This is a genomic window from Chitinophagales bacterium (assembly GCA_019694975.1).
GTDB lineage: Bacteria > Bacteroidota > Bacteroidia > Chitinophagales > UBA10324 > JACCZZ01.
The window spans coordinates 173,015-219,192 of record JAIBAY010000008.1; the positions used below are offsets into that span (position 1 = coordinate 173,015).

Annotated in this window: 36 protein-coding genes (1 of these 36 cut by a window edge); 24 read left to right on the forward strand and 12 right to left on the reverse strand. The window is 45.2% G+C overall.

The genetic code is table 11. The features are described from left to right. The 3 genes from K1X61_14190 to K1X61_14200 form a co-directional block, all read right to left on the reverse strand. Positions 1-121, reverse strand: the beginning of a protein-coding gene (locus K1X61_14190) for a T9SS type A sorting domain-containing protein (protein MBX7109797.1). 1,175 nt of this gene lie to the left of the window's left edge; 121 of the gene's 1,296 nt are visible here — the first part of the coding sequence; the start codon lies at positions 119-121; the stop codon falls past the left edge of the window. 175 nt (positions 122-296) lie between these two features. Then, positions 297-1,925, reverse strand: a complete 1,629-nt coding sequence (locus tag K1X61_14195) for a M3 family oligoendopeptidase (GenBank protein ID MBX7109798.1) — start codon at positions 1,923-1,925, stop codon at positions 297-299. A 118-nt stretch (positions 1,926-2,043) separates the two neighbouring features. Then, a complete protein-coding gene (locus tag K1X61_14200; GenBank protein ID MBX7109799.1) occupies positions 2,044-2,412 on the reverse strand; it encodes a dihydroneopterin aldolase in 369 nt (122 codons plus the stop codon). 313 nt (positions 2,413-2,725) lie between these two features. On the opposite strand from K1X61_14200, the gene K1X61_14205 reads away from it, so the two are divergent. Together K1X61_14205 and K1X61_14210 are read left to right on the forward strand one after the other, a co-directional pair. Then, positions 2,726-3,874, forward strand: a complete 1,149-nt coding sequence (locus tag K1X61_14205) for a sulfotransferase (protein MBX7109800.1) — start codon at positions 2,726-2,728, stop codon at positions 3,872-3,874. Between the two features lie 79 nt (positions 3,875-3,953). Continuing rightward, positions 3,954-5,132: an acyl-CoA dehydrogenase family protein gene (locus tag K1X61_14210; protein ID MBX7109801.1), complete on the forward strand. Its 1,179-nt coding sequence runs from the start codon at positions 3,954-3,956 to the stop codon at positions 5,130-5,132. Positions 5,133-5,330: 198 nt separating this feature from the next. Here the strand turns inward: K1X61_14210 and K1X61_14215 are convergent, their stop codons facing one another. Then, positions 5,331-5,987 carry a protein-L-isoaspartate(D-aspartate) O-methyltransferase gene (locus tag K1X61_14215; protein MBX7109802.1) on the reverse strand — a complete coding sequence of 219 codons (657 nt, stop codon included), beginning with the start codon at positions 5,985-5,987 and terminating at the stop codon, positions 5,331-5,333. Between the two features lie 459 nt (positions 5,988-6,446). Here K1X61_14215 and K1X61_14220 point away from each other — a divergent pair, with 459 nt between their 5' ends. The 6 genes from K1X61_14220 to dnaG all read left to right on the forward strand — a co-directional run bounded on the left by K1X61_14220 (position 6,447) and on the right by dnaG (position 18,161). Next, complete coding sequence (locus tag K1X61_14220) at positions 6,447-7,850, forward strand: phosphoglucomutase/phosphomannomutase family protein (GenBank protein MBX7109803.1); 1,404 nt, start codon at positions 6,447-6,449, stop codon at positions 7,848-7,850. A gap of 119 nt (positions 7,851-7,969) precedes the next feature. After that, the gene (locus K1X61_14225; protein ID MBX7109804.1) at positions 7,970-9,979 is read left to right on the forward strand and encodes a S9 family peptidase; all 2,010 of its coding nucleotides are present in this window, start codon (positions 7,970-7,972) and stop codon (positions 9,977-9,979) included. Positions 9,980-10,138: 159 nt separating this feature from the next. Continuing rightward, the gene (locus K1X61_14230; protein MBX7109805.1) at positions 10,139-12,814 is read left to right on the forward strand and encodes a valine--tRNA ligase; all 2,676 of its coding nucleotides are present in this window, start codon (positions 10,139-10,141) and stop codon (positions 12,812-12,814) included. A gap of 209 nt (positions 12,815-13,023) precedes the next feature. Continuing rightward, on the forward strand, positions 13,024-13,440 hold the full coding sequence (locus tag K1X61_14235) for a hypothetical protein (protein ID MBX7109806.1): 417 nt from the start codon (positions 13,024-13,026) through the stop codon (positions 13,438-13,440). Between the two features lie 184 nt (positions 13,441-13,624). Beyond that, positions 13,625-15,922 (forward strand): TonB-dependent receptor, encoded by a 2,298-nt coding sequence (locus K1X61_14240; GenBank protein ID MBX7109807.1) that lies wholly within the window; start codon positions 13,625-13,627, stop codon positions 15,920-15,922. 307 nt (positions 15,923-16,229) lie between these two features. Next, positions 16,230-18,161, forward strand: a complete 1,932-nt coding sequence (dnaG, locus tag K1X61_14245) for a DNA primase (protein MBX7109808.1) — start codon at positions 16,230-16,232, stop codon at positions 18,159-18,161. Between the two features lie 3 nt (positions 18,162-18,164). Here the strand turns inward: dnaG and K1X61_14250 are convergent, their stop codons facing one another. After that, the gene (locus K1X61_14250) at positions 18,165-18,803 is read right to left on the reverse strand and encodes a 4'-phosphopantetheinyl transferase superfamily protein (GenBank protein MBX7109809.1); all 639 of its coding nucleotides are present in this window, start codon (positions 18,801-18,803) and stop codon (positions 18,165-18,167) included. Positions 18,804-18,934: 131 nt separating this feature from the next. On the opposite strand from K1X61_14250, the gene K1X61_14255 reads away from it, so the two are divergent. The 3 genes from K1X61_14255 (at position 18,935) to K1X61_14265 (ending at position 21,001) form a co-directional block, all read left to right on the forward strand. Further along, positions 18,935-19,831, forward strand: coding sequence for a hypothetical protein (locus K1X61_14255; protein MBX7109810.1), 897 nt, complete (start codon positions 18,935-18,937; stop codon positions 19,829-19,831). 120 nt (positions 19,832-19,951) lie between these two features. Then, the gene (gene dcd / locus K1X61_14260; protein MBX7109811.1) at positions 19,952-20,488 is read left to right on the forward strand and encodes a dCTP deaminase; all 537 of its coding nucleotides are present in this window, start codon (positions 19,952-19,954) and stop codon (positions 20,486-20,488) included. 42 nt (positions 20,489-20,530) lie between these two features. Beyond that, positions 20,531-21,001 (forward strand): LEA type 2 family protein, encoded by a 471-nt coding sequence (locus K1X61_14265; protein MBX7109812.1) that lies wholly within the window; start codon positions 20,531-20,533, stop codon positions 20,999-21,001. A 32-nt stretch (positions 21,002-21,033) separates the two neighbouring features. Here K1X61_14265 and K1X61_14270 read toward each other — a convergent pair whose 3' ends face one another. Next, on the reverse strand, positions 21,034-21,693 hold the full coding sequence (locus tag K1X61_14270; GenBank protein MBX7109813.1) for a PorT family protein: 660 nt from the start codon (positions 21,691-21,693) through the stop codon (positions 21,034-21,036). Positions 21,694-21,713: 20 nt separating this feature from the next. Further along, positions 21,714-22,445: a bifunctional demethylmenaquinone methyltransferase/2-methoxy-6-polyprenyl-1,4-benzoquinol methylase UbiE gene (ubiE, locus tag K1X61_14275; GenBank protein ID MBX7109814.1), complete on the reverse strand. Its 732-nt coding sequence runs from the start codon at positions 22,443-22,445 to the stop codon at positions 21,714-21,716. 87 nt (positions 22,446-22,532) lie between these two features. Between ubiE and yihA the strand changes: the two genes are divergently transcribed. Further along, positions 22,533-23,144, forward strand: a complete 612-nt coding sequence (gene yihA / locus K1X61_14280; protein MBX7109815.1) for a ribosome biogenesis GTP-binding protein YihA/YsxC — start codon at positions 22,533-22,535, stop codon at positions 23,142-23,144. Between the two features lie 392 nt (positions 23,145-23,536). Here the strand turns inward: yihA and K1X61_14285 are convergent, their stop codons facing one another. Beyond that, positions 23,537-24,007 (reverse strand): ribonuclease H-like YkuK family protein, encoded by a 471-nt coding sequence (locus tag K1X61_14285; GenBank protein MBX7109816.1) that lies wholly within the window; start codon positions 24,005-24,007, stop codon positions 23,537-23,539. 139 nt (positions 24,008-24,146) lie between these two features. Here K1X61_14285 and K1X61_14290 point away from each other — a divergent pair, with 139 nt between their 5' ends. From K1X61_14290 to plsY, 6 genes are all read left to right on the forward strand, one after another. Next, the gene (locus K1X61_14290) at positions 24,147-24,398 is read left to right on the forward strand and encodes a type B 50S ribosomal protein L31 (GenBank protein MBX7109817.1); all 252 of its coding nucleotides are present in this window, start codon (positions 24,147-24,149) and stop codon (positions 24,396-24,398) included. A gap of 56 nt (positions 24,399-24,454) precedes the next feature. Beyond that, the gene (locus tag K1X61_14295; GenBank protein MBX7109818.1) at positions 24,455-25,648 is read left to right on the forward strand and encodes a GlmU family protein; all 1,194 of its coding nucleotides are present in this window, start codon (positions 24,455-24,457) and stop codon (positions 25,646-25,648) included. Between the two features lie 62 nt (positions 25,649-25,710). Beyond that, positions 25,711-26,472: a triose-phosphate isomerase gene (tpiA, locus tag K1X61_14300; GenBank protein ID MBX7109819.1), complete on the forward strand. Its 762-nt coding sequence runs from the start codon at positions 25,711-25,713 to the stop codon at positions 26,470-26,472. 54 nt (positions 26,473-26,526) lie between these two features. Beyond that, positions 26,527-27,357 (forward strand): 50S ribosomal protein L11 methyltransferase, encoded by an 831-nt coding sequence (prmA, locus tag K1X61_14305; protein MBX7109820.1) that lies wholly within the window; start codon positions 26,527-26,529, stop codon positions 27,355-27,357. A 100-nt stretch (positions 27,358-27,457) separates the two neighbouring features. Then, entirely contained in the window at positions 27,458-31,900 is a 4,443-nt protein-coding gene (locus tag K1X61_14310; protein ID MBX7109821.1) for a hypothetical protein, read from the forward strand. 67 nt (positions 31,901-31,967) lie between these two features. Continuing rightward, a complete protein-coding gene (gene plsY / locus K1X61_14315) occupies positions 31,968-32,597 on the forward strand; it encodes a glycerol-3-phosphate 1-O-acyltransferase PlsY (protein MBX7109822.1) in 630 nt (209 codons plus the stop codon). 101 nt (positions 32,598-32,698) lie between these two features. On the opposite strand, the gene xerD is transcribed toward plsY, so the two are convergent. Further along, positions 32,699-33,598 (reverse strand): site-specific tyrosine recombinase XerD, encoded by a 900-nt coding sequence (xerD, locus tag K1X61_14320; protein ID MBX7109823.1) that lies wholly within the window; start codon positions 33,596-33,598, stop codon positions 32,699-32,701. Positions 33,599-33,773: 175 nt separating this feature from the next. Here xerD and aroQ point away from each other — a divergent pair, with 175 nt between their 5' ends. Further along, a complete protein-coding gene (gene aroQ / locus K1X61_14325; protein MBX7109824.1) occupies positions 33,774-34,190 on the forward strand; it encodes a type II 3-dehydroquinate dehydratase in 417 nt (138 codons plus the stop codon). 14 nt (positions 34,191-34,204) lie between these two features. On the opposite strand, the gene K1X61_14330 is transcribed toward aroQ, so the two are convergent. Continuing rightward, positions 34,205-35,227, reverse strand: coding sequence for a glycosyltransferase family 2 protein (locus K1X61_14330; GenBank protein ID MBX7109825.1), 1,023 nt, complete (start codon positions 35,225-35,227; stop codon positions 34,205-34,207). A gap of 405 nt (positions 35,228-35,632) precedes the next feature. Continuing rightward, a complete protein-coding gene (locus K1X61_14335) occupies positions 35,633-37,114 on the reverse strand; it encodes a GWxTD domain-containing protein (GenBank protein MBX7109826.1) in 1,482 nt (493 codons plus the stop codon). 80 nt (positions 37,115-37,194) lie between these two features. Between K1X61_14335 and K1X61_14340 the strand changes: the two genes are divergently transcribed. The 5 genes from K1X61_14340 (at position 37,195) to groL (ending at position 44,724) form a co-directional block, all read left to right on the forward strand. Further along, entirely contained in the window at positions 37,195-37,818 is a 624-nt protein-coding gene (locus tag K1X61_14340) for a WbqC family protein (protein ID MBX7109827.1), read from the forward strand. A 78-nt stretch (positions 37,819-37,896) separates the two neighbouring features. Beyond that, on the forward strand, positions 37,897-39,993 hold the full coding sequence (locus tag K1X61_14345) for a hypothetical protein (protein MBX7109828.1): 2,097 nt from the start codon (positions 37,897-37,899) through the stop codon (positions 39,991-39,993). 87 nt (positions 39,994-40,080) lie between these two features. After that, positions 40,081-42,246 carry a T9SS type A sorting domain-containing protein gene (locus tag K1X61_14350; GenBank protein MBX7109829.1) on the forward strand — a complete coding sequence of 722 codons (2,166 nt, stop codon included), beginning with the start codon at positions 40,081-40,083 and terminating at the stop codon, positions 42,244-42,246. Between the two features lie 460 nt (positions 42,247-42,706). Next, positions 42,707-42,985, forward strand: a complete 279-nt coding sequence (locus tag K1X61_14355) for a co-chaperone GroES (GenBank protein MBX7109830.1) — start codon at positions 42,707-42,709, stop codon at positions 42,983-42,985. A gap of 107 nt (positions 42,986-43,092) precedes the next feature. Then, positions 43,093-44,724: a chaperonin GroEL gene (gene groL, locus K1X61_14360; GenBank protein ID MBX7109831.1), complete on the forward strand. Its 1,632-nt coding sequence runs from the start codon at positions 43,093-43,095 to the stop codon at positions 44,722-44,724. 254 nt (positions 44,725-44,978) lie between these two features. On the opposite strand, the gene K1X61_14365 is transcribed toward groL, so the two are convergent. Further along, the gene (locus K1X61_14365; GenBank protein MBX7109832.1) at positions 44,979-45,953 is read right to left on the reverse strand and encodes a hypothetical protein; all 975 of its coding nucleotides are present in this window, start codon (positions 45,951-45,953) and stop codon (positions 44,979-44,981) included. Positions 45,954-46,178: the final 225 nt, after the last annotated feature.

Sequence of the window (46,178 nt, forward strand, 5' to 3'; positions counted from 1 at the left end):
GCGATCCTGTTACGGATGATGGTGCACCGTCGGGATAACTGATGGCTGTGATAAAAGTTGCGCTGATTAAACCGCTTGCAACAACGATGAAAATCAGCAAAGAATGTAATTTGTTTTTCATAAAGGCTTTGGTTTGAAAGTGAATTGAATGAAACCAAAACTATAGGCTCATGTCAAGGCGCCACAAACAACAATGCCGAAATGGACAGAATCAGCGTTGAACGGTGAATACCATAAGCTGAAGGAGAAAATTAAATATAGAAATTATAATAATTTGTAATTCGAGTGTAATTCGGTCAATTCAGTGCGCTGTCATCGGCAGCCGTAAGCCAGTTATTCACGGAAGCGATAGTTGCTGTTGCAGCGTTGGCATCGAAAGGAGATTGCAGGCCTGCCTCCGCTACCAGTTGCAGAAATGATTTGCTGCCGCCGGCCTTGCAAAGCCGTATATAATCATCCATGGCAGCCTTCCTGTCTGTGGTTGCCTTTACCCAGAACTGGAATGCACATAACTGTGCGAGTGTGTAATCGATATAGTAGAACGGGTGTTTATAGATATGCGCCTGCCTTTGCCAGAATCCGCCTTCTTCCAGGAAATCATTATGTTCATAGACCCGGTGAGGCAGATACTTTTTTTCAAGTGAACGCCAGTATGCATTCCTTTCTTTTGGCGTGAGCCCGGGATGTTCATAGATATGATGCTGAAATTCATCAACCGCAACACCGTAAGGAAGAAAAATAAGTGAATGGCTCAGGTGTGCAAACTTGTACTTATCGGTTTGCCCGTCAAAAAACAGGTTCATCCACGGCCATGTTAAAAATTCCATACTCATGGAATGTATTTCAGCCGCTTCGCTGGTCGGGAAATAATATTCTTCCAGGCCAAGGTGGCGGCTGCAATAGGTTTGAAAGGCATGGCCTGCCTCATGTGTCAGCACATCAATATCGCCGGAGGTGCCGTTAAAATTGGAAAAGATAAACGGGCTCCGCGTTTCACTCAGGAAGGTGCAGTATCCGCCGCCGGCCTTGTTGGGTTTATTCACAAGATCCATCAGTTCATTCTCAATCATGTAACTGAAAAATTCGCCTGTTTCCGGCGACAGTTCATCATACATATGCTTTGCATGCTGCACGATCCATTCCGGCGTACCCTGTGGTGTTGCATTGCCCGAATTGAAATCCAGCGGTTCATCGAAATACAGCAGTTGTTCAAGGCCGAGCCGCCTGCGTTGTCTTTCTTTCAGCTGCGACACAAGCGGTACAACGTTTTCCTCCACCATTTTTCTGAATGCGCGCACCATCGTCGCATCGTAATCAGTACGGCACATACGGAGGTAACCAACACTCACAAAATTTTTGAAGCCAAGCTTCCCGGCGATGGTGTGCCTGACTTTCACCAGCTCATCAAAAATACGGTCCAGTGCCTGTGCATTGGCAGCATAGAATTCATCCGTTCGCTCATGTGCCGCTTTGCGTATGGCGCGGTCAGTGGATAGTTTATAAGGAACCATGCCGCTCAGGTTCAGTTTCTTTCCGTCGAATTCTATCTCGGCGGATGCGATCAGTTTCGTGTATTCTGTCGTGAGTTCATTTTCACGCTGAAGATCGCTGATGATGGCCGGCGAAAAGGATTGCAGTGTTACGCTTGCTATGTCAAACAGTTGCTTGCCGTACCTGCTTTCCAACTCGCCCCTGCAGGGCGAGTTGATCAGAGCCTTGTAAAAGGCTGAAACAAGATCGAGGTAAATAGGATAGGAGTTGTCGAAGTATTCCTGTTCCGCTTCAAAAAAAGGATCACTCGTATCAATGGTATGGCGGATGCTTGCCACGTTGCTCATGGTTTCAAAATGCGACCGCAGTCTGTAGATTTCATCAATGACCTCCATCTGCGCCTTCGCCGCTGCCGTTTGACGGAACGTTTCCATTAATGCATTGAATTGACCGGCTAGCTGATCAAGGTCCGGCCGCTCGTATTTTATCTGGCTGAATTTCATAGTGGCATAAAGTGGGCAAAACTACAAGTTATCAGTGCTCCTTCCATATCTATTTTTTTATGTTTCTTACCCAACTATCCTCAATCCAAACTTTCTTCACCCTTCCTCCAAGCGGAGGATGCAGCTTGGCAACACGCAATTTGATGCTTGTGACAGCAGGAAATTTTTGCGCAATGCCCGACATTATATTGGCAACAACCGTCTCCAGCAGGTGAGTGGGCTGCATCATCAGGTCGCGGATATGGTCATACACAAGTTCATAATTAACGGTATGGGCCAGTTCGTCATTTAAGTCACCTGTTCTTGCTGTCGTGGTAAGGTGGATGGTAACTTCTATTTCATTACCCAGCAATTGCTCTTCCGGGTAATACCCGATGGGAGCTTTAAACTTCATGCCTTCGATTACGATAGTTGCCATAGGGAATAGTTTCATGCGGTTGAGAATACAAATATCCGCAAATTAAAAAGTTCCGCTGTCCTGTATCCATGAAGGTGCATGAATGATTTACTTTCTTTGTGCAGCTTAAAAGTTGTGAGAAGCCAATAATAAGATTAACCGTTTTCGATTGCGTAAGCGCCCATTACTGTTTATGTCTCCGTTATTCTGCAGGAGTTGCTGAAATCATGTATTAACCCGTTGATACAGCATAATTTTGTAACAGTATAGGATACATAAGTTGAAAACGAAAAGAGAAAATCAGGAAACGATATTACTTCACTGAAATTGAATAATGGCAAAGAAGACATTCCGGATTGCATTCAGCACCATTGCGGTTACACCATTCATCAATTTTATCCGGTTGGTGACGCGCTATCCCATTTCCCGCAAATACCTTGGTAGATGCTTCCTCGCCGGATTGATCAGCATGATAGCGGAACCATTCCGGCTGGTGGAGCAACTGCTTTATGCGCGCAAGCTGCACCGGACGAGACTGCCGGCCTCGCCTGTTTTTATCTTAGGCCATTGGCGGAGTGGCACAACCTTGCTGCATAACCTCATGTGCAAGGATCAGCAATTTGCCTATATCACCACCTATCAGGGTGTATTTGTAAACCAGTTTTTTGCAAGCCGCTGGTTATTCCGGCCGTTAATGAAATGGCTGATGCCGGAAAAGCGGCCTTCGGATAATGTGCTCTTATCACCTGACTTTCCGCAGGAAGAAGGGTTTGCTTTGTGTAACATGCATTCCTATGCCTTTTATAACTTCTGGTACTTTCCCCGTCAATGGAAACATTTTTACGACCGTTATGTTTCCTGCCGGGATTTAACTGCAAAGCAAAAGCGGCAATACAGTAAGCGGTATAAGAAGCTGATTGCGCAATCCTTACTGGAACATCAGAAAGAGAATTTTATTTCGAAAAACCCTGTGAATACAGGCAGCATTCAGATGATCCTGGAGATGTTTCCGGATGCCCGCTTTATATACCTCTACCGGAACCCCGTGATGGTTTTTCATTCAACATTTAAATTTTTTACGGCAGTGATGGAAACGCTCCGCTTGCAGGTATTTACACCACCGGAGATGGAGGAGCTGATCTTTGAATTGTATGAAAGACTGATCAGTGAATATGAAAAGCAGAAAGCGCTGATCCCTCCACATCATCTTATTGAAATACGGTATGAGGATTTCCTGCAGCATCCTGAGGAACATCTGAAGCAGATTTATACTTCATTGAATCTGCCAGGATTTGATAGAGCGCTTCCTCACTTCATGACTTATCTTGACACACAAAAGTCATTTGAGAAGAACAAGCATCTTTCAGACCCGTTACACCTTGAAAAAGTAAAAACCCGTTGGGGCTTTGCCATGAAAAAATATGGCTATGCTGAAGCTGCAACAGGCGCGAAAGAATCTTCGTCAACGCATCAATTGCAATAAGTGGGGCTGACTGCTGAATGCATCAATCTTTTATTTCCCCGCTTTCAATCCATACATTTGCACCATAAATATTGAAACAATGCCCACTGATCGTTACCAGCAACCCGATTACTACCAGGTAGATGAGTTATTAACCGACGAGCAAAAACTGATTCGTGACACCGTGCGTGCATGGGTGAAGAAAGAGGTCTCTCCCATCATAGAAGACTATGCACAACGCGCAGAGTTTCCGAAGCAACTGATAAAAGGATTGGCGGAGCAAGGTTGCTTTGGGCCGACGGTGCCGGTGGAGTATGGCGGCGGTGGCCTCGATTACATCTCCTACGGACTGATGATGCAGGAGATAGAGCGCGGCGATTCAGGTATCCGGTCAACAGCATCGGTACAAGGCTCGCTCGTCATGTTCCCGATCTACGCCTATGGCAATGAGGAACAGCGGAAAAAATATCTGCCTAAGCTGGCCAGCGGCGAATGGATGGGATGCTTCGGACTGACGGAGCCGGATTATGGCTCCAATCCTTCCGATATGATCTCCAATTTCAAAGATGCAGGTGACCATGTAATCCTGAACGGAGCGAAAATGTGGATCTCCAATGCGCCGTTTGCTGATATAGCTGTGGTATGGGCAAAAGATGAAGCCGGTGTCATCCGCGGATTGATCCTCGAACGCGGCATGAATGGATTCACCACGCCGGAAACACATGGCAAATGGTCGTTAAGAGCTTCTGCCACAGGTGAACTGGTATTTGACAATGTGCAGGTGCCTAAAGAAAATATCCTTCCTAACGTGAAAGGGCTGAAAGGTCCGTTGGGTTGTTTAAGTAAAGCACGTTACGGCATTGCCTGGGGTGCACTGGGTGCTGCCATGGATTGCTATGATTCAGCGCTCCGTTATTCACAGGAACGGGTTCAGTTCGGCAAACCGATCGGCGGATTTCAGCTCACGCAGAAAAAGCTGGCGGAAATGATTACGGAAATCACCAAGGCGCAGCTGCTTGTCTGGCGGCTGGGCGTGCTGATGAATGAAAACAGGGCCACGCCCGGACAGATTTCCATGGCGAAAAGAAATTCGGTGGAGATTGCACTGAATATTGCGCGCGAAGCCCGGCAGATACATGGCGGAATGGGTATTACCGGCGAATATCCGATCATGCGCCACATGATGAATCTTGAATCAGTGGTTACCTATGAAGGCACACATGATATTCATCTCCTCATCACCGGAATGGATGTGACGGGCATCAATGCCTTCAAATAACAACGGATAATTGCACCTGATGGCGGAGGAATTTATTGCCACCGTGCTATTGGTGATGGTGTTTGGGTGGATAAACCTCCTTCTCCTCAACCTGATGTATCGCTGCACTGAACCATGCAGGCTGCTGAATCTGTCACGTCACAACAGCAGCAAATATGGTCACGCGATTAGTTCAGCGGATCAAACCAAAGTAACTCCTTATGTTTTTTTTCCCGGCAGCAATGGCACAAACTTAAATGTGTCGAACACTTCTTCCCGGATCTCATCACCGGAAATTTTTGTGTAACGCTTCATGAGTTGTGTTTCTCCCTCGCCAACCGGAATCACCAGCATACCACCGGGCTTGAGCTGCGTTAATAATTTCTCCGGAAGAAAAGGGGCCGCAGCCGTCACTAGTATCTTGTCAAACGGCGCGAAGGACGGCAGCCCTTCGTACCCGTCGCCATAAAAGCACTTCACCTGTGCATATCCGAGTGAAGGCAAGAGCGCTTTGGTTTTCTCATAGAGCTTTTTCATCCTTTCAATCGTAAAAACGCGTGCTTTCATCTCAGCAAGGATGCAGGCCTGGTATCCTGACCCTGTTCCCACTTCCAGGATTTTTTCACCTTTTTTGACTTCCAGCAGCTGCGTCTGATACGCGACTGTATATGGCTGCGAAATAGTTTGACCTTCACCTATCGGGAAAGCGCTGTCTTCATAGGCCCGTTCGATAAAAGCGCTTTCAAAAGCAAACAGGTGACGCGGCACTGCTTCCATTGCGCGCAAAACTTCGGCATCATGAATGCCTTTCGCCTTCACGGTCTCCACTAATTTCTTTCTCATGCCTTTGTGGCGGAAGGTGTCTGCCTGGTTCATGGATGTTGCCGTTAAATCCTGCTGCGGGCAAAGTTAATCGTATCGCGGAGTATTTGTTGGATGTGATGTAAAGAGTGGAAGTAAGTGGAAGTATATCATTTAATGTATGCTGATTTTTTGAGGTTATTGAACAATGAAGCAACGGATCATATCGATAGCTATACCATCGAAGCAACCGTATATGATTTGGTTAATAGCCGGCAGCCAGGCAGTGTCAACCAGAAGCTGTCACAAAATACCTGGAGTCATCCTGTGCCGATTGATCAGGATCCGGGTCTCTTCAATTCATTGACTCATGCCGGAATAAATCCGCCATGACCGCATTGATTGCCTGTTCTGAGATAGCTTCTGATTCTTCATCTGCTTCATTGTCCCGCCGCCTGCCGACTTATGTTTTAAACGAAGGAGTACCTATATTTGCCGCCTTCACAAATACATGCATTCAAACGCAATTACCCTATGACTCCCATTAAATTCGGCACTGACGGATGGCGCGCCATCATAGCACAGGATTACACAGTTGACAATGTAATCAGGGTGGCCTATGCAACAGCAAACTGGATAAAGAAAAACTATCCGCAACCCAAGGTGCTCATCGGCTATGATTGCCGCTTCGGCGGTCAACTCTTCGCCGAAACAACTGCAAAGGTGATGTGTGCCTGTGGAGTTAAAACATTTCTGGCAGAAGGATTTGTTTCCACACCGATGGTTTCGATGGGAACAAAACATTTCGGAGCCGGCATGGGTGTGGTGATTACAGCCAGCCATAACCCGCCTTCGTATAATGGTTTTAAGCTGAAGAGCGAAGCCGGTGGCCCGAGTTCTCCAGCAGTGATTGCCGAAGTGGAGAGCATGATTCCGGACAGCATCAGCGTGGAGATGGTTGCTTTATCAACCTATGAAGCAGGAGGCTTGCTCGAATATGTTGACCTGGAAAGCCTGTATGTAGCACTTGTCCGCAGCAATTTTGACCTGGAAGGCATCAACAACAGCCATGTAGTGGTGGCTTACGATGCCATGTATGGCGCCGGACAAAATGTTATTCCGCAGGTATTAAAAAATCCGATACTGCTGCATTGCGATTACAACCCTTCCTTCAAAGGGCAGGCGCCGGAGCCGCTTGACCGTAACCTGCAGGAATTGGCTTCACTCATCAAAAACTCACCGCATAATGTTTGCGGACTGGCAACAGATGGCGACGCCGACAGGATTGGCATGTATGATGAAGACGGTAACTTCGTGGATGCCCATCACATCATCTTGCTGCTCATCCATTATCTGCACAAATACAAAAAAATGAATGGCAAGGTGGTGGTGGCTTTTTCAGTTTCAGATAAGGTGAAGAAACTCTGTAAGCATTATGGTTTGCCCATTGAAGTAACACCGATAGGCTTTAAATATATCAGCGAAAAAATGGTGAAGGAAGATGTGTTGGTGGGCGGTGAAGAATCCGGCGGCATCGCCGTTAAAGGCCACATTCCTGAGCGCGATGGAATCTGGGACGGCCTGATACTGCTGGAGTTTATGGCGAAGACCGGTAAATCAATGAAGCAGATCATCCAGGAAGTATATGATGTGGTCGGCTCTTTCAGCTTTGATCGTCTCGATCTTCACCTTGATGAAGCGCTGAAGCAGCAGATTGTACAGAACTGTAAAGACAACAAGTACACTTCATTCGGTCAATACACTGTACAGCGCATGGAAGATATTGACGGATACAAATATCATTTCAGCGACAATGAATGGATTATGATCCGTGCTTCAGGAACAGAACCTTTGTTGCGCGTTTATGGCGAAGCACCTACCAAAGCGGCCGTAACAGCATTGCTGGCTACAGCCAGAATGGCTTTGCTGGGCAAGTAGGCGGCGTATTGCGAATACGCTGATGCCAGACGACAATGCGCTGAATCTTCATCTCTCACTAATCGGGCAAACTAAATCTTACGTGTATGCGGACTAACATCAATTTATTAATTGCTTTCATGCTGTTGTTTCAAGGCATGGCCTTCAGTCAGCAGGTGATGACACCCGACCTGTTATGGCAGTTAGGAAGAGTGAGCGGGGAGATGCTTTCACCTGACGGGAAGAATGTGATTTATGGTGTCACCGTATATGACATGGCAGCCAACAAAGGTGAACGCAATCTTTTTTCCATTCCGTTAACCGGTGGTGCAGCAAAACAAATCTCTTCAACAACGGGAACAGAATACAACGTGCAGGTTACGCCATCGGGCAAAATGGGTTACCTCTACAACGGACAATGGTGGGAAGCGGAATGGGATGGCAGCGGGGCAAGGCAGATATCATTCATAGAAGGCGGAGTTGACAATGTGAAAATTTCCGCGGATGGAAAATATGTCTTGTTTTCTCAGGAAGTGAAAGTGCAGAACACCATCACCGATCGTTACCCTGATCTGCAAAAAGTAAATGCACATGGAGGAGATGACCTCATGTACCGTCATTGGGATACCTGGGAGGACGGAGCATACAATCATGTTTTTTATGCCTTGTACACTGCTACCGGTTTCACCAATGCGAAGGATATCATGCAGGGTGAGACATTCGACTGTCCGCAAACACCTTTTGGCGGAGCCGAAGATTTTATTTTTGACGCTGCGGGAACGGGTATCTATTATGTGTGCAAAAAGAAAAGCGGAAAGGATGCCGCCGTCAGCACCAACACTGATATCTATTACTATTCCATCCTCAATGGCACCACCTTGAATATCACCGACGGCAATAGCGGCTATGATATGCAGCCGCAACTATCTCCCAAAGCCAATGTGCTGGCCTATACTTCTATGGCACGTGACGGATTTGAAGCGGATAAGAACAGGCTGTTCATAAAAAATATCGCTACCGGTCAGCAATATGACCTCACCAAAGACTGGGACGAAACAGTGGAGTCATTCCGTTGGAGTGCCGATGGAACAAAGATCTATTTCCTGGCGGTGAAGGAAGCAACTGAACAGATATTTGAAATGACTTTACCGAAAGATCCTGCAAAAAATGCCGCCGTCACCATCAGGCAGGTCACTAAGGGCGACTTTGACCTGAATGCACTGATCGGCCAGCAGGGTGATTGGATGATCGCCGCCAAAAGTGATATGAATCATGCAGCAGAATTGGTGCGCGTCAATCTTAAGACCGGAGAGGTATTGAATTTAACAACAGTAAATAAGCCGGCATACGACGGCATTAAGCTGAGCCGTATTGATAAGGTTTGGATGAAGACTACCGACGGGCAGCGGATGCTTACATGGGTGATTTATCCGCCTGATTTCGATGCCGCTAAAAAGTATCCGACACTGTTGTATTGCCAGGGTGGACCACAGTCAGCCGTTTCGCAGTTTTATTCTTTTCGCTGGAATTTTCAACTGATGGCTGCCAATGGTTATGTCGTCATCGCACCCAACCGGCGCGGTTTGCCGGGCTTTGGCACGAAGTGGAATGAAGACATCAGCCAGGATTGGGGCGGACAGCCGATCCGGGATTATCTTACGGCAATTGATTCGGCGGCAACATGGAGTTTCGTTGACAAGACACGCCTTGGTGCCGTTGGCGCCAGTTACGGCGGTTATTCCGTCTACATGCTGGAAGGATTGGGCGAAGGACGATTCAAAAGCATGATCGCGCATTGCGGCGTGTTTGATTTGAACAGTTGGTATGCCTCTACTGAAGAAATTTGGTTTGCCAACTGGGACCTCGGCGGTTCCTTCTGGCAGAAGCCCCGGCCTAAAAGTTATGCTTTATCCAATCCGATTAGTTTGATCGACCGGTGGAAGACACCGATCATGATTATGGAAGGGGAGAGGGATTATCGTATTCCGTACACACAAGGCCTGGAAGCTTACCAGGTTGCACAACTCAAAGGCATTAAGAGCAGGTTGCTGGTATTTCCTGATGAGGGCCATTGGGTGTTGAAGCCACAGAACAGTTTATTATGGCACCGTGAGTTTTACCGTTGGCTGGATGAGACTTTGAAGAACTGAACGGACAACCTTAGCTGCCTCATCAACGGTGCATGCTGATTGAGTCCTGCTTATTATTACACTGCTGTTCTGCCGGTATAGGAATCTTCTTCCTGCCAGATTGCTTATCCTGCAATTACACCAAATACCTTTTATTTTTGCGACTCAAATATTGTGAAGATGGAATTGCCCAAAACTTTTGACCCGACAGGATTAGACGACAGGTGGTATCAGCAATGGATGGAACAGCGCCTTTTCGAGTCGAAACCGGATGACAGAGAACCATATACCATTGTTATTCCTCCGCCGAATGTTACCGGCGTGCTCCACATGGGTCATGCACTCAACAATACCATCCAGGATATATGCATTCGCCGTGCCCGCATGCAAGGGAAGAATGCCTGTTGGGTGCCGGGTACCGATCATGCCTCCATTTCCACGGAAGCGAAAGTAGTGGCCATGCTCCGCGAGAAAGGTATCGAAAAGCGCGACTTGTCCAGGGAAGAATTTCTGAAATATGCATGGGAATGGCGAGATAAATACGGTGGTATCATCCTTACGCAGATACGGAAACTGGGTTGTAGTTGCGACTGGAACAGGACGACATTTACCATGGATGATGACTACTACAAGGCTGTCATCCGTGTGTTCATCGACCTTTACAATAAAGGCCAAATCTATCGTGGCTATAAGATGATTAACTGGGATCCAAAGGCAAAAACTTCCTTGAGTGATGAAGAGGTGATCAAGCGGGAGGTGAAATCAAAATTATATTTCGTCCGTTATCAGTTGTCTGATGATCCCGCTGCATGGATTACCATTGCCACCGTACGTCCGGAAACTATTTTAGGCGACAGCGCTATCTGTGTGCATCCGGAAGACGTACGCTACAAAAATCTCGTAGGCCGTTATGCTTTGGTTCCGCTGATCGACCGGCGTATTCCAATCATTGCAGATGAATATGTGGAGCGGGAATTTGGAACAGGTGCCCTGAAGGTGACGCCTGCCCATGACATGAATGACTACAACCTTGGGCTGAAGCATCAGCTGGAAGTAATTGATACGCTCAATGAAGATGGCACGATGAGTAAAGCGGCACAGCTTTATGTCGGCCAGGATCGCTTTGAGTGCAGGAAAAATATTGTGAAAGATCTGGAGGTAGAAGGTCACCTGGTGAAAGTGGAAGACTACACCAACCAGGTTGGATTTTCTGAAAGAACAGATGTGGTGGTGGAACCGCGGCTCTCTATGCAATGGTGGTGCAGTATGCAAAGCATGGCTCAGCCAGCATTGGAAGCTGTAATGAATGACAGCATTAAATTCTATCCTTCGAAATTCAAAACAAACTACCGGCTCTGGATGGAAGGCATACGCGACTGGTGCATCAGCAGGCAGCTTTGGTGGGGACATCGCATTCCGGCATGGTACACACACGATGGCAGATTCGCGGTAGCGGAAACAGCAGCGGAAGCAGCGGAAATACTAAACAGGCAAGCAGCGGAGAATTCAGCAAAATCTTCCGGCAGCAGTGCAGTGGGTTCGGTCACTGCTCAGGAATTGCAGCAGGATGAAGATGTGCTTGATACCTGGTTTTCCAGCTGGTTGTGGCCATTTGAAGTGTTCAAAGGATTAAGCAATCCGGGTAATGCTGAAGTAAAATATTATTACCCTACACAAACACTGGTGACTGCTCCTGAAATCATCTTCTTCTGGGTGGCACGTATGATCATGAGCGGCTTTGAATACATGGAGGCCAAACCGTTTGACCAGGTGTATTTTACAGGTATTGTGCGCGATAAGCAGGGAAGAAAAATGTCGAAGTCGCTGGGTAATTCCCCTGACCTGCTGGCATTGATTGAAAAGTATGGCGCGGATGCGGTGCGTTTCGGCATCCTGATTTCATCACCTGCCGGCAATGATATTTTATTCGACGAAAAGCTGGTGGAGCAGGGCAGGAATTTCAACAATAAATTGTGGAACGTATTACGATTGGTGAAGGGATGGGAAGTAACCGGTGACCCTGAAGATAATCGGCAGATAAGTGCAGCGAATGCGTTTGCTGTTGCCTGGTTTGAAAACAGACTGAATGCCGTAACGCAGCAGATCGGCAGATTGTTTGACCAGTTCGATATCTCTCCGGCTTTGAAGGAAATCTATTCACTGATTTGGGACGATTTCTGTTCATGGTACCTCGAGATGATCAAACCTGAATTCGGTCAGCCCGCCGATGCTTATTCGTATAACAAAACCATTGGTTTCATTGAACGGCTAATGCAGTTACTGCATCCTTTCATGCCGTTTATTTCCGAAGAGGTTTTTCACCAGGTTAAAGAAAGAAGTGCCGGAGAATTCCTGGTGACTTCACAATTAAGGGAAGTGCCGGATGCTGATCCGCAAATCATTGCAGGCGGTGAAAAGGCTAAGGAAATCATCAGCGCCATAAGGGATATTCGCAACCGAAATGGATTGAAGCAAAAAGTTTTATTGTCACTTTTCATTTCCGGCAATATGAAGATGGAGGAAGGGATGAAGCAGGTTATTTCCAAACTCGCCGCACTTAATACGATTCAGAAAACCGATTACGACATTGAGCAGTCCTTCTCATTCCTGATCGGCTCGGATAAATACTTCCTGGAATCACCGGACGGCCTGGGCAGTGGCGAAGAAAAAGCGAGGCTTGAAAAAGACATCGAGTACCAGTTAGGTTTCCTGAACTCAGTGATGAAGAAACTCGAAAATCAAAACTTTGTTGCCAGAGCATCCGCAGACATTATTGAAAAAGAACGGAAAAAGGCAGAGGACGCAAGAGAGAAAATCAGGTTGATGGAAGAACGGTTGCGCAGTATAACAGGTTGACATCGTAAGCACCTGTTACCGGACTTTGATAATGTTTTCGCTTCAGCTGCCTGTTATGCCACACATTGCTGAAGACGATAATAGCTGGTCGCACCGTTTTTACGGAAACGGTTATACTCCGCCAACCCGCAGATCATCAACTTTCATTACGTTTGGCAAATCCATCGGCGATGCTGCTTCGTATATGAGGCTTCAATGCATACGATGCGATGATTCTTTCTACAAAATACCAGGCATACCGGCTCAAGGCTCAGCGCATCCTGCGGATCATCGGTCTCGTTATTGTTGGTGCTGTGAATGCCTTTGTATTGCTTACCAATGATTATCCTTCCGGGTCGGGTTATTTACAAGAGATGGCCGGCTTTGTAAACCATGCAACCCGCGACCATCACATAAATTCAACTCCTTTTTCTTTCCGGTTTATGGTGCACGCCGCAGATCTGCCGGTTATGGACACTGCTGCTTCACTGCCAGTCAACTCTTCAAATTTCCACTCGCTCTTACTATCGCTCGCTACAATTGTGAGCGCAATGCTATTGATATGTTTTTGTTTCTTCAGGGGTGAAGAAGATAGAAACACACAATTCTTTCCTGCTGTCTTCCTGCCGCCACCGGAAAATCTATAACCTCACGTACCAATAGGTCAGCACAAATTTTTTTCTTCAGCGATATCGTTATCCTGATGCTTGTGTACTGACATTTTTCCTCCATTTATCGCTCACCGCAATTCCATGTGACTGCTGCTGATTGCTTGTTGCAATCAGGTTAGCCGGACACAGGATTACTGCTAAACTTAAATTCATTTTCGCTATGAAACTGTTACCCGTTTACCTTTTTGCTTTGGTGCTGATAAACTTTCATAATGCAACAGCGCAAAGCATGCTGCTTGAAGGAACTGTCATTGACAACCTTACTAATAGTCCGGTAACCGGACTCACCGTTTCTATGGAGGAAGATCATCTCATTGCACTTACAGATACCAATGGATACTATTCATTCCGGAATATTTCCGCCAAGATGTACACGGTCACATTCAGTAAACAGGATTATGTTACAAAAGAGATGCATATCACCGTTTCTCCCGCAGGAACCACGGTATTAAATATTTCAATTTCACCGGCCGTTATCAGCCTGCCTGATCTTGTGGTCAGGGGTGATGTGCCGGTTACGGCCGCATCGTCACAGGTATTGAACGTTATTGATTTTCACCTCCGCCCTAAAAATTCTGCGCAGGACATGCTTCGGCTCGTGCCCGGCTTATTCATCGCCCAGCATGCCGGTGGAGGAAAAGCAGAACAGATTTTTGTGCGCGGCTTCGACTGTGATCACGGAACAGATGTGGCAGCATTTGTTGATGGTATTCCGGTTAATATGCCTTCGCATGGCCATGGCCAGGGTTATGCAGATCTTCATTTCCTGATTCCGGAAACGGTGCAGCGAATGGATATCGCCAAGGGACCGTACTTCGCGCAAAACGGCGATTTTTCCACCGGTGCAACGGTTAGGTTCCGTACGCTCGATCAACTTGATGAGAACTCATTCAGCACAGATTTTACCTCAGCACCAACACAGCGCGGATTCAGCGGCAGCCATGCCCTGCTGATGTTGCAGCTTCCGTTACAATCAGCTGTTGTGAACTCATACATAGCCGGCGATTTCGTTTTCAACCCGTCTTATTTCGATGCAACCCAAAATTTTCACCGCTTTACCCTGTTCAATAAAAATACATTCAGGTTAAGTGAAAACACCACCGCTATGCTTTCCTATAATGGCTTCAGTTCAACATGGAATGCATCAGGCCAGGTACCGGGGCGTGCAATAGAAAGCGGCTTGATCAATCGTTTTGGTGCTATTGATTCAATGGAAGGCGGACTGACTTCGAGAACCAACCTTAATTTTGAAATAAATTCAAAAATTGGTAACAACAATTTTCAGTCGCAGATTTATTATGCTGATTACCACTTCAAACTGTTTTCCAACTTCACCTTCTTTCTCAACGATCCTGTGCATGGAGACATGATTGAACAGGATGATGACCGTACCATTGGCGGATACAATGGTGCATTCTCTATACCGGGCCAACTCGGCACAATGCCGGTGAAGACTACGCTTGGACTTGGTTTGCGGGCTGATCAGACGCATGTGATGCTTTGGCATTCACCGGCAAGAGAAAGGCTTTCAGTCACTGCCGATGCCATGATCATGGAACAAAGTATGAATGGCTGGATTAAAGAGGAATTCAGCTTAACGCCGCAGCTTAAAGCGCAATTGGGTTTGCGGTTTGACTATTTCACGTTTGATGTAAATGACCTTATTACAGCTGATTCCAGCCATCATAATATTTCAGGGTTTAACTATCAGACCTTGGCCCAGCCTAAACTGAATTTGGTGTATTCACCTTCCAATAATATTCACCTGTTTTTGAATACCGGAATCGGGTTTCATTCCAACGATGCACGGGCCGTAGTACAGGATTCGTTAAATCACCGTCTTCCATTGGCTGCCGGTGGTGAAGTGGGAACGCAGGTTCGCGTAGGATCGGTGATATTTTCTGTGGCGCTGTGGACCTTGCAACTTGAAAATGAGCTCGTGTATGTAGGTGATGAGGGAACAACGGAAGATAACGGACCAAGCAGTCGCATGGGAGTTGATTTCTCGGCCCGTTACCAGGTGTTGAAATGGTTGTTCGCCGATATGGATGTGAATTATGCCAAAGGTTTTTTACTCAGCAACTTTTTTGGAGATAAATTGATCGAAGATAATGTTATACCGCTCGCTCCGAGGGTCACTTCAACCGGCGGTCTAACCGTGGTTCAACAGCGGGGATGGGAAGGATCACTGCGCTATCGCTTCATGAGTGACCGGCCGGCCAATGAATCCAACACGGTAAAAGCAAAAGGATACTTTGTGATGGATGCTGCAGTAGCCTATCGTTGGGAGCATGTCCGCATTGGAATGAATGTTGAAAATCTTACGAATGCCGCTTGGAACGAGGCTCAGTTTGATACCGAATCACGTTTGTTTGATGAGCCTTCACCCGTGTCAGAACTGCATTTCACACCCGGAACACCGGTTGCCGTAAAAGGAAGCGTGTCATACATTTTTTGACGGTGGAATGCTGCATGCCGGGGTGCTTTTCCGGGCGTTCGAAGGTTAATTGAATAATGGTCGGATTGTTTAATGGTTAATTAGCTGACCGTTAGGTTGCTGTTGAGTAATTATTGTTATGGCTGATGATTGGGCTTTTTAGCCATGGTCCGTTTATGCATCCGCCGGAAGTTTATACTGTGCTGATACGCTGAATGTGGAATAAGCAAAGCCGCCTTATGCCACAATAAAACAAGCTGGCGGGCTATCAATGCAACCTTTAATTCCGTTACCTTCGAACTCCCAAACCCGGCCTGCCGGTACAAGCATGATCACCGCCCATAGCAAAGATGAGATTATAGCTGCCGCCCGTATCGAGGAAGTGGTGGGCGATTTCGTGAACCTGAAAAAACGGGGAACAAATTTCGTCGGCTTGTGTCCTTTCCATACGGAAAAGACGCCCTCGTTTCATGTTTCGCCCTCAAAAGGCATCTTTAAATGTTTTGGTTGCGGTAAAGGAGGTGACTCTGTGACGTTTATCATGGAGCATGAAAAGTTTACGTATCCGGAATCACTTCGCTACCTCGCGCAGAAATATAATCTCGTGGTAGAGGAAACCGGTGACCTGCAAAAGGAACAGGGAGACAAGATGGTGAAAGACTCTTTATTCATCATCAATCAGTTTGCACAGCAGTATTTTAATGATAATTTATTGAAGACCGCGGAAGGCCGGAATATCGGCCTGGCTTATTTTAAGGAAAGAGGATTCACCGATGAAATGCAGAAGAAGTTTATGCTGGGCTACGCGCTGTCTGATGCCGGGGCCTTTACCAAAACAGCAGTGAAAAGCGGCTATCAGCTGCATTTGCTGGAACAGGCCGGGCTTGTCAAGGAGAAAGGTGAAAAGAAAGTGGATTTTTTTCATCATCGCGTGATATTTCCGATCCTCAACTTATCAGGCAAGGTGGTGGCATTTGCAGGCCGCATGATGGTGAAGGACGACCGCGCTCCCAAGTATATTAATTCACCGGAAACGGAAATCTATCACAAGAGTCAGTTGGTATATGGCATTTATCAGGCACGTACCGCCATTCGCAAAGAGGATGAGTGTTTCCTGACGGAAGGGTATACGGACGTGATTTCCATGCACCAGGCAGGAATTGAAAATGTGGTTGCTTCGTCAGGTACTTCCCTCACGCCCGAGCAAATCAAGCTCATCAGGCGGTTTACTGCTAACATCACAATTTTATATGATGGTGATCAGGCAGGCATTAAGGCCGCCTTGCGCGGACTGGAACTGATGGCAGGAGAGGACGTGAATGTACGGGTCGTACTGCTGCCTGATGGTGAAGATCCTGATTCTTTCCTGCATAAAAACGGAAGCACAGCATTCAGAGATTACGTTGCCGCTAACAAAAAACATTTCCTGCAGTTTAAAACGGAGTTGTTGCTGGCAGGAACAGGAAATGATCCGCTGAAAAAAGCCGGCGTGATTAAGGACATCGTTGAAACCCTCGCCCGGATACCTGATCCGATCAAGCGATCGGTGCTGATTAAAGAATGCAGCAGGGAACTGGAGGTAGGCGAACAGGTGCTTATCACGGAAGTAAACAAGGTGAAACGGCGCCAGCTGAAAAAGGAAACCGGTGCGCCTGATTTCGAAGCGGATGCATTATACCAGGATCAGTCACCGGCCGAAGATCATTCGCAGCAACAACAGGATCAGCAGGCGAAGGATTTCTACCAGGAGATGGGAATCTTGCGGCTGTTACTGGAATATGGCGAAGAAATGCTCGATGACGGTCAGAAAGTGGTGGATGTGGTGCTGGATGAGTTGAAGGAAGCACCCTTGTATAATCATGATTTTCAACTGATGATTCATGAGATGGAAGAGATGTCGAAAAAAGGCGGTAAAGTGGACCATCATATTTTCATCAACCACGATGAAAAGAAATTCCGTGACCTGGCCATCGAGATCATTTCATTTCCATATAACCTGAGTGAAAACTGGGAGAAGCGCCATGAAATATTCGTTAATACACCGCAAAAGAATTTTAAAAAACATGTCATCAGCACCCTGCATCATTTTAAGCTGCATAAGCTGATGAATATGAAGTTGGAGAATCAGGCGCAACTGAAAGCCGTGAAAGGGAATGAAGAAGATGAAAATCATTACATGATTATAAATATTAAGCTGGATGAATGGATCCGGCAACTGGGCAAGTCGCTCGGCACGGTGACGGTAACTTACTTCAAGTAAGCACTATTGAATTACATAGGCTGTCATATAATTTCCCAGCATTTCATATTGAACATTCAGCTCAGCGTAGTAGCTTTCTTTCACAATTCTTCCATGTATTGTTCCCGCTCCGGTGAAGTCAAAAGGTGCAGTCATCAGGTGCTGCCGGAAATCCAGTTTCTTTTCACCATATAATTTATACATCGCTTCCTTTGCACACCAGATAGCATAAAGTTGCCCGATCCTGTTGTCAATGTTCACCCACTTTAGCTCCTCTTCATTCACAAACTTATGCTGAATGCGGAGCACCTTTGGATCTGTCTTCTCAATGTCAATGCCTACTTTATATTTTTTGCTGAGCAGCAACGCAGAGAGATCGGCGGAATGCGAGATGGAAATTTCGACGGGGAAATTTCTGACAACCGGTTTGCCATACGTATCATTTTCGAGCTGAATAAACGCATCGGTTTGCAGCAGCGACCGCAACAAAACCCTGCTCGACAACCAATGAAGTTTGCGTTGCGGATGACGGATGGAAGCGATCATTTCGTTTTCCTGGTCGTTGAGTTGCAACTGCGAGCGGAACCATTCAGCTGTTTCATCAATGCGCCAGATGCCGATAAGTGTCTCCTCCGCAATTTCTTTTTTAAAGATCAGCGCCATAGCTGTAAAAATAACCTTTCGCTGTTATTGGTAAGGTACCGGATCACCGGATCTGCTCTTTATTCGGTTTCTCTTTTTTACCGGATCAATAGCGAGGCTGAAGCTATATTTGCCGTCTAATCAGGATTATTTTGGAAGTAGCTCAGGTCGCCAGGTTCAACTTACATAAAGGTGCAGTGTATGCACTTTCGCATGGAGCGGATAGCTCCACTTTCCTTTCCGCCGGCAGCGAAGGAATAGTGCTGGCTACCCGACTCAATGATCCTGCACAAGCCACAGTACTGGCCCGTGTCAGCAGCCAGGTTTTTGCACTCTTACTGATACCTGAAAAAAACTTACTGCTCATCGGCACCATGGCAGGCGGATTCCACGTGTTCGACCTTTTACAGAAACGCGAAATCCACCACATCACTTATCATGCGCAATCTGTCTTCGATATTAAACTGCTGAATGATCTTGTACTTGTTGCTTCGAAAGATGGAAGCTTATCAGTTTGGTCAGCCGATAATTTTTCATTGCAATGCGTACTCAACATCAGCAGTATGAGCCTTCGGATGATCGATATAAATAAACAGGAAAATGAAATAGCGGTGGCTTGCAGCGATAACAGGATTTATATCATTGACGCACTGCGATGGGAGGTGAAGGAAGTGCTTGCCGGTCCGGCCAATTCTGTTTTCTGCGTTTCATTTATTCCACAAAGCCGGATGCTCCTGGCCGGCTCACGGGATGCACAGTTGTATGGTTATGATCTTCAGCAACATTTACTCATCCGGCAAATCAAAGCTCATCTGTATACCATCAATCATTTGCAGCCTGTTGCAAACGGCCAGTTCATGGCCTCGGCTTCACGCGATAAGACCATCCGCATCTGGGACAGTGCTTCACTTGAATTAGTAAAATCACTCGACCAACTGAAGAATAATGGCCACACAAGATCTGTAAACAAGTTGTTGTGGATGCCTGAAGAGCAGGTTTTCCTCTCCGCAGGCGACGACAGCACAACTATTGCATGGAGCATACACTGATCACCGGGACAACCGTGGTGATGTGCGATATACCAGCAGTTCGGGGTTTTGCTTTTTCACCAATCGACAGCGGCAACTTTCGTCTACAAACTTTATTTTCGCACTCCACAAAATGAAACCATGATATTATCAGACCGCCAGATTCTTGCAGAAATTGAGAAAGGAACCATTTTGATTGAGCCTTTCAAACCCGAAGGGCTTGGTTCCAACAGTTATGATGTTCATCTCGGAAAATACATTGCCACCTATAAAGACCGTATTCTCGATGCGCGAAAACATAACATGATTGATGTGATCACGATCCCCGACGATGGCTTTATTTTGTATCCCGACATGCTTTATTTAGGCGTAACGGAAGAATACACCGAAACCCATGCGCATGTGCCTTTCCTCGAAGGTAAATCAAGTGTTGGCCGGTTGGGAATTGATATCCATGCAACGGCCGGCAAAGGCGACGTCGGTTATTGCAACACGTGGACGCTGGAGATCTCCGTGAAGCAACCGGTGCGTATCTATCCGGGAATGCCCATCGGGCAACTGATTTATTTTACGGTGGAAGGCGTAGTGAAGAACACATATAACAAGAAGGACAATGCCAAATACAGCAAGCGTACATTGAAGCCGTTAGAGAGCATGATGTGGAAGAATAAATGGTGAACGGTTTTCTTCGGAAGTATTCAATACAATAGTATATCGCCTATGCAATACAGGAAGTTATTACTTTTTATTCCTTTCTCGCTGCTTTTTTCCTGTGCCCCGCTTAAACCATTGCAGTACCGGTCACTCAACAATTTCAGTTTTACGGCTGCAGGCAACACGCCGCAAATAACATTTGACCTGAACCTGTATAACCCGAATTCATTGGGTGCGAAACTGAAGGATTTTAATGTGGACATTGAGATGAATGGTATAAAACTGGCCAGTGCTCAACTGGCTGATGTATCCTATGCAAAGGCGCAAGCGGAGTTTGCGATTCCGATAAATATCAATACAACGGCCGAACAGTTAGCACAGTTGCTTCCTGCCGGCCTTAAGATGTTTACTTCCGGCGATGGTATTCCTGTTCACCTGCAGGGAAATCTTACCGTTAAGAAATTCATACTGCGCAAAACCTTTCCGTTTGATGTGCAGGAAAAAGTTGATTTAAGCAAAATCAGGCTTGGGAAATAGTCTGCCGGTTGCGGTATTATTATTTGTGCGGCTCAGCCTTCAAAATGCAACGTAAACATGATAGAGCGTGCCTGCAGTTTTTCCAGCACCCGCGAAAATACAAGATTGTCGTCCGGTTTCAGGATATTGAACAGGCCATAAGATACTTTTATCTCCGGTGAAATGATGACCAGTGGTAAGTGAAATTCCATGCCCATTCCATACTCCAGGGCAATATCATTCCTGTAAACCTTAATGAGATTTTCCGCGAGGCGGGCTGTAGCATTCGACTGCATATCAATGCTGTATTTAAATCCGCCCAGCACATACATTCTGAAATCTTTATACGGCCTTGAACGGTATTTCAGATGAACCGGGAATTCGAGGTAAACGGATTCAATTTTTTTAAGTGGAATCGTATCGGTGGTGCTGAGGCTGTATTGAATGGTCCTGTCGGCAAAGGCAAGATCAGGAATAAACCGCAGTTCAAATGATTTGGATAAATGCAGATCGGAGAGTATGCCTAATGCAAATCCGGGATTATTATTCGTATGCACTTCTAAAATCTCATTCTGATAGATGTAGTTGGAATCAAGCGTTATTTTGTAATTGGAACTGTTCAGGCTCAGTGAGATGCCGAAGTGAAACAGCCGCCTGTCGTAGCGCTGATCATCTGTATAGATATTGACCTGCGCAAAGCTGCGTTGGCACAAAACAACTGACAGGAATATGATCAGTGTTTTATACCTGTGTAGATAGAGCTGATGCCGAAGGTGAGAGGTGTGCATTGCGCTGATTCGAATCCGTTTTTTTGCAATAAGTCTGTGAAATCTTTTCCGTCAGGAAAAACCGCTACGGAACGGTGAAGATAGGTGTATGCCATTTTATCATGCGTAATCCATTCCCCAAGCATAGGGCAGATGTAAGTGAAATAAAAATGGAACATTTGCCTGAATGGTGTAATACGCGGTTTTGAAAACTCCAGCACCACCAGCATTCCGTCTTTTTTCAATACCCTGTGCAACTCCTTTAATCCCTTTTCGAGGTCTTCAAAGTTCCTGACACCAAAAGCAACGGTAATAGCATCGAACTTATTATCCGTAAATGGAAGATTCTCTGCATCTGCCTGTTGCAGGCTGATCAGTGTATCCAGCTTTTTCTCTTTCAGTTTCAGTTGTCCGACGTGGAGCATTTCAGCGGAAATGTCAATGCCGGTTATCTTGTCCGGCTTCAGCGCCGCCAACTGAATGGCCACATCAGCAGTGCCGGTGGCAACATCGAGGATACGCTTTGGCTGCCGTTTGTACAGCATCTTCAGCATTCGTTTTCTCCATATCGTATCAATACCGAAGGAAAGCAGCCTGTTCATGAGATCATAGCGGAAGGCAATCCTGTCGAACATCAGGGAAACCTGCTCCTTTTTTGGGAGATTCAGCTTTTCATAGGGTACAACTTCCTCTTTCATGCATGGCAAAGTTAATCAAAGAGCAACATTGCAGGTTTTCTTTCTGTTTCTTTGCACTCTAAGTTTACCTCTTATCTGTAAGGCAGTATGATAATTCAGTCAGCAACTTTTATCGGAAGTTTTGTTTCTGAAAAAGCTTGTCCGAAAACCGGATTGCCGGAATTTGCTTTTATCGGAAGATCCAATGTGGGGAAATCGTCACTGATCAATATGCTGGTAAACAGGAAGGACCTGGTGAAGGTTTCCCGTGCTCCGGGTAAAACACAGACATTGAATTTTTTCCTGATCAACCAGCTTTTTTATTTCGTTGATCTTCCGGGTTATGGCTATGCCAGGGTTGCACGGAGTATGCGGTATCAATGGAGCGATATGATACGCCGTTATTTACAACATCGGAAAACGTTGCGGTGTGTTTTTGTCCTGGTGGATGCGCGCCTGAAACCGCAGCAGTCTGACCTTGATTTTGTAAATGACCTTGGTGCTTCCCGTATTCCGTTTGCATTGATTTTTACCAAATCAGACAAAACCGGTAAATCCGCAGTCATGCAAAATGTGAAATTGTTTCATGAAGCCATGCAACCAAAATGGTCTCCTATGTCGCCGGCCTTCATCTCTTCCGTTATCACAAAAGCCGGAAAGGAAGCTTTGTTGAAATTTATTGGTGAACATGTGTATCAGGTGCAATCAGGCAGCAATTGATTTTACAGATTCAGTGAGAATAATTTGGATTTTGTTCATTTGGTGTTGTATATTTAAGGTAACAAAACGCATCGAAACGAATCAATGACTAACTGACAATAATCACGATATGGGTGCTTTCACACACCCAGGGTTTTGTTCAACGTTGCAAAACCCCTCATGAAACAGGCGACCAGGGAAATTTCCCCGTCGCCTGTTTCTTTTTAGAAGCTATCTCAAATTACCTGGCGTCATCCAGTCCCGATTGATTGGGATCAGAATCTCCTCAATTCATATACAGATGCCAAAGTCAATCAGGCAGGACTGCATAGATTGCATGTTTTGAGATAGCTTCCAGCAGTAAAACAGAATGAAATTATATGGTTGTCTGTAAGATTAATCGGGCAATCAGCTTACACAACTTTATTCGCACAGCTTGAACTGGCAAATGCTTCCGGCTTGGCCTTAAAGGCGAAGCCCATTCCAAGAATATAGCCCATCGCTTCTTTCAGTGCGGTATTGGATTGAAAATGCGGATTGGTGTTGATATCTGCATGCACTTCGAGGTCTACTTCGTAGGCATCCAGCAAGTCGCAAAGGCTGTAGGCAATCTGTACCGACCTCGAGACTTCATCGAGCATTCTTTCTTTGATTGATAACTTATGGGTGGTTTTTTCATTATTAATGAACATAAACCCGCCCTTTTTTTCACGCAGGAAAACGATCACTGTTGCGAATTCGGTTACATCGCCTCGTACCTGTGAGTCGGTTCCGATGCATACTTTCAGTTTGTTTCCCTGCATGCTTTCGTGCCGGATCGCTTGTTCAACGGCTTTTTTGATGGGCAAGCCGATTTTTTCACCATTGAATTTTCGCCATTGCATAAGTGAAGTGTTTGATTCAAAAGTATGGTATTCGCGTGAAAATGAACTGCTTATAAACTAACATGGAGCATCTGGCCTGATTTGGCAATCTCATTTGTTTTTGTATATCTTTGTGCTCCCAAAAAAATTTGTTCATCAGATGAAAAAAGGCATTCACCCGGAGAATTACCGGTTTGTGGTTTTCAAAGACATGTCAAACGGCACCGCTTTTATCTCCAGATCTTCAGCAGCTTCCAAAGAAACAATTACCATGGAAGACGGTAAAGAGTACCCATTGATAAAGCTTGAAATTTCGAATACATCGCATCCTTACTATACCGGTAAAATGAAATTCATTGATACCGCCGGCCGCATTGATAAGTTCAAAAAGAAATATGCAAAGAAGAGTTAATAATTTTTGCATCAAGAAAAGAGCCCTGCAGTAGTAGGGCTTTTTAATTTCAGCCGATGCCGGAAAAAAACTACATACTTTTTGATGATGCTTGCAGGGATCATCTCCTGCCTTTTACCTTCACCCGGCCGGTGGCTGAGATCCGCGTAGGTATTTTCACTATCGCTGAGAAATGGAAACAGTCATTCAATGCACAAACAGGCTATGTTACCGCGGATTACCTGTCCAAAAAATATCCGCATAAAAAGCAAGCCGTTAACTGGCTGATTAACGGATCTGTTTTGCCTGATCCACGTCTGGTAGCGCAGGTAGTCACGCTGCAGCTGAATGAGGCGATTGTGGAAAATGATTTACTTATCGCCTGTTGTGTTGCCGGTTTCGAAGTGGTAAATGGCCGGCTGCAGGAAGCGGAAATTATCCGCCGGTGCAGGCAGATACCACCTGCCACCCCAACACGCTCTGTGCGCAAACTGACGGATATCTTTACCCGCAACGGCGACGCACTGAAAGACGATTACAAACTGGTCACGCATAAGCGTCGTTCGGCCACGATTTTTGAATCAAACCGCGTTATCAACAGGCATGATATTTTTATTGAAGCAGGGGCCGTGGTGGAGTTTGCCTATCTCAATGCATCTAACGGACCGATTTATATCGGAAAGAATGCGGAAATCATGGAAGGTGCCATGATCCGCGGGCCATTTGCATTGGGAGAAGGAAGCATCGTGAAAATGGGCAGTAAAATTTATTACCCGACCACTATCGGGCCGTATTGCAAAGTGGGAGGGGAATTAAATAATGTGGTGATGTTTGGAAATTCCAATAAAGCACATGATGGTTACCTGGGCAATGCCGTAATAGGCGAATGGTGCAACCTCGGCGCCGACACCAATAATTCCAACCTGAAAAATGATTACAGCAATGTGAAGCTATGGAACTATCCAGCCAAGAAATTTGAAGATACCGGTTTGCAGTTTTGCGGGCTGATGATGGCCGATCATGCCAAGTGCGGCATTAATACCATGTTTAATACCGGAACAGTAGTGGGCGTTTTCGCTAATATTTTCGGAGATGGATTCCCCAGGAATTTTATCCCGTCATTTAGCTGGGGAGGTGCAGCAGGATTTGCCGATTATAAAGTGGAAAAGGCCTTGAAGGTAGCTGATCTTGTTATGAAAAGGAGAGGACAGGAACTCAGCAGCGTAGATGTAGAGATACTCCGGCATATTTATGCCTTACCGGATCGCTGATACGTTACAGGCGATTACTCGTAAAAAATCACAATCATACTTTTAAAAAACAGTCATCATACATGAGAAGAAATATTATCGCCGGAAACTGGAAGATGAACAAAACACCTTTGGAAGGCGCCCAACTGGTGGAAGAAACAATGGCCCTGTTATCATCAGTAGATACAGGAACTACGTTAGTTGTCTTTTGTCCTCCTTTCACAGCCATCGAACGCATCGCCGGACTCGTGAAGGGCAGGAACAATATTTTCGTAGCTGCGCAGAATTGTCATTGGGAAAAGTCAGGTGCATACACCGGTGAAATTTCAGCTTCCATGGCCAAGGCAGCTGGTGCATCATATGTGATTCTCGGCCATTCGGAAAGAAGACTGTATTTTCAGGAAACAAATAGTCAGCTGGCAAAAAAGGTTGATGCCGTTATAGGTGAAGGCATGAAGGTTATTTACTGTTGTGGTGAGCCGCTGGAAATAAGGGAAGCTAACGGACATTTTGAATTGGTGGAAAATCAGGTGAGGGAAGGATTGTTTCATCTCTCCGGTGCTGCCTTTGCAGATGTTGTGATTGCCTATGAACCTGTATGGGCAATTGGAACCGGCAAAGTTGCCAGCGACGAACAGGCGCAGGAGATGCATGCTTTTATTCGAAGCCTTGTTACAAAGCAATATGGTCATGAGGTGGCCCAAAACCTCACCATTCAATACGGTGGCAGCATGAAGCCGTCAAATGCAAAGGGATTGATGTCACAACCTGATGTAGATGGTGGACTGATAGGTGGCGCCTCACTCGTAGCCGCAGATTTCGTTGGTATTATAAAAAGCGTGTAATGCCTGTCGGCACAGAATAGGCCATGTGCCGCTAAGCTCAACATTGGCAGCGATATGCATTACCTTTCATTTACTTTTCATATCACTGAAGAATGGCAGCAGGATTTGCTGATTGCTGATCTGGATGCAATTGGCTTTCAGGGCTATGAACAGAAAGTAGACGAACTCGTTGCTTTTATTCCGGCTGACAAATTTGATGAATCCATTTTTCAGTCAACTATTGCTCCGTTGACAGCGTCATATGGCGTCGGCTATGAAAGTGCAGTTATTGCAGAAAGAAACTGGAATGAAGAATGGGAAAGGGGATTTCAGCCAATTCTCATTGAGAAAGAGATTGCAGTACGGGCCTCCTTTCATGCTGCATTTCCGGAAGTGAAACATGATATCATTATTGATCCACGCATGTCATTCGGTACCGGTCACCATGCAACGACGGAAATGATGATGCGACTTATGCTGCGAGAAGCATTTGAAGGCAGAGTGGTACTTGACTTTGGAAGCGGGACCGGCATTTTATCAGTGCTTGCTTCAAAACTGCATGCTGCTTCAGTATTGGCAGTAGATCATGAAAAGTGGGCCTACCATAATGCAATTGATAATTTCCGTGCAAACAATGTACACAATGCTACGCCGGTACTGGGTGATGCTGATGCCTTCAGTCAAAAGCAATTTCAAATCATACTGGCCAATATCAACCGTTCCATCATTCTTGCAACAATGCCTCAGTTTGCAGCATCTTTGGACGTGCAGGGCAAGCTGCTGATCAGCGGTTTTTTGAAAGCAGATGAATCAGCCCTACTGCAGGCTGCCGATAATGAAGGTTTCGCAATAACGGATCAGTTAACGCAAGACGATTGGATGGCCATGACTTTGTTAAGAAATTGATACACTTGTCTGGCGGGTGTGGATACTATATGCTGCAGCACCGGCAGCTGGAAATTTTTATTATCTAATTTCGTTGCTTTCCTGAAAAGAAAGCAATAAGATGCATCGGGTTGTCCTGTTATTTTTGATTTTGCTGTCACTTTCACGGTATGCTGTAGCGCAATCCGCCAGCGAATTTTCATCAGATCCCGCTGTATTCATCAAGCAGGCAACGCAAATGCTTTCAGATACCAAGCGTGTTGACTGCCAGCAAACAGCAGGCGTACTACAGGATGCATGGCCGCAGTTTTCAGGCTCACAGCAGGCAGATATTATTGCGCTGGCTGTTGCCATGCGGGAACGTAAGATGCTGGTAACTCCTTATTTTCAGAAATTCTTCGCGGCAACCGCAGCTTTCAAATTGTTGAAGCAGGAGGATGACTTGTTTGATGCCTGGCAAGAAGTAACCGCAAGCGTCATAAGCACGCAACGGCAGGGTAATAACAAGCGGTATGAACAGTATCTCGACTTTTCAAATGCGCTGTTCTCCCGTCATGCATTATATATTTCAGAAGGGCGTACCTGGAAATTTGACGGCGATATATTTGAGTTGCAAATGGTGAATGATAATCCGGTGCTGAAAATTGATGACTGCACAATAATCGGCATCACTGCAAAGGATTCGTTACGGATTGAAGGCACGGGTGGCAGCTACTTCCCTATGGAAAACAAATGGCAGGGCATTAAAGGCAGAGCTGACTGGACACGCGTTGGTTTTGGTACCGATGAAGTTTATGTGACATTCAGGAATTATACGATTGATTGCAGGCAATCGGATTACAGTGCTGATTCGGCGCGGTTATTTTATGAAGCCTATGATAAAAAAAATATCACCGGTAAATTTTCTGACCGGCTGTTATCATTCACCGATCCTGAAACAACCACATTCCCGAGATTTGAATCTTACAGGAAGGACCTGCTCTTCGACAATATCGCACCGCATGTGAAGCTTTATGGCGGTGTTTCGTTACAGGGCGCCAAGATGAATGCCAACGGTACGGCAGATCAGAAGGCAATGATCAAGATCTTCCGTTACGATAAGCTGCTGGGTGTGGTAGCCAAGTCTGTCAACTTTCAGATCAACAAAGACAAAGAAATAAATGCGGCACAGGCGGAAGTGAAGCTGCTGCTGGGAAAGGATTCAATCATGCATGGCGGGCTTACGCTGCGGTATAACAGCGAGAAAAGAGAACTCTATCTTTTTCGCGGCAAAAACGGCATCGAAAAATCTCCTTTCTATGATTTTTACCATAAGCTTGAAATATCGCCTGATGTGGTTTTCTGGGATATGAATGAACCGACACTTTACCTGCGGAACATTTCACAATCCGGTCAGAGTGAAGTGGTGCTTGAGTCATTCGATTATTATTCAGCCGGTAAAATGGAAAAGTTTCAGAACATTGCCGATTATAACATTATTGAAAAGCTCAGGAGCATTGTGGAAACTACGGGCGAGAAACAATTTACAACAGAAGACCTCGCCAGGAAGCTCGGACCTAAATATTCCGCGCAAACTATAAAAGGAATTCTCTATAAACTCGTGGAAGATGGTTTTATTGATTATGATGATCAGAAGGAGTTGGTAACGGTGCGGTATAAAACGTTTCATTACATCGATGCGAAACGGAACAAGACGGATTATGACAACATCAGGATTGATTCGAAAACAGACAGTGTGAATGCCGAGATTGATATGCGCAGCATGAATATGCAATTGCGTGGTGTAAATGACATCGCCCTGAGTGATTCAAATTTTGTAGTGGTGTTTCCAAGGGGCAAAGTGGTTACCGCCAGGCAGAACAGGGATATGGATTTCAGCGGCATGATGTTCGCCGGCCGGCTTGACATGTCGGGCGACGGATTCAGCTTCGACTACGATGATTTTAAGATCGAACTCTCCACGGTTGATTCTGTGCTGATCAATATTCCGACCGGTAAAATGGATGAAACGGGAAAACCTGCAGTGGGACCAATAAAAAGTGTGATTGAAAAAGTAACCGGTAACCTGCAGATAGATGCCACGAATAACCGTTCAGGCCGTGCACGCAACAAGCAATACCCGATTCTAACCACCACACAGCCATCTTATGTTTATTATGATCAGCCGCGCACTATGGGTGGTGTTTATGACAGGGATAAATTTTATTTTCAGCTTGAGCCATTTGAATTTGATTCGCTCAACAAGTTCAGGACCCTGTCAGTTGGATTCAATGGGAAACTTGTTTCAGGCGGTATCTTTCCTGAAATGAATGAGCGCATCAGCATACAGCCGGATCTGTCGCTGGGCTTCAGGGTAAAGAAGACTGATCTCGCATTATATGGCGGTAAGGGTACTTTCAGCAATCAGCTTTCGCTCGACAATACAGGCCTTCGCGGTAAAGGCACTTTTAAATTTCTTTCTTCCGTGAGTACCGCTAAAGAAATTATTTTTTATCCCGACTCGCTTAATGCAAAGTCTGATTCCTTCCGAATACAATCAACTATGCTCAATGGCGTGGAGTATCCGGATGTAACCGGCTTAAGAGATTATATCCATTGGATCCCTTATAACGACTCCATGGTAGTGAAGATGGATTCAGTTCCCTTTAAAATCTTTGATCAGCAGACTACCTTACGCGGTGCATTGGTTTTGCAATCTACAGGTCTTTCCGGTAGTGGAAATGTCGACTGGAGTGATGCCACACTGTCGGCGGCTGATATTGATTTCGGACGAAATAAGATGAAGGCAGACTCAGCCGATTTTACTATCAAATCGCTGGATCCGAAGAAGTTTGCACTCAAAACGAGTGATGTAAGCGCGACTATTGATTTTGATAAACGGCTTGGCACATTCAAGTCCAATACGGATGATATTTCCACGCTGTTTCCATATAATGAATACCGTACCTCCATCAATCAATTCAAATGGGAGATGGATAAAAAACGGATGACATTTGTAGCGCCCGAAGGTTCTGTGGCGGACTTTACTTCTGTTAAAGCCGACCAGGATTCGCTTTCATTTACGGGTAGTACAGCCACCTATGATATGCAGAACTTCATTTTGCGGATTAATAAGGTTCCTTACATTGATGTGGCGGATGCGCGCGTATATCCTGACAGTGGTAAGGTGGTGATAGAAGCCGAAGCGAGAATGAGAACATTAAACCGTGCCAAAATCATAATGGATACGATTGATGAATATCACAGGTTTGACAGCGTGTCGGCGAATATCTATGGCAAAAACAGTTTGAAAGCATCCGGCATCTATTCCTATCTAAATAAAACCGGTAAAGGCCAGAAAATCTGGATGGATGATATCGGCGTATTCAATGATTCCACCAAAGTAAACTATCATGTTTATGCCAAAGGCGTGGTGGATTCATCACAAAAATTTACACTCTTGCCCAAAATATTTTATAAAGGAAAAGTGAACATCGCATCCAACACAGAGCCGGTGGAATTCAAAGGGTATGCGCGGCTTGATATCAGTAATCCAAAAGTGAAGGCGGAGTGGTTTTCAATTGATAACTACATGAATAAGGATTCCGGCTATGTTAAATATTCCGATCCCGAAAATGAGTCACACAAGCCGATGACTGCAGGAATGGTGTTCGATGCGGACTCATCCGACCTGTATACTTCTTTCTTTAATGCCAAGAAAAGCTCGAGGGATAAAAATCTGTTTGTGGCAAATGGTATTGTCTTCTATGATGAAAAGACAAAGGAATTTGTTGCGGGTGATGCCAACAAAATTCTGAATGAAGCTGATCGCGGCAATGTGTTGCGGTATAACGATGTAACCGGTAAAGTGAAGGCAGAGGGAAAGATGAATTTCGGACTGAACTATGGCATGGTGGATATTGCCAGTGCCGGGCAGGTCACTACGGACGTCAATAAAAACAGCCCGGTTTTCCAGGTGGCACTTGGTATCCGGTTTGATCTCGACAAAGACCTCATGAGCATGATGTCTAAATCTGTTTTGCAAGGCAACTACGATGAACCCGACGCCGATTATTCTTCTGATGTGTTTCAGAAAGCGCTGCCTGAATTAATTGACCCGCAAAAGGAGAAAGCATTCAATGATGGTTTTAACGCATCCGGTAACCTGGTAAAGAGTGAAGCACTTCCTTACACCATTTTTTTATCAGACGTGGAGTTGCGCTGGGACAAAACCAGCAAGGCCTTCTACAATATTAAACCATTCAGCCTTGCCTTTGTGGATGGTCAGTCTGTTGCACGCGTGGTACCGGGCTATATTGAATTAGGATTTAAGCGCAGCGGAGATTATCTCAACCTGTACATTCCTGCAGGAGATGAAGACTTCTGGTATTACTTTTACTATGCGGCAGGCAATATGCAGATTGTTGCGGGCGAACAATCATTTAATGAAGCATTGGTGAACATTAATCCTGATAAGCGAAGAAGTGAAACAAAAGACGGTAAGAGCTACCAGTATAATCCCGGTTCGGAAAACAAGAAGAATACATTTGTGAACCGCATGAAATTCCTGGCGGGTGAAGAGTAATACATGGTACAAGGCAGCATCAAAGCATTCAGCTTTTTTATTTTAAACAACAAAACAACGCAATCTTTTGAATTACGAATTCATCATTGCTTTTGTGCTTGCTTACCTTATCGGTGCCATTCCTTTTTCGGTGTGGACAGGCCTGCTTTTCTATGGAAAGGATGTGCGGAAATATGGCAGCGGCAATGCCGGGGCTACTAATACGTTTCGCGTATTGGGAACACAGGCTGGTATTATTGTCTTGTTTCTCGACATCGTTAAAGGCAGTATTGCTGTTTCACTGGCTTACTATCTTGGAGGCATTCCATTTGATTCGGATAACTTTATCTTTTATGAACTGGCACTTGGCATAACTGCAGCTGTCGGACATATCTTTCCGGTATATCTTCGGTTTAAAGGAGGCAAGGGTGTTGCCACATTATTCGGTGTGGGTATTTCTGTTTTTCCTGTAGCCGCACTGGCATGCGTGATGGTATTCATCATTATTTTTTTGCTGACACGTTATGTTTCACTGGGATCGATACTGGCTGCAATAACATTTCCTGTGGTGATTATATTCTATGGCCATGTGCGGCAATGGCCTGTTCTTGCATTTGCCATTGCCATTCCCTGCATTATTCTTTATACGCACCGGCTGAATATCCGGCGCTTACTGAAAGGTGAAGAGCATAAAATTGCTTTCGGAAAGAAACAGTAAAGGAAGTTCAGACATACAACCGGCGTATTTTCGAAAGGATGGGAAGGGCATTGTTTTAATAACAAGTAGTTTCATTTACGTACGAAGTTCTGCATCTAAATTTATTTGTACCTCGGATGAAACTGCAGTAAAGTTTGCCGCAGATAATCCCTGTCTAGATGGGTGTAGATTTCAGTGGTTGTGATGGATGCATGGCCCAGCATTTCCTGCACGGCACGCAGGTCAGCGCCGCCTTCAATCAGGTGTGTGGCAAAGGAGTGGCGGAAGGTATGCGGACTGATCGACTTTTTTATTCCGGCTTTTTCCGCCAGCGCTTTAATCATCATAAAGACATACACACGTGAGAGCTTTTTCCCGCTGCGGTTCAGGAAAATAAAATCCTCGAATCCCGGTTTAACCGATAAATGGTTGCGTACACCTTCACGGTAGTAATTGATATGTTTAACAGCTTCTTCACCGACAGGAACCAGGCGTTCCTTATCTCCTTTGCCTGTAACTTTGATGAAGCCAACATCAAAGTAGAGATTTGAAATCCTGAGTTCCACTAACTCCGTCACACGCAAACCACAGCCATAGAGTGTTTCCACGATGGCCCGGTTGCGGATGCCGTCTGCTTTGCTGTGATCTATGGCAGCCAGCATCGTGTTGATTTCCTGCAGGTGCAGCACATCAGGCAGTTTCCGCTTTAGTTTTGGTCCTTCGAGCAGGAGCGTGGGATCATTGGAAACAAGGTCTTCCATCATCAGGTATTTGTAAAATGCCCTGATGCCGGAAAGGATACGAGCCTGCGACTGATCACCCATACCAAGCTCATTGATGAAATGGATGAACTGCTGAAGGTTTTCAAACTGTACCTGTTCCGGAGGCAGTTGTTGTTGCATCTGCATAAATTGCCGGAGCAGTTCAACATCATGCTGATAGGCTTCCACTGAATTTGCAGACAGCGAACGCTCCAGTTGCAGATAGGCTCTGAATCCTTTTATAGTAGTATGCCAATCCATAATGCTGAGTTGATGTTCCGGTTTGATGCCGATTGACTGCCCGGTGTGCAGCTGGAAATAATTTTCAGGCTTTAACTTCCGGATTCATTCCCGTTTCCTTCTATACCCAAAGCATAAATCCTATCTTTACAAAATTCCTATTTCCTCCATAATACTGCTCATAACTTTTTCCACAATGGATATTCTGATCATAAACGGGCCTAACCTCAATCTGCTGGGAAAACGTGAACCGGAGATCTATGGCAACCGGACTTTTGAAGATTATTTTACGGAATTATCGGGTAAGTATCCACACCATTCGCTCACTTTTTATCAAAGCAATGTGGAAGGCGAGATTATCAATAAGCTGCAGGCCGCAGGCTTCACCTGCGATGGCATCATCCTGAATGCAGGTGGTTATACGCATACATCCGTTGCCATCGGTGATGCCATAGCCGCCATTAAATCGCCGGTGATAGAAGTGCACATTTCCAATCCATATGCAAGAGAAGAATACCGCCGGCAATCCATGCTTTCGGGAAAATGCAAAGGCCTGATTGCAGGGTTCGGACTGAAGGGATATGAAATGGCTGTGAGATATTTCGTGGAATGAGCTGAGGCAGATTCTTATGTCTGTACGATATCCCTGAATGTTTTTTTCTTCTTTACAAAATAGTCCCACACAATAGAACCATTGTAAACACCGGTCATGGATAAAAACGGTGTTTGGGAGCTGGGCCGCTGCCTGTTGATCTCGTGCAGATGCGTGATGAAGTACCAGTGTGCTTTCTGAATCGCCATAAAATCTCCGGTCTGCAGCGTAACTAAAAACCTGCATGCCGCCAGTTGATCCAATAATATTCTTGTCAGCAGCGTGCGCCATCTTTTATGCTGAAGATTCTTCGCTATCATCAGCAGGTTATTACGGAAATTCAGATAGGTTTTGAACGGATTATTCTTCGGTAAACTGCCTCCGCCAAGATGAAACACGGTGGCACCGGCACAATACATTACTTTGTAACCTGCATTTTTCAATCTCCAGCAGAAATCAATCTCTTCCATGTGTGCGAAGAAAGTGCCATCAAGACCGCCGAGCGATTCATACACTTTTTTCCGTACCAGCATGCAGGCACCCGAAGCCCAGAAGACCTCGGCGTCCCGGGCAAACTGTTCATGATCTTCTTCTGTAACATCAAAAACACGGCCGCGGCAAAATGTATATCCGTATTTATCAATCCAGCCTCCGGCAGCGCCGGCATACTCAAATTGTTGTGGTTGAAGTTGTGCATGGATGCGCGGATGAACGGCGCCAATATCTTGATCAGACTCCAAGAGCGCTGTCAGGGGTGCCAGCCAGTTATGACTTACTGCAACATCCTGGTTCATTAAAACAATATACTCCGAATCAATTTTACGGATCGCCTGGTTATATCCTTCCGCGAAGCCGTAATTTTTTTTAAGTGAAATAATCTTCACACCCGGAAAATTCATTTGCAGGAAAGCAACTGAATCATCGGTTGATGCATTGTCTGCCACAACAATGTCTGTATCATCCGTTTGAAATTGCAGCAGCGAAGGAAGAAATGATTCTAAATATTTCCGCCCGTTCCAGCATAAGATGACTACAGCAGTTTTTGACCAGTTACCCATCATTAAGTTTGACTAAGCGTAAAGGTATTGGTTGTGAAAGAAAGTTGTAGGTTTATCAAATCCGCATTTTACAATTTAGTGCAGGACATACCTCATAAGTTTCATGCTTTGCCGCAGAAACATCCCGGGGGGAAACAGTTTTAAATCCGGGTTTGGCAGGATTTTGCAATTGAAAGTTCTATGTAAAACGGCAAGTACTTTTACGATGAACTGAGGATCATATAATTGCCGGCAAGATGGCAGCAACATGCTGCGGTTTCAGAATTCTCTTACAGCATATTATTAAAGAATAAGAGCATTGCAGCCATTACTGAAAGAAACCGATTCTTATTAGCACTTTAAAACTGTACACCGGTTGTCATAATGGTATAAAAGCCTGCAGGAATAACATTCATCCATAATAAATTAACGGTTGTAATTTTCCTCTACCTGGCTTCCCCACGTATCGCGAAATCCTTGCGTATCTAAGTTACGGTAGCCGTTACTGTCTTTAAACGTACCGTAAACTTTAAATCTCCAGCGCGGATCGTTCAGCTCACCCAGGGCATCAGAATGAATCAGGTCGTAGTCATTGGTTACAAGATCGGAATTACAGAAAACAAAGTGAATATTTGACTGGTTGTTCAGCAGCTTATAGTACTGCCAGATTTCATAAGGATATGCACCTGGTTCCCTGTCCGAACCTTCTATATGATTTGGTGGACCGTATTGCAGAAAAACTCTTCCTCTGTCGGTTTCGAATCCATGATATATGGCAGTTTTATATTGGTCTTCCGTATAGGCAACCATGGAACGGTAGCGTGACCACTCTTTCTCAGGGTCGGTTGCATTTCTTTTCTGCCAGAAATTATAAAAGAACTGTTGCATAAGGCGGCGGTCGTTTTTCTTGACGATGGCGCTGATATATTCCCGTTCATACATCTCCGCTAACGGCGAAAGCGAACTGGTGTAGAATTCCAGTGAGTCGGGATCTATCTGTGCAACAAAGGTCTTGCTGACATCCAGCAGGCTGATACTGTTCAATTCACTGACGGCATTTTTATTAGATCGCTGAAAGTAAACGCTCTGCTGACCCAGTAAAATATTTTTCCTGCTTTTTACCTGTATCTGCAATACAAAATTGCCGCTTGGAAGATCAGTAATATCAAACTCTGAAAAGACCACATTTACTGCCGCTGCTTTTTGTCGGGAGAAACGGTAAAGCTCACCGGCAACCTGATCACTTTGAAGGTGTTTAATGGCATAAGTGATAACAACGTCTTCCTCGTTTACCAACTTGCTGAGGTGGTAAATTTCATTGTAGAAAGAGATTTTATTAACCGAAGTAGGATAGTAGTTCAATGCATAAGGCTTAATGTCGTAGCCGTTTTTAGAGAATGTATTCCTGGTGGTTGTTGGTGTATAGCTGTCCACCAGTTCAATATTGGAGAAGTCAATGGAGTCGCGCCGGAAATGCAGGTTAATGGCCTGTGAAAGATGCAATGGGCTTTCTGTACGGTTAATGTCCTTCACCTCCATCTTTACGTCATAAACACCATCAGGCAGCGAAACCCTTCGCAGGTCCAGCAGGTTAAAAGTAATACCGGCTGTGTCTTCCAGTTCAGGACTGTGCAGGATATACTTGTCATAAGCAACAGCAAGATTAGTGTCGCGCAGGTAGAGCAATGTAATTTCCACAGCTCCTTCATATTTCCCGTGACTATTTTTCTTGTACAATATGGATTTGCCGGGAATGGAAACGTATGTTTCTGCATAAGGAGTATCCGTTTGTAAAGAAAGGAAACCGCTGTTTTGCATGAAAGCCCTGAGGTGCTGACCATGTGCGGGCAGTCCGGCCATAATGGCTGCGAGAGTGGTAATGATCAAAGTAAAGAGGAACTTATGCATGTCACTATGATTGAGCTACTAAAAATACGCTTTTATCAGTTAAAGATTTGCTTTCTTCGGCCTGCTTATTCAATTGGCGTATGAACCAAACGGAAAGTACGACAACCATAGTCAAGGACTTGTATTATTTGCCTCCGCTAACATGGTTTCCGGATATCATCGGCAAAACTGAATTAAAGACAGATGGCAGCAAATCATTTGTTAAATCCTCTTTTCATAACAGGTGTTATATAGGGGCAGCCAATGGGAAACTATTGCTTTCTGTGCCGGTAGCAGGAGGACGAAGCGTTAAAGAAGCGTTGAAAGATGTAAGAATAAGCTATGCGGACAAATGGCAGCAACATCACTGGAACAGTATCTGTTCGGCTTACAATAAGAGTACATTTTTTCCATATTATGAAGATCATTTCAGGCGCTTTTTTGAAGAGAAGACAGAATTTCTCGCTGAACTTAACATTCAGTTATTATACATCTGTTTTAAAATTTTGGATATTAATATTGATATAGACTTTCAGCATCAAACCCGGGAACCGGAAAGCGGATATCATACCGGGAAGCACCTGATTTCTGATGCCGCAGAAACGGTTATGCCTTATTACCAGGTTTTTCAGGACAGGCATGGTTTCATGGCCGGGTTAAGCATCATTGATTTGATTTTTAACCTCGGTCCAGATGCAAAAAAACACCTCCTGCAGCTTCGGTAAGGATTAATTGCTTTTTATAACATAAATACAATTTTGAAATCGCTTTACCGCGAATAGATTTTCTACCTTCGCCGTCTCATGAAGCGGCTCTTCTGCTCTGTAATGCTGGCATTTCTTTTCATCCATACTTCATCCGGTCAGGCATCCTTTGACCGGCAAACTATTGATGTGGGTAACATGGGATTTTCAGTCACCAATGCGGGAACGATAGGAAGGCCGGATGTGGTAAACGATCCGCAGGGCGAGCCATCGATGGAGTATCCAATCAATTCCGGTATAGAGCATTTATTTGAAGGCGGACTTTGGATTGGCGCTCTTGTAAACGGGCAAACAGCGGTTTCCACTGCGGCAATTGATGCGCCAAGCGGTTATACAACAGGGGCTTCCGGGTTTGAGTTTACCGCTGCAATTGGTAACCTCATTCAGCAGAGATCAACCCTTTCCTACAGTGATTATTTCTCGGTAAATGCCGTTTCACACCAGGATATGCTGATAGACTTCACGGATGCAAATACCGTTGTTCCCGGCACCACCATTCCCATTACGGATCATACCTTTCCGTTAGGCGCTGATGTGCATCTTGAATGTTATGCTTACAACTATTCTTATGCTGATTACTTCATTATCCTCAATTATACCATTACCAATCAATCATCAAACAGCTGGGACTCTGTCTGGCTGGGTACGTGGACTGACCTTGTGATCAGAAATGTAAATGTGGCCACTGATAATGGCTCGGCTTTTTTCAATAAAGGCGGCGGAGGTTTCATAGATTCTCTTTCCTCCATCTATGCATTTGATGTGAATGGTGATCCGGGCTATACCAATTCTTATGGTGCCACCCAGTTTCTCGGTATTGAATGGCGTGATCAGTTCATTCATCCTAAGAATGCTTCAGCCGTAACGGCAGCCGGTTTTCCTGCACCTGCAGTGAACTGTAACTTCTGGAACTTTAAATCCTTTGATGGCTCGCAATATGGAGCGCCGGTTGATGACGTGCAGCGGTATGATAAACTGAAAAAGGGGCTTGATTTTACGGATCCTGCTACTGTCACCTTCTTGCAGAACCCGTCGAACCGGGTGCAATTGATCTCAGCCGGACCGCTGATTGAAGTCTTACCGGGTGAATCCTTTACGTACGTTATTGCCATGGTTTGCGCAAGGCAACTGGAGACTGGCGGAACATCCGGTCCTGAAAAGGATACCGAATATGCACGTAGTGAGTTGTTTGATCACCTGGATTGGGCCAAAAGAACATACCTGGGTGAAGATGCCAATGAAAATGGCAAGCTGGATGCCGGTGAAGACCTGATTGCCAACGGCGTGCTGGACAGGTACATATTGCCGGCACCGCCTGCAACGCCCAAAGTAAAAATAATACCCGCTTCCCAAAGTGTGACAATCTATTGGGATGCAGGGGCTGAAAAATCCGTGGATCCCATTTCACGGAAACAGGATTTTGAAGGCTACCGGATCTATCGTACCAATGCAGGCGATGATGTGCAACAGGTAAATACATCCAACCAGATTGCGCAGTGGGACAGGGAAGGAAATGCAATCGGCTATAACAATGGATTTGAATCAGTGAGGCTCGCATCACCCGTTTATTTTGATGGTGATACAACGGCATATCAGTATAAATTTGAATTAAGTAACCTGTTAAACGGATGGCAATATGTTTTTATCATCACCGCATTTGATGAAGGTGACCCGTTACTGGAACTGGGTTCGCTGGAATCATCTTTCGTAGAGAACACTTTCAGGGTATGGTCAGGTACTGATGTAAATAATATTACAGATAAAAATCAGGCAACCAGGGTCGGCGTTTATCCCAATCCCTATAAGGTATCTGCAGCGTGGGATGGACCGACATCGGAAACAAAAAAAATCTACTTTTATAATCTCCCGCAGAAGTGCGAGATCAGGATTTACACATTGGCGGGTGACATCGTGGCTACACTGCAACATGATGCGGCAACGTATAATGGTTCAGATATCCGTTGGTTTGACGATTATGCAGGCAACAGCAATGAAAGGATAATGCCCGGGGGTGAACATGCCTGGGATATACTTTCAGAAAGCAAGCAAAGCATCAGCCAGGGTATTTACCTGTATTCCGTAAAAGACCTGAACAGCAGCATGGTGCAGGAGGGGCAGTTTGTGGTGATAAAATAAATGCCGGAAGTGCATCCTTTTTATCATGGTAATTTGAACATTAATTAGTGCAGCAATACAAATCAACTTTCTAAAATCAAAACAAACATGAAGAAATTATTACTCCTTGCCGCTTTTTCCCTGTTGTGCTTCCGGCACTCTTTTGCACAATACCCATTGGTCAGCATTCATGACCTTCAGTATATAGATGCTCCGAGCCTGGCAGCCGGCATTGATACTTCCATTTATTACAAGGACACGGTACAGGTAGAAGGCATTGTAACATTTGATCCGTGTGATTATGGCTTAAGCACTACCGGCAGCCGCGTTGGCACCTGGTTGCAGGATGCAGCAGGAGGAGCGTTTAACGGTGTTCATGTACTGATAGATGCTGCAGCTATAGGGCTTTCAAATCTGAATACCTTGAATAATGACGTTCAGTTTATTGATAATTTCCAGGTGGGTAATAAAGTAAAATGTACAGGTATCGTTAGCAGCTTCGGACTGTCGAGTGCGCCTGTTCCGGGTAATACGCAAATCCTGATTTTGCCGGTCGCATCGTCCATTACAGGTATCGGGCAATCCATTCCTGCGCCGCCTGTTGTGAATATCAGTGACTTCAGCCAGAATGATGGTACCGGCGGACAAATCATTCAAAGAACTACCGGAGAGCAGTGGGAAGGTACCTATGTGCAGTTTAATAACGTGCAGGTAGTAGATATCTCTTATGGAACCGGCAGCAGCACCGGCAGGGTATTCTGGAGCATTCAGGATCAGGCAGGAAATAAAATTCAGATCAGGGATGTCTCGGGCTGGATGCGCAATGATACAAGTGACAATTTTTGCACCTCTTCAGGAAGTAATACGCCTGTCCTTTGGGATGTTGCCCCGTATGCGAATGCAACAATTTCCTTTGTGCGCGGACAGATTGTCGAATACTGTTCTACTACCACCGGTTGTTCTTATGCAGTTTCACCTAGGGATTTTAATGATATAGGTGTTGTTACCGCTGCACCGCCTATCATCAGCAACCTGCAGCTCAGCAACCCTGTTCCATCCACCACTGAAACACAAACTGTTTCCGCCACCATCACCGATGTTGATGGCACGGTGTCCGGCGCAACACTCTACTATTCTGTTGGATTAGGCAACACAACTTTTTCCACTGTGGCAATGTCTGGCGCCGGATCAAGCTGGAGTGGTACGATTCCCGCCATCACAACAGACAGTGTTTATGTTAATTACTGGATAAAAGCAGTAGACAATTCCGGTAACCACGCCAATTATCCTGATTCGCTGGCTACCGGAACTTTCTATTGGGTGAATAATAGTGGCATCAATTCCATCAAAGATGTTCAATGGAATCCGACCGGCAGTGGAACACCGGTGTATGCCAATAAGACCATCAGCGATATCAATATTGAAGGTATTGTGATGTCAACAACCGGATTTCTGGATCTAGGTTATGTAACGATTCAGGATGGTGTGGGGCCATGGAGTGGCATCTTTATGCGCGGGCAGAACCTGAGCACATTGCATCGTGGTGATAAGATAAAAATTACGAAGGCGAAAATCTATGAGAATTTCAATGTAACCTATCTCGACAGTACTACTTATTCCCTGGTTTCTTCCGGTAACCCTTTGTTTGATGTATATACTGGATTGAGCACTGAATCGGTACGGCTGGGTGTTTTTGATCAGACCGAGCCATATGAAGGTTCACTTGTTGGATTTAATAATGTGTATGTAGTGAACCAAAACCCTGACGATCCGAGCACCTTTGGCGAATGGTCGGTGGATGTCAACACAACGGACAACATCGGCATGCGGTGTGATGATTATTCAAACGATATCGGCTTTGATTTTGGTCTCGATTCCCTTGCACTGAATCAGCAATTAGACTACATCTACGGCATTATGTATTTCAGCTTCAGCAACTGGAAGCTTATGCCACGAAATAAGAGTGACATTGATGGGTATCAGACACTCACCGGCATCGATAATGATCCTCTGCATATCATCAATGGCATATCAGTATTTCCGAATCCATCTTCAGGAAATTTTAATGTTGCCTTTGACCTGAAATCCACGGAATCACTCAATATTCAGCTGCTTGATGTTTCAGGCAGAATAATCCGCCAGATTGCTGAAACCTATAAAGCCGGATTAAACCGGGTGGATGTAACCACTGCTGCACTGTCTAACGGAATCTATTGCCTGCAGCTAAAAGGCAATGGTTTCAGTTATGCTACAAAAGTGGTTGTGGCAAAATAACGGCAGTTTGCAATAACGCCAAATGACAACATTTCAGAGAATACTGGTACCAACAGTTTCTCTGAAATGTTTTTTTGGAGGGAAGGCTGAATTGTCAACTACGTTGCTTACAAGTGGGAAAGGTGCCTTTGAAAGCCGGTTCATGCCAAATAGGAAATAGAGCTGCCCTGAAACTTCCATGCAAACGCTAATACAATCATTACCCGAATCTTTAAGAGGTATTATGAATAACATTGCGTGCCTTGAATCAGCATACGATAATTGCCAATGCTGCTTTTCGTTTCCGGTTTTTTTGAAATCTTAATTGGGGACTGAAATCCTGTCATATCAGCAGGTGCCGTTGCTTGTAATTTTTTCGCTAAACTGCCAATTCTTACCATATTGTCCCAATGGCACATAAAATGCTAATGCCTTCGCCGTTCAAGAAAAATCACCTTAAACTTAAAATCAAACAATAACTATGTCAAAAGTAAGCCTCAAACCACTGGCTGACCGCGTATTGGTAAAACCTGCGGATGCCGAAGAAAAAACAAAGGGCGGGATCATCATTCCCGATACAGCAAAGGAAAAGCCTATGAAGGGTAAAGTAATCGCTGTAGGAAATGGTAAGAAAGATGAACCGATGACGGTGAAAGCCGGCGATACGGTGCTTTACGGAAAATATGCCGGAACAGAAATTACCATCGATAGCGATGAATACCTGATCATGCGTGAATCAGACATTTTTGCTATTGTCTAAGCTTGTTTAAAGTTTGATTACCCGACTTCAAATTTGAATGTTAAAGGCAGTCATTCTTCATCATTGAATCAAAATTAATTTTTTAACAACAAATAACTTGTAATAACATGTCGAAGATCATCACTTATACCACGGATGCCCGTGACCGCCTTAAGAAAGGTGTGGATTCACTGGCTGATGCTGTTAAAGTTACCCTCGGTCCCAAAGGACGTAATGTGGTAATTGAAAAAAAATACGGTGCTCCGCTGATCACCAAGGATGGCGTAACGGTAGCGAAAGAAATTGAACTCGAAGATCCTATTGAAAACATGGGTGCACAGATGGTGAAGGAGGTTGCTTCTAAAACTGCCGATGTTGCAGGAGACGGAACAACCACGGCTACCGTGTTGGCGCAGGCCATGATTACAGCCGGCTTGAAAAATGTGGCTGCAGGTGCCAATCCAATGGACCTGAAACGCGGAATGGACAATGCCGTTGAAAAAGTAATTGAAAACTTGAAATCACAATCTCAAAACGTCGGCAACGACAATAAGAAGATTGAACAGGTAGCCTCCATTTCTGCCAATAACGACAGTGAGATCGGCAAACTGATAGCGGAAGCAATGGCGAAAGTGAAAAAGGAAGGTGTTATCACGGTTGAAGAGGCTAAAGGCACGGAAACCACTGTGGAAATCGTGGAAGGAATGCAGTTCGACCGCGGATACCTTTCTCCTTACTTCGTAACTAATCCTGATAAGATGGAAGCTGACCTCGAACGTCCTTATATTCTGATCTATGATAAGAAGATCAGTTCCATGAAGGATTTGTTGCCCATTCTTGAGAAAGTGGCTCAAACCGGCGCTCCGTTACTGATCATTGCGGAAGATCTCGAAGGTGAAGCTCTTGCCACACTGGTAGTGAATAAGATTCGCGGCACGCTCAAAGTGACTGCTGTTAAGGCACCCGGATTTGGTGACCGCAGAAAGGAAATGCTGGAAGATATTGCCAAATTAACCGGCGGTATGGTTATCAGCGAAGAGCAAGGATACAAACTGGAAAGTGCCACGCTGACCTATCTGGGTAAAGCGGAAAAAATTGTTGTCGATAAGGACAATACTACAATTGTTAACGGAGCCGGCAAGAAAGCCGACATCCTTGCCCGTGTAAACCAGATCAAGGCGCAGATTGAAACCACCACCAGCGACTATGATAAAGAAAAACTGCAGGAACGCCTTGCTAAACTGAGCGGTGGCGTGGCCGTAATGTATATTGGTGCTGCTTCTGAAATGGAGATGAAAGAAAAGAAGGCCCGTGTGGATGATGCATTGCATGCTACCCGTGCAGCGGTGGAAGAAGGTATTGTTCCCGGCGGTGGCGTTGCTTACATCCGTGCTATTGAATCGCTGGAAAAAATGAAGTCATCGAATGAAGATGAAGAAACCGGAATTCAGATCGTTCGTCGCTCCCTGGAAGAACCACTCCGTCAGATCGCCGCTAATGCCGGCCTCGAAGGAAGCATCGTTGTGCAGAAAGTAAAGGAAGGCAAAGGTGATTATGGCTTCAATGCGCGCACGGAAGTGTATGAAAAAATGCTGGGTGCCGGTGTAATCGACCCGACTAAGGTTACGCGTGTTGCATTAGAGAATGCTGTGTCTATCGCCTCGATGTTGCTAACTACCGAATGCGTGATAGTAGATAAGCCGAAGGAAGAAAAGGCTCCGGCAATGCCAGCGGGCGGAATGGGCGGAATGGATTACTAAGATCCGTTAATGACGTTAAGTTAAGTGGTTGAAAAACCGGCTGTTTCAAGGTGGTTTTCGTGCAAACGAGAACCACCTTTTTATTGGTTGTTATGCCCAATAAGGTCAGGCATGTTGGTGTCACGGCAAAAATTATTTTTAGTTACTGAGGTGAAGTATTGAATCTTATTGGTTGGTGAAAAAACAACCCGGATAGTGGAAGTAAAAAGTCAGCATCAATCTTTGCGGAAAAAACGGAAATAATCAATTATACATCAGCGGCTGTTGCGCTTGTAATAATATTTGCCTTTTGAATGGTTAAACATCTGATGCGTTCTTTTGATCTTATGTGCGAAGATGTAGTTCCGTTTTCCGAAACCTGATGAAGACAGGCTATTGCTGAAAATAATATAGGAGAGAGAGACCTGCATGGTGAAATACTGATCTTTATTGGCATCACCGCGTTGTTGCCCCGGCGCGGTTATATAGCCATACAATTCTTCCGGATCTTTCTCTTCAGATCTTCTTGATAATTCATAGGCGAGAGCGGCAACATTCGGGTCAGAAATATTATCATAGAATTGTTGCGGCGATACATACTTTGAACTGACATCATCCATATAATCAGTCATAGTGAAGTAGTTCCTGAACTCAAAACCAAAAAGCAGGTTTTCTGAAATATTATACCGCAGACCTACGCCTACCGGGAAAACGGCCTGCGTAAGCGAATAAGGTTTCACATTAAGTGAATCAAAGCCCTGCCCTTCGGTATGCAGGGGTTGCAACGCTACAAGATTTCCGTTATAACTCGTCTTCGGATTAAAGTGCATCACACCGATGCCGGCCAGAACATATGGTGCTATCCTGTAACGCTTGGAACCCGGCTCAAACCTTTTCAGGTTCAGTTCGGCTGTAAGTGCGCCTTCCAGTACTGTTGACTGAAAACTCAGATTCCTGTACCACCGGTACCATTCCGGTGAAAATTCTGCAGTAGGTTGAATCAGCGAATCATTGCCCGCAACAGCAGTGTAGGTGAATCCGGCCTTGACGGCGAATAATCCTCCCAGGTAATATCGTGCATGCAGCGAACCTGCCGGCTTCAACAACGACGTCTCAAGATCAAACAGGAAAGGCCTCCCGATATAGTTCGCACCACCCAGGTCGCCTAAAAATCCGGTAATGCCGCCATCAATGCCAATATCTAAAGCCTGGCAACACGACCTGGATGTCTGCAGACACAACGCAATCATTAGGAGTAGTCCTGCAAAGCCCCGTAAGCGCATCTTTAGTTTTTGTGTTTGTCAAATGTATAAATTTTGAATCAAAATTATTAGCGGGTGCCCGGCATTTAACCCGGATTTAGCAGTTGAAAACTAAGGTTAAAGATATATACGGGCATATTAAAGAAATAATGACCTTAGAAGGAGTAAGCAAATCTTACTGTAAGAGCCATGTCATTAACAGTAGAATTCAGT

Coding starts and splice junctions, on each gene's coding strand:
- K1X61_14195 (MBX7109798.1), bottom strand. CDS start 1,925: ATGGAAACGTTCCGTCAAACGGCAGCGGCGAAGGCGCAGATGGAGGTC.
- K1X61_14200 (MBX7109799.1), bottom strand. CDS start 2,412: ATGGCAACTATCGTAATCGAAGGCATGAAGTTTAAAGCTCCCATCGGG.
- K1X61_14205 (MBX7109800.1), top strand. CDS start 2,726: ATGGCAAAGAAGACATTCCGGATTGCATTCAGCACCATTGCGGTTACA.
- K1X61_14210 (MBX7109801.1), top strand. CDS start 3,954: ATGCCCACTGATCGTTACCAGCAACCCGATTACTACCAGGTAGATGAG.
- K1X61_14215 (MBX7109802.1), bottom strand. CDS start 5,987: ATGAACCAGGCAGACACCTTCCGCCACAAAGGCATGAGAAAGAAATTA.
- K1X61_14220 (MBX7109803.1), top strand. CDS start 6,447: ATGACTCCCATTAAATTCGGCACTGACGGATGGCGCGCCATCATAGCA.
- K1X61_14225 (MBX7109804.1), top strand. CDS start 7,970: ATGCTGTTGTTTCAAGGCATGGCCTTCAGTCAGCAGGTGATGACACCC.
- K1X61_14230 (MBX7109805.1), top strand. CDS start 10,139: ATGGAATTGCCCAAAACTTTTGACCCGACAGGATTAGACGACAGGTGG.
- K1X61_14235 (MBX7109806.1), top strand. CDS start 13,024: ATGATTCTTTCTACAAAATACCAGGCATACCGGCTCAAGGCTCAGCGC.
- K1X61_14240 (MBX7109807.1), top strand. CDS start 13,625: ATGAAACTGTTACCCGTTTACCTTTTTGCTTTGGTGCTGATAAACTTT.
- dnaG (MBX7109808.1), top strand. CDS start 16,230: ATGATCACCGCCCATAGCAAAGATGAGATTATAGCTGCCGCCCGTATC.
- K1X61_14250 (MBX7109809.1), bottom strand. CDS start 18,803: ATGGCGCTGATCTTTAAAAAAGAAATTGCGGAGGAGACACTTATCGGC.
- dcd (MBX7109811.1), top strand. CDS start 19,952: ATGATATTATCAGACCGCCAGATTCTTGCAGAAATTGAGAAAGGAACC.
- K1X61_14265 (MBX7109812.1), top strand. CDS start 20,531: ATGCAATACAGGAAGTTATTACTTTTTATTCCTTTCTCGCTGCTTTTT.
- ubiE (MBX7109814.1), bottom strand. CDS start 22,445: ATGAAAGAGGAAGTTGTACCCTATGAAAAGCTGAATCTCCCAAAAAAG.
- yihA (MBX7109815.1), top strand. CDS start 22,533: ATGATAATTCAGTCAGCAACTTTTATCGGAAGTTTTGTTTCTGAAAAA.
- K1X61_14285 (MBX7109816.1), bottom strand. CDS start 24,007: ATGCAATGGCGAAAATTCAATGGTGAAAAAATCGGCTTGCCCATCAAA.
- K1X61_14290 (MBX7109817.1), top strand. CDS start 24,147: ATGAAAAAAGGCATTCACCCGGAGAATTACCGGTTTGTGGTTTTCAAA.
- K1X61_14295 (MBX7109818.1), top strand. CDS start 24,455: ATGCCGGAAAAAAACTACATACTTTTTGATGATGCTTGCAGGGATCAT.
- tpiA (MBX7109819.1), top strand. CDS start 25,711: ATGAGAAGAAATATTATCGCCGGAAACTGGAAGATGAACAAAACACCT.
- prmA (MBX7109820.1), top strand. CDS start 26,527: ATGCATTACCTTTCATTTACTTTTCATATCACTGAAGAATGGCAGCAG.
- K1X61_14310 (MBX7109821.1), top strand. CDS start 27,458: ATGCATCGGGTTGTCCTGTTATTTTTGATTTTGCTGTCACTTTCACGG.
- xerD (MBX7109823.1), bottom strand. CDS start 33,598: ATGGATTGGCATACTACTATAAAAGGATTCAGAGCCTATCTGCAACTG.
- aroQ (MBX7109824.1), top strand. CDS start 33,774: ATGGATATTCTGATCATAAACGGGCCTAACCTCAATCTGCTGGGAAAA.
- K1X61_14330 (MBX7109825.1), bottom strand. CDS start 35,227: ATGGGTAACTGGTCAAAAACTGCTGTAGTCATCTTATGCTGGAACGGG.
- K1X61_14335 (MBX7109826.1), bottom strand. CDS start 37,114: ATGCATAAGTTCCTCTTTACTTTGATCATTACCACTCTCGCAGCCATT.
- K1X61_14340 (MBX7109827.1), top strand. CDS start 37,195: ATGAACCAAACGGAAAGTACGACAACCATAGTCAAGGACTTGTATTAT.
- K1X61_14345 (MBX7109828.1), top strand. CDS start 37,897: ATGAAGCGGCTCTTCTGCTCTGTAATGCTGGCATTTCTTTTCATCCAT.
- K1X61_14350 (MBX7109829.1), top strand. CDS start 40,081: ATGAAGAAATTATTACTCCTTGCCGCTTTTTCCCTGTTGTGCTTCCGG.
- K1X61_14355 (MBX7109830.1), top strand. CDS start 42,707: ATGTCAAAAGTAAGCCTCAAACCACTGGCTGACCGCGTATTGGTAAAA.
- groL (MBX7109831.1), top strand. CDS start 43,093: ATGTCGAAGATCATCACTTATACCACGGATGCCCGTGACCGCCTTAAG.
- K1X61_14365 (MBX7109832.1), bottom strand. CDS start 45,953: ATGATTGCGTTGTGTCTGCAGACATCCAGGTCGTGTTGCCAGGCTTTA.